The 55,749-nt window shown below is 63.7% G+C and carries 59 protein-coding genes and 2 tRNA genes (1 of these 61 only partly in view); 51 read left to right on the top strand and 10 right to left on the bottom strand.

Features of this window, described 5'->3' with window-relative positions; all coding sequences use genetic code 11:
- The 28 genes from KQ307_RS09895 to prfA form a co-directional block, all read left to right on the top strand.
- Nucleotides 1-168, top strand: partial view of a 50S ribosomal protein L23 gene (locus tag KQ307_RS09895; RefSeq protein ID WP_259700790.1) — the 3' portion only. The gene continues 135 nt to the left of window position 1, outside the view; 168 of the gene's 303 nt are visible here — the last part of the coding sequence; the start codon falls outside the window, past its left edge; the stop codon is at nt 166-168.
- A gap of 15 nt (nt 169-183) precedes the next feature.
- Nucleotides 184-1,047 carry a 50S ribosomal protein L2 gene (gene rplB / locus KQ307_RS09890; RefSeq protein ID WP_259700789.1) on the top strand — a complete coding sequence of 288 codons (864 nt, stop codon included), beginning with the start codon at nt 184-186 and terminating at the stop codon, nt 1,045-1,047.
- A 38-nt stretch (nt 1,048-1,085) separates the two neighbouring features.
- On the top strand, nt 1,086-1,361 hold the full coding sequence (rpsS, locus tag KQ307_RS09885; protein WP_255089353.1) for a 30S ribosomal protein S19: 276 nt from the start codon (nt 1,086-1,088) through the stop codon (nt 1,359-1,361).
- A 13-nt stretch (nt 1,362-1,374) separates the two neighbouring features.
- Complete coding sequence (gene rplV / locus KQ307_RS09880; protein ID WP_259700788.1) at nt 1,375-1,737, top strand: 50S ribosomal protein L22; 363 nt, start codon at nt 1,375-1,377, stop codon at nt 1,735-1,737.
- A 19-nt stretch (nt 1,738-1,756) separates the two neighbouring features.
- Nucleotides 1,757-2,485 (top strand): 30S ribosomal protein S3, encoded by a 729-nt coding sequence (gene rpsC, locus KQ307_RS09875; RefSeq protein WP_259700787.1) that lies wholly within the window; start codon nt 1,757-1,759, stop codon nt 2,483-2,485.
- Nucleotides 2,486-2,501: 16 nt separating this feature from the next.
- On the top strand, nt 2,502-2,975 hold the full coding sequence (gene rplP / locus KQ307_RS09870) for a 50S ribosomal protein L16 (protein WP_259700786.1): 474 nt from the start codon (nt 2,502-2,504) through the stop codon (nt 2,973-2,975).
- A gap of 2 nt (nt 2,976-2,977) precedes the next feature.
- Entirely contained in the window at nt 2,978-3,193 is a 216-nt protein-coding gene (rpmC, locus tag KQ307_RS09865; protein ID WP_259700785.1) for a 50S ribosomal protein L29, read from the top strand.
- A gap of 17 nt (nt 3,194-3,210) precedes the next feature.
- Nucleotides 3,211-3,462, top strand: coding sequence for a 30S ribosomal protein S17 (gene rpsQ, locus KQ307_RS09860; RefSeq protein ID WP_255089359.1), 252 nt, complete (start codon nt 3,211-3,213; stop codon nt 3,460-3,462).
- A gap of 12 nt (nt 3,463-3,474) precedes the next feature.
- Nucleotides 3,475-3,840 (top strand): 50S ribosomal protein L14, encoded by a 366-nt coding sequence (gene rplN / locus KQ307_RS09855; protein ID WP_259727863.1) that lies wholly within the window; start codon nt 3,475-3,477, stop codon nt 3,838-3,840.
- Nucleotide 3,841: 1 nt separating this feature from the next.
- Entirely contained in the window at nt 3,842-4,198 is a 357-nt protein-coding gene (rplX, locus tag KQ307_RS09850) for a 50S ribosomal protein L24 (RefSeq protein ID WP_259700784.1), read from the top strand.
- A gap of 100 nt (nt 4,199-4,298) precedes the next feature.
- A complete protein-coding gene (gene rplE, locus KQ307_RS09845; RefSeq protein WP_259700783.1) occupies nt 4,299-4,838 on the top strand; it encodes a 50S ribosomal protein L5 in 540 nt (179 codons plus the stop codon).
- Nucleotides 4,839-4,857: 19 nt separating this feature from the next.
- On the top strand, nt 4,858-5,259 hold the full coding sequence (gene rpsH / locus KQ307_RS09840) for a 30S ribosomal protein S8 (protein WP_259700782.1): 402 nt from the start codon (nt 4,858-4,860) through the stop codon (nt 5,257-5,259).
- Between the two features lie 14 nt (nt 5,260-5,273).
- On the top strand, nt 5,274-5,813 hold the full coding sequence (gene rplF / locus KQ307_RS09835) for a 50S ribosomal protein L6 (protein ID WP_259700781.1): 540 nt from the start codon (nt 5,274-5,276) through the stop codon (nt 5,811-5,813).
- Nucleotides 5,814-5,845: 32 nt separating this feature from the next.
- On the top strand, nt 5,846-6,211 hold the full coding sequence (gene rplR, locus KQ307_RS09830) for a 50S ribosomal protein L18 (RefSeq protein ID WP_259700780.1): 366 nt from the start codon (nt 5,846-5,848) through the stop codon (nt 6,209-6,211).
- Between the two features lie 13 nt (nt 6,212-6,224).
- Complete coding sequence (rpsE, locus tag KQ307_RS09825) at nt 6,225-6,881, top strand: 30S ribosomal protein S5 (protein WP_259700779.1); 657 nt, start codon at nt 6,225-6,227, stop codon at nt 6,879-6,881.
- A gap of 7 nt (nt 6,882-6,888) precedes the next feature.
- Complete coding sequence (rplO, locus tag KQ307_RS09820) at nt 6,889-7,341, top strand: 50S ribosomal protein L15 (RefSeq protein WP_259700778.1); 453 nt, start codon at nt 6,889-6,891, stop codon at nt 7,339-7,341.
- A gap of 133 nt (nt 7,342-7,474) precedes the next feature.
- The gene (secY, locus tag KQ307_RS09815; protein WP_259700777.1) at nt 7,475-8,794 is read left to right on the top strand and encodes a preprotein translocase subunit SecY; all 1,320 of its coding nucleotides are present in this window, start codon (nt 7,475-7,477) and stop codon (nt 8,792-8,794) included.
- Nucleotides 8,791-9,339, top strand: coding sequence for an adenylate kinase (locus KQ307_RS09810; protein ID WP_259700776.1), 549 nt, complete (start codon nt 8,791-8,793; stop codon nt 9,337-9,339). The genes secY and KQ307_RS09810 overlap by 4 nt, the downstream gene beginning before the upstream one ends.
- 45 nt (nt 9,340-9,384) lie before the next feature.
- The gene (gene rpmJ, locus KQ307_RS09805; RefSeq protein ID WP_006173336.1) at nt 9,385-9,498 is read left to right on the top strand and encodes a 50S ribosomal protein L36; all 114 of its coding nucleotides are present in this window, start codon (nt 9,385-9,387) and stop codon (nt 9,496-9,498) included.
- Between the two features lie 93 nt (nt 9,499-9,591).
- The gene (rpsM, locus tag KQ307_RS09800) at nt 9,592-9,957 is read left to right on the top strand and encodes a 30S ribosomal protein S13 (protein WP_259700775.1); all 366 of its coding nucleotides are present in this window, start codon (nt 9,592-9,594) and stop codon (nt 9,955-9,957) included.
- A gap of 70 nt (nt 9,958-10,027) precedes the next feature.
- Entirely contained in the window at nt 10,028-10,420 is a 393-nt protein-coding gene (gene rpsK, locus KQ307_RS09795; protein WP_259700774.1) for a 30S ribosomal protein S11, read from the top strand.
- A 51-nt stretch (nt 10,421-10,471) separates the two neighbouring features.
- Nucleotides 10,472-11,410, top strand: a complete 939-nt coding sequence (locus KQ307_RS09790) for a DNA-directed RNA polymerase subunit alpha (protein WP_259700773.1) — start codon at nt 10,472-10,474, stop codon at nt 11,408-11,410.
- Between the two features lie 38 nt (nt 11,411-11,448).
- Entirely contained in the window at nt 11,449-11,799 is a 351-nt protein-coding gene (gene rplQ / locus KQ307_RS09785) for a 50S ribosomal protein L17 (RefSeq protein WP_259700772.1), read from the top strand.
- Complete coding sequence (gene truA, locus KQ307_RS09780; RefSeq protein ID WP_259700829.1) at nt 11,796-12,659, top strand: tRNA pseudouridine(38-40) synthase TruA; 864 nt, start codon at nt 11,796-11,798, stop codon at nt 12,657-12,659. The genes rplQ and truA overlap by 4 nt, the downstream gene beginning before the upstream one ends.
- Nucleotides 12,660-12,773: 114 nt before the next feature.
- Complete coding sequence (rplM, locus tag KQ307_RS09775; RefSeq protein WP_259700771.1) at nt 12,774-13,226, top strand: 50S ribosomal protein L13; 453 nt, start codon at nt 12,774-12,776, stop codon at nt 13,224-13,226.
- Nucleotides 13,223-13,630, top strand: a complete 408-nt coding sequence (gene rpsI, locus KQ307_RS09770; RefSeq protein ID WP_259700770.1) for a 30S ribosomal protein S9 — start codon at nt 13,223-13,225, stop codon at nt 13,628-13,630. The genes rplM and rpsI overlap by 4 nt, the downstream gene beginning before the upstream one ends.
- Nucleotides 13,631-13,638: 8 nt before the next feature.
- Nucleotides 13,639-13,905 carry a 50S ribosomal protein L31 gene (gene rpmE / locus KQ307_RS09765; protein ID WP_259700769.1) on the top strand — a complete coding sequence of 89 codons (267 nt, stop codon included), beginning with the start codon at nt 13,639-13,641 and terminating at the stop codon, nt 13,903-13,905.
- A gap of 105 nt (nt 13,906-14,010) precedes the next feature.
- Nucleotides 14,011-15,114: a peptide chain release factor 1 gene (gene prfA, locus KQ307_RS09760; protein WP_259700768.1), complete on the top strand. Its 1,104-nt coding sequence runs from the start codon at nt 14,011-14,013 to the stop codon at nt 15,112-15,114.
- 45 nt (nt 15,115-15,159) lie between these two features.
- Here the strand turns inward: prfA and KQ307_RS09755 are convergent, their stop codons facing one another.
- Entirely contained in the window at nt 15,160-15,657 is a 498-nt protein-coding gene (locus tag KQ307_RS09755; protein WP_259700767.1) for an HNH endonuclease, read from the bottom strand.
- A 151-nt stretch (nt 15,658-15,808) separates the two neighbouring features.
- Here KQ307_RS09755 and alr point away from each other — a divergent pair, with 151 nt between their 5' ends.
- A complete protein-coding gene (alr, locus tag KQ307_RS09750; protein WP_259700766.1) occupies nt 15,809-16,999 on the top strand; it encodes an alanine racemase in 1,191 nt (396 codons plus the stop codon).
- Nucleotides 17,000-17,017: 18 nt separating this feature from the next.
- A tRNA-Ser gene (locus KQ307_RS09745) sits at nt 17,018-17,106 on the top strand.
- A gap of 40 nt (nt 17,107-17,146) precedes the next feature.
- On the opposite strand, the gene KQ307_RS09740 is transcribed toward KQ307_RS09745, so the two are convergent.
- Nucleotides 17,147-18,097 carry a class A beta-lactamase-related serine hydrolase gene (locus tag KQ307_RS09740; protein ID WP_259700765.1) on the bottom strand — a complete coding sequence of 317 codons (951 nt, stop codon included), beginning with the start codon at nt 18,095-18,097 and terminating at the stop codon, nt 17,147-17,149.
- Between the two features lie 17 nt (nt 18,098-18,114).
- Between KQ307_RS09740 and KQ307_RS09735 the strand changes: the two genes are divergently transcribed.
- From KQ307_RS09735 to KQ307_RS09715, 5 genes are all read left to right on the top strand, one after another.
- Entirely contained in the window at nt 18,115-18,894 is a 780-nt protein-coding gene (locus KQ307_RS09735) for a C40 family peptidase (protein WP_259700764.1), read from the top strand.
- A gap of 64 nt (nt 18,895-18,958) precedes the next feature.
- Complete coding sequence (locus KQ307_RS09730) at nt 18,959-19,930, top strand: glycosyltransferase family 2 protein (protein WP_259700763.1); 972 nt, start codon at nt 18,959-18,961, stop codon at nt 19,928-19,930.
- A 117-nt stretch (nt 19,931-20,047) separates the two neighbouring features.
- On the top strand, nt 20,048-20,203 hold the full coding sequence (locus KQ307_RS09725) for a photosystem I reaction center subunit VIII (RefSeq protein WP_399242136.1): 156 nt from the start codon (nt 20,048-20,050) through the stop codon (nt 20,201-20,203).
- 78 nt (nt 20,204-20,281) lie between these two features.
- Complete coding sequence (locus tag KQ307_RS09720; RefSeq protein ID WP_259700761.1) at nt 20,282-20,773, top strand: photosystem I reaction center subunit XI; 492 nt, start codon at nt 20,282-20,284, stop codon at nt 20,771-20,773.
- 206 nt (nt 20,774-20,979) lie between these two features.
- Nucleotides 20,980-24,114 carry an efflux RND transporter permease subunit gene (locus tag KQ307_RS09715; RefSeq protein WP_259727862.1) on the top strand — a complete coding sequence of 1,045 codons (3,135 nt, stop codon included), beginning with the start codon at nt 20,980-20,982 and terminating at the stop codon, nt 24,112-24,114.
- 102 nt (nt 24,115-24,216) lie between these two features.
- Here KQ307_RS09715 and psaB read toward each other — a convergent pair whose 3' ends face one another.
- Nucleotides 24,217-26,436, bottom strand: coding sequence for a photosystem I core protein PsaB (psaB, locus tag KQ307_RS09710; protein ID WP_259700759.1), 2,220 nt, complete (start codon nt 26,434-26,436; stop codon nt 24,217-24,219).
- A gap of 20 nt (nt 26,437-26,456) precedes the next feature.
- Entirely contained in the window at nt 26,457-28,760 is a 2,304-nt protein-coding gene (psaA, locus tag KQ307_RS09705; protein ID WP_259700758.1) for a photosystem I core protein PsaA, read from the bottom strand.
- Nucleotides 28,761-29,174: 414 nt separating this feature from the next.
- On the opposite strand from psaA, the gene KQ307_RS09700 reads away from it, so the two are divergent.
- Both KQ307_RS09700 and cobJ read left to right on the top strand, forming a co-directional pair.
- The gene (locus tag KQ307_RS09700; RefSeq protein WP_259727861.1) at nt 29,175-30,284 is read left to right on the top strand and encodes a hypothetical protein; all 1,110 of its coding nucleotides are present in this window, start codon (nt 29,175-29,177) and stop codon (nt 30,282-30,284) included.
- Entirely contained in the window at nt 30,277-32,052 is a 1,776-nt protein-coding gene (gene cobJ / locus KQ307_RS09695) for a precorrin-3B C(17)-methyltransferase (RefSeq protein WP_259727860.1), read from the top strand. The genes KQ307_RS09700 and cobJ overlap by 8 nt, the downstream gene beginning before the upstream one ends.
- Nucleotides 32,053-32,095: 43 nt before the next feature.
- On the opposite strand, the gene KQ307_RS09690 is transcribed toward cobJ, so the two are convergent.
- Nucleotides 32,096-32,169: transfer RNA gene (locus KQ307_RS09690), tRNA-Pro, on the bottom strand.
- 76 nt (nt 32,170-32,245) lie between these two features.
- Between KQ307_RS09690 and lipA the strand changes: the two genes are divergently transcribed.
- On the top strand, nt 32,246-33,115 hold the full coding sequence (gene lipA / locus KQ307_RS09685) for a lipoyl synthase (protein ID WP_259700755.1): 870 nt from the start codon (nt 32,246-32,248) through the stop codon (nt 33,113-33,115).
- Here lipA and KQ307_RS09680 read toward each other — a convergent pair.
- Nucleotides 33,112-37,704: a glutamate synthase-related protein gene (locus tag KQ307_RS09680; protein ID WP_259727859.1), complete on the bottom strand. Its 4,593-nt coding sequence runs from the start codon at nt 37,702-37,704 to the stop codon at nt 33,112-33,114. The genes lipA and KQ307_RS09680 overlap by 4 nt on opposite strands.
- A 125-nt stretch (nt 37,705-37,829) precedes the next feature.
- On the opposite strand from KQ307_RS09680, the gene KQ307_RS09675 reads away from it, so the two are divergent.
- The 9 genes from KQ307_RS09675 (at nt 37,830) to KQ307_RS09635 (ending at nt 46,845) form a co-directional block, all read left to right on the top strand.
- Nucleotides 37,830-39,761, top strand: coding sequence for a phosphodiester glycosidase family protein (locus KQ307_RS09675; RefSeq protein ID WP_259727858.1), 1,932 nt, complete (start codon nt 37,830-37,832; stop codon nt 39,759-39,761).
- Between the two features lie 15 nt (nt 39,762-39,776).
- Nucleotides 39,777-40,109, top strand: a complete 333-nt coding sequence (locus KQ307_RS09670; RefSeq protein WP_259700752.1) for an AIR synthase — start codon at nt 39,777-39,779, stop codon at nt 40,107-40,109.
- A 76-nt stretch (nt 40,110-40,185) separates the two neighbouring features.
- Nucleotides 40,186-40,560 carry a 30S ribosomal protein S12 gene (gene rpsL, locus KQ307_RS09665; protein WP_259700751.1) on the top strand — a complete coding sequence of 125 codons (375 nt, stop codon included), beginning with the start codon at nt 40,186-40,188 and terminating at the stop codon, nt 40,558-40,560.
- A 57-nt stretch (nt 40,561-40,617) separates the two neighbouring features.
- Entirely contained in the window at nt 40,618-41,088 is a 471-nt protein-coding gene (gene rpsG / locus KQ307_RS09660; protein ID WP_071800895.1) for a 30S ribosomal protein S7, read from the top strand.
- A gap of 101 nt (nt 41,089-41,189) precedes the next feature.
- Nucleotides 41,190-43,265: an elongation factor G gene (fusA, locus tag KQ307_RS09655; protein WP_259727857.1), complete on the top strand. Its 2,076-nt coding sequence runs from the start codon at nt 41,190-41,192 to the stop codon at nt 43,263-43,265.
- Nucleotides 43,266-43,304: 39 nt separating this feature from the next.
- Nucleotides 43,305-44,534, top strand: a complete 1,230-nt coding sequence (gene tuf, locus KQ307_RS09650; protein WP_259700749.1) for an elongation factor Tu — start codon at nt 43,305-43,307, stop codon at nt 44,532-44,534.
- A gap of 173 nt (nt 44,535-44,707) precedes the next feature.
- Complete coding sequence (gene rpsJ, locus KQ307_RS09645; RefSeq protein WP_071800890.1) at nt 44,708-45,028, top strand: 30S ribosomal protein S10; 321 nt, start codon at nt 44,708-44,710, stop codon at nt 45,026-45,028.
- Between the two features lie 150 nt (nt 45,029-45,178).
- A complete protein-coding gene (locus KQ307_RS09640; protein ID WP_259700748.1) occupies nt 45,179-45,850 on the top strand; it encodes an LON peptidase substrate-binding domain-containing protein in 672 nt (223 codons plus the stop codon).
- The gene (locus tag KQ307_RS09635; RefSeq protein ID WP_259727856.1) at nt 45,850-46,845 is read left to right on the top strand and encodes a methyltransferase domain-containing protein; all 996 of its coding nucleotides are present in this window, start codon (nt 45,850-45,852) and stop codon (nt 46,843-46,845) included. The genes KQ307_RS09640 and KQ307_RS09635 overlap by 1 nt, the downstream gene beginning before the upstream one ends.
- Here KQ307_RS09635 and pheA read toward each other — a convergent pair.
- The gene (gene pheA / locus KQ307_RS09630) at nt 46,842-47,726 is read right to left on the bottom strand and encodes a prephenate dehydratase (protein ID WP_259700746.1); all 885 of its coding nucleotides are present in this window, start codon (nt 47,724-47,726) and stop codon (nt 46,842-46,844) included. The two genes, KQ307_RS09635 and pheA, sit on opposite strands and share 4 nt — an antisense overlap.
- 61 nt (nt 47,727-47,787) lie before the next feature.
- Between pheA and KQ307_RS09625 the strand changes: the two genes are divergently transcribed.
- Entirely contained in the window at nt 47,788-48,300 is a 513-nt protein-coding gene (locus KQ307_RS09625) for a DUF1997 domain-containing protein (RefSeq protein WP_259700745.1), read from the top strand.
- On the opposite strand, the gene KQ307_RS09620 is transcribed toward KQ307_RS09625, so the two are convergent.
- Nucleotides 48,275-48,847, bottom strand: coding sequence for a ribonuclease HII (locus KQ307_RS09620; RefSeq protein ID WP_259727888.1), 573 nt, complete (start codon nt 48,845-48,847; stop codon nt 48,275-48,277). The two genes, KQ307_RS09625 and KQ307_RS09620, sit on opposite strands and share 26 nt — an antisense overlap.
- Before the next feature lie 59 nt (nt 48,848-48,906).
- Nucleotides 48,907-50,976: an Rne/Rng family ribonuclease gene (locus tag KQ307_RS09615; protein ID WP_259727855.1), complete on the bottom strand. Its 2,070-nt coding sequence runs from the start codon at nt 50,974-50,976 to the stop codon at nt 48,907-48,909.
- Between the two features lie 386 nt (nt 50,977-51,362).
- On the opposite strand from KQ307_RS09615, the gene KQ307_RS09610 reads away from it, so the two are divergent.
- The 3 genes from KQ307_RS09610 to KQ307_RS09600 are packed head-to-tail and all read left to right on the top strand — an operon-like array spanning nt 51,363 to nt 53,780.
- Nucleotides 51,363-52,619, top strand: coding sequence for an LL-diaminopimelate aminotransferase (locus KQ307_RS09610; RefSeq protein WP_259727854.1), 1,257 nt, complete (start codon nt 51,363-51,365; stop codon nt 52,617-52,619).
- Nucleotides 52,620-52,645: 26 nt separating this feature from the next.
- Complete coding sequence (clpS, locus tag KQ307_RS09605; RefSeq protein WP_259700742.1) at nt 52,646-52,960, top strand: ATP-dependent Clp protease adapter ClpS; 315 nt, start codon at nt 52,646-52,648, stop codon at nt 52,958-52,960.
- Nucleotide 52,961: 1 nt separating this feature from the next.
- The gene (locus KQ307_RS09600) at nt 52,962-53,780 is read left to right on the top strand and encodes a CPBP family intramembrane glutamic endopeptidase (RefSeq protein WP_259727853.1); all 819 of its coding nucleotides are present in this window, start codon (nt 52,962-52,964) and stop codon (nt 53,778-53,780) included.
- A gap of 16 nt (nt 53,781-53,796) precedes the next feature.
- Here the strand turns inward: KQ307_RS09600 and KQ307_RS09595 are convergent, their stop codons facing one another.
- Nucleotides 53,797-55,419, bottom strand: coding sequence for a photosystem II high light acclimation radical SAM protein (locus KQ307_RS09595; RefSeq protein WP_259727852.1), 1,623 nt, complete (start codon nt 55,417-55,419; stop codon nt 53,797-53,799).
- Nucleotides 55,420-55,749 lie beyond the last annotated feature (330 nt).

Genomic DNA, 55,749 nt, shown 5'->3' with positions numbered 1-55,749 from the left:
GCCGCCGTCGAGCAACTCTTCGACGTACGGGTGATCGGGGTGAGCACCATGAATCCCCCGCGTCGGTCCCGCCGCGTCGGGCGGTTCGCCGGCAAGCGTGCCCAAGTGAAGAAAGCGGTGGTCCGTCTTGCCGCAGGCAACAGCATCCAGCTCTTCCCAGAGGCCTGAGGGAACTGAACCGTTATGGCAATTCGCAACTACCGTCCCTACACCCCCGGCACCCGCGGTCGTGCCGCCAGTGACTTCAGTGAAGTCACTGAGCGGAAACCGGAGCGGAGCTTGGTCATGGCCAAGCACCGCAACAAAGGTCGCAACAACCGCGGTGTGATCACCTGCCGTCACCGCGGTGGTGGCCACAAGCGTCTCTACCGGATGGTCGACTTCCGCCGCGACAAGCACAACGTGGTGGCCAGAGTGGCCGCCATCCACTACGACCCCCACCGCAACGCCCGGCTGGCCTTGCTCTTCTACACCGACGGCGAAAAGCGCTACATCCTGGCTCCGGCCGGGATTGAGGTGGGCCAGACGGTGGTTTCGGGTCCGGAAGCACCGATCGAAACCGGCAATGCCTTACCGCTCTCCTCCATTCCACTTGGCTCCAGCGTTCACAACGTTGAGCTCTACGCCGGGCGTGGTGGCCAGATGGTTCGCACCGCCGGAGCCAGTGCCCAGGTGATGGCCAAGGAGGGCGACTACGTCGCCTTGAAACTGCCTTCCACGGAAGTCCGGCTGGTACGCCGCGAGTGCTACGCCACCCTGGGCGAAGTGGGCAACGCCGAGGTCCGCAACACCAGCCTCGGCAAAGCCGGCCGCAAACGCTGGCTGGGCCGCCGTCCCGAGGTGCGCGGCAGTGTGATGAACCCCTGCGATCACCCCCACGGTGGTGGTGAGGGTCGGGCACCGATCGGCCGCTCCGGCCCGGTCACCCCCTGGGGCAAACCTGCCCTGGGCCTCAAAACCCGTAAGCGGAACAAGCCGAGCAATCGGTTTGTGCTGCGCAAACGTCGCCGCACCTCCAAGCGGAGCCGTGGCGGACGGGATTCGTGATGGCCAACAACCCCGTTTTGCACTCTGCTTAAACCGCCATGGGACGTTCACTCAAAAAAGGACCTTTTGTTGCCGATCACTTGCTGCGTAAGGTCGAAACGCAGAACAGCGCCGGCGACAAATCCGTGATCAAGACCTGGTCACGGGCTTCGACGATTCTGCCGATGATGATCGGCCACACAATCGCTGTTCACAACGGCAAGAGCCATGTGCCCGTCTACGTGACGGAGCAGATGGTGGGCCACAAGCTGGGGGAGTTCGCCCCCACCCGCACCTTCCGCGGCCACATCAAGGACAAAAAAGGTGCCCGTTAAGGAGCGAAACACCATGGCCAATCCAACCTCCACCAGCCAAGAAGCCCGCGCCCACGGCCGCTACATCCGCGGTTCCGTATCGAAGGTGCGTCGGGTGCTCGACCAGATTCGCGGCCGCTCCTATCGCGAGGCGCTGATTCTGCTTGAGTTCATGCCCTACCGCTCCACTGGTCCGATCACGAAGGTGCTGCGTTCTGCAGTTGCCAACGCGGAACACAACCTGGGCCTTGATCCCGCCTCCCTGGTGATCAGCACGGCCATCGCCGACATGGGTCCATCCCTGAAGCGATTCCGTCCACGCGCCCAGGGGCGAGCCTTCGCCATCAAAAAACAAACCTGCCACATCAGCATTGCTGTGGCAGCACCCATCACCTGACCCCCGAGGACACCGACCGATGGGACACAAGATCCATCCAACCGGCCTGCGCCTGGGGATCACCCAGGAACACCGCTCGCGCTGGTATGCACCCAGCAAGACCTATCCCCTCCTGCTTCAGGAGGATGATCGGATCCGCAAGTTCATCCACAAGAAGTACGCCAGTGCCGGCATCAGCGACGTGTTGATCGCCCGCAAGGCCGATCAGCTTGAAGTTGAGCTCAAAACAGCTCGCCCCGGCGTGCTTGTCGGCCGCCAGGGCAGCGGGATCGAAGATCTGCGCACCGGAATCCAGACCACCCTCGGGGATCGCCACCGCCAGGTGCGCATCAACGTTGTGGAAGTGGAGCGGGTCGATGCCGACGCTTTTCTGCTGGCCGAGTACATCGCCCAGCAACTTGAGAAGCGCGTGGCCTTCCGCCGCGTCATGCGGATGACCGTTCAACGTGCCCAGCGGGCCGGTGTGCTGGGATTGAAGATTCAGGTGAGCGGTCGCCTCAACGGCGCTGAGATCGCCCGCACTGAATGGACCCGCGAAGGACGTGTGCCGCTGCACACTCTCCGAGCCGATATCGACTACGCCACCAAGGTGGCCACCACCACCTATGGAGTGCTCGGTATCAAGGTCTGGGTGTTCAAAGGGGAAGTGCTACCCGGGCAGAAGGAACAGCTGCCTGCGGATGGAGCCGCCCGACGCCGCACCAGCCGGCGTCCACAAGAATTTGAAGACCGCTCCAACAAGGAGTGATCAGGAGACCTGAATCATGCTGAGTCCACGTCGCGTCAAATTCCGCAAACAGCAGCGAGGCCGCATGTGCGGCACCGCTACCCGGGGCAACACGATTGCCTTCGGTCAGTTTGCATTGCAAGCCCAGGAATGTGGCTGGATCACTTCCCGCCAGATTGAAGCCAGCCGCAGGGCCATGACCCGCCATGTCAAGCGGGGAGGGAAAATCTGGATTCGGATCTTCCCTGACAAGCCCGTCACGATGCGTCCTGCCGAAACCCGCATGGGCTCCGGTAAGGGCAACCCGGAATTCTGGGTGGCCGTGATCAAACCCGGTCGCATTCTCTTTGAGATGGGCGGTCCGGAAATCACCGAAACCATCGCCAAGGAGGCGATGCGCCTGGCTCAGTACAAACTGCCGGTCAAAACAAAATTCCTGGCCCTGGATGACCAGGCACCCGTGTCCACTCCAGAACCCGTTCTGGAAACCGTCCTCTCCGGGGACTCCTGACCATGGCCCGTCCTGACATCACCGAGGTCCGCAACCTCACCGACGCCGAGATCCAGGAACAGATCAGTGGCTGCCGCCGCGAACTGTTCGACCTCCGCTTCCAGCAGGCCACCCGCCGCCTGGAGCAACCACACCGCTTCAAGCAGAGCCGCATCAAGCTGGCCCACCTGCTGACGGTGCAGAAGGAGCGTCAGCGCTCCGCCCTGTCCGCCTCCTGATCCCCCTCATACCAACCATGGCACTCAAGGAAAGGGTCGGCACCGTCGTCAGCGACAAGATGGACAAAACGGTGGTGGTGGCGGTCGAAAACCGCTTCCCCCATCCCATCTATCAAAAGACCGTCAGCCGCACCACCCGCTACAAAGCCCACGACGAGGAGAACCGCTGTCAGGTGGGGGATCGGGTTCGGATCACCGAAACCCGTCCGCTCAGTCGCACCAAGCGCTGGGCCGTGGCCGAGGTTCTCAATCCATCCGGCGCAAGCTGAGCAGATCCCACCATGATTCAGCAAGAAACTTTCCTCAATGTCGCTGACAACAGCGGCGCCAAACGCATCCAGTGCATCCGGGTGCTCGGCACGAACCGTCGCTACGCCCATGTGGGCGATGTGATCGTGGCGGCCGTCAAGGACGCCATGCCCAACATGGGCGTGAAGAAATCGGATGTCGTGAAGGCCGTGGTGGTCAGAACCCGTGCCACCCTCCGTCGGGATACCGGCAACTCAATTCGCTTCGACGACAACGCTGCCGTGATCCTCGGCAGCGACAACAATCCGAAAGGCACCAGGGTCTTCGGACCCGTTGCCCGCGAATTGCGTGAACGTAACTTCACCAAGATCGTTTCGCTCGCTCCGGAGGTGATCTGAGATGGCCACGGCAACCGTCAGAACCAAGCCCGCCGAGCGCATCAAGATGCGCATCCGCAAAGGCGACACCGTCAAGGTGATTGCCGGCAAGGACAAAGGCAAAACCGGCGAAGTGCTCCGCACCCTGCCGAATGAGAACAGGGCGATCGTGCAGGGCATCAACCTGCGCACCCGCCACATCAAACCCACCCAGGAAGGTGAGAGCGGCCGCATCGCCACCGAGGAAGCCTCTGTGCATGCCTCCAACCTGATGCTGTATTCCACCAGCGCGGCCGTGGCCAGCCGGGTGGAAATCGCCATCCAGGCCGACGGCACCAAGAAACGTCGTCTCAAGAAAACCGGCGAACTGATCGACTGATCCGTCAGCCGATCCAGTCCCGCTCCAGCTGCCACCCACGCTCCTTTCCTCCCTTCTTCGCTCTCTGACAACGTCCAGAAGCGCAACTCCTCCGCCCGCCATGTCACTCAAACAGCGCTACCGGGAGACGATCCAGCCCAAGCTGCTCAAGGATCTCAACCTCTCCAACATCCACGAAGTTCCCAAGGTGATGAAAGTCACCGTCAACAGGGGCCTCGGCGAAGCCGCCCAGAATGCCAAGGCTCTGGAGGCCTCGATCGCGGAGATGGCCACCATCACCGGTCAGAAAGTGGTGGTGACCCGGGCCAAGAAGGCGATCGCCGCCTTCAAGATCCGGGAGGGGATGCCGATCGGCGTGGCCGTCACCCTTCGTGGCGAGCGGATGTACGCCTTCCTGGAGCGTCTGATCAACCTGGCCCTGCCCCGAATCCGTGATTTCCGCGGCGTCAGCCCCAAAAGCTTTGACGGCCGCGGCAATTACACCCTCGGGGTTCGCGAGCAGATCATCTTCCCGGAAATCTCCTACGACAAGATCGACGCCATCCGCGGCATGGACATCACCATCGTGACCAGTGCCCGTACCGACGAAGAGGGCCGGGCCCTCCTCCGCGAGATGGGAATGCCGTTCCGCAGCAACTGAGCCCTCTTCGGACCCACCCATGGCCAACCACGACCCGATTTCAGACATGCTCACCCGCATCCGCAATGCGAGTGAGAAAAAGCACCAGACCACCAAGGTGCCTGCTTCCCGCCTCTCCCACAGCATCGCCAAGGTGCTCCAGAAGGAAGGCTTCATCGCCGAGATCAGTGAAGAAGGCGAAGGGGTGTTGAAGCACCTTGTGCTTGAGCTGAAATACAGCGGCAAGCATCGCCAGCCCACGATCCGCTCTGTCCAGCGGGTCAGCAAGCCTGGCCTGCGCATTTACAAGAACACGCGGCAGTTGCCCAAGGTGCTCGGCGGCCTTGGTGTGGCGATCATCTCCACCTCCAGGGGTGTGATGAGCGACCGTGATGCCCGCAAGCAGGGCGTCGGCGGTGAAGTGCTCTGCTACATCTACTGATCTGAGAGCCAACCATGTCACGTATAGGTAAAGCTCCGATTCCCATCCCCGACAAGGTGTCCATCACCTTGGATGGACTGGCGGTATCGGTCAAAGGTCCCAGGGGTGAACTCAGTCGCGTCCTTCCCGATGGCGTGGTGATCAGCGAGGAGAAGGGCACCCTGCTGGTCGCCGCGGCCGATGGAACCCGGCGCTCCCGGGAGCGCCACGGCCTCTGTCGCACCCTGGTGGCCAACATGGTCGAGGGCGTGAGCAAGGGCTTCACCCGCAAGCTCGAAATCATCGGGGTCGGCTACCGCGCCCAGGTGCAGGGCCGCAAACTGGTGGTGAGCGCCGGCTACAGCCACCCCGTCGAAGTCAACCCTCCCGAGGGCATCACTTTTTTGGTGGAGAACAACACCCAGGTGCTGGTCTCCGGTTCCGACAAGGAGCTGGTGGGCAACGAAGCCGCCAAAATCCGCGCCATCAGGCCACCCGAGCCCTACAAGGGCAAAGGCATCAAGTTCGAGGGTGAACGCATCCTGCGCAAAGCCGGCAAAACCGGCAAGAAATGAGGACGGCCTGAGCCTCCCTATCCCTACCTGCCATGTCCACCGTTTCCCGCAAACAGCAGACCCAGAAGCGTCACCGCCGCCTGCGTCGCCACCTCAACGGCACCGCCATGCGCCCGCGCCTGGCCGTGTTCCGCTCCAACAACCACATCTACGCCCAGGTCATCGACGACGAAGCCCAGAGCACCCTCTGCGCCGCCTCGACCCTCGACAAGGACCTGCGCACCAGCCTCGAGGCCAGCGCTTCCTGCGATGCCTCCGTGGCGGTGGGTCAGCTGGTTGCCCAGCGGGCACTGGCCAAGGGCATCCAGCAGGTCGTGTTCGACCGCGGTGGCAAGCTGTACCACGGTCGGGTCAAAGCCCTTGCCGACGCTGCCCGGGAAGCGGGCCTCGAGTTCTGAACCGGATCCAACCATGAGCGAAATCAACCAACAGATCCAGTCCAGCGAGATTCCCGGGGCCGCCGATGTTCCGGCCGCTGCCGAGGGCCAGCAGGAGCGGCGCGGCGGCCGGGGAGGTGCTGATGCCAAAGGAGGCGACCGACGCGGAGGTGGACGGCGGGGCGACAACCGCCGTGGCCAGGAGCGCGACTCCGAATGGCAGGAACGGGTGGTTCAGATCCGCCGGGTCTCCAAGACCGTCAAGGGCGGCAAGAAAATGAGCTTCAGGGCCATTGTGGTGGTCGGCAACGAACGGGGCCAGGTGGGCGTCGGCGTCGGCAAAGCCGGTGACGTGATCGGAGCGGTTCGCAAGGGCGTGGCGGACGGCAAGAAGCATCTGGTCAAGGTCCCCCTCACCCGCACCAGCTCGATTCCCACTGACAGCCGTGGCGTCGACGGGGCCGCCAGCGTGCTGATGCGCCCCGCGGCCCCGGGCACCGGCGTGATTGCCGGCGGTTCGATCCGCACCGTGCTCGAACTGGCCGGCATCAAGAACGTGCTGGCCAAACGGCTGGGCAGCAAAACCCCGCTGAACAATGCCCGCGCCGCCATCCAAGCCCTGCAGGTGCTGCGGACCCACAAGGAAACCGCCAAAGAACGGGGCATTTCCCTTGAGCAGATCTACTCCTGAGCCCGTGATGACACTCTCCCTTCAAACTCTCAAGCCCCAGGCAGGCTCACGCCGCCGCAAACTTCGCAAGGGTCGCGGCATCGCCGCCGGCCAGGGCGCCAGTTGCGGCTTCGGCATGCGTGGCCAGAAATCCCGTTCCGGCAGCCCAACCCGCCCCGGCTTCGAGGGAGGCCAGATGCCTCTCTATCGCCGCTTGCCGAAGCTCAAGCACTTCACCCTGGTGAACCCCAAGCAGTTCACCGTTCTGAACGTCGCCAAGCTGGCTGGGTTGAAAGCCGGCAGCCTGGTCAATCTGGATTCCCTGGTTGAGGCCGGGCTGGTCACCAGTCCGAAGCACCCGCTCAAGATCCTCGGCAACGGTGATCTCGGGGTCAAACTCACGGTGCAGGCGGCAGCGTTCACCAGCAGCGCCCGCGAAAAAATCGAGGCCGCCGGTGGTCAGTGCGACCTGATCGGCTGACCTCCGATCGGGTTGTTCCCGTGCTGTTCGACCAAGCTGTTTGACAAGCCTGAGCCGTCTGCCCGCCGATCCCCGGCTGAGCAGGCGGCTTTCAGCATTGCTGTCCTTCCTCCGACCTTCGCCCGTTCACACCATGCTCGTCAGCCGGGGGCGCAACCCCAGTGCAGGGGAAATCATCATTCAACTGATCCAGTCCAAGGGGCTGCGCGACAGGGTGCTGACCACCCTCGGCCTCTTGCTGCTGGTTCGCCTCGGGATCTACATCCCGGTTCCCGGCATCGACCGGGTGGCCTTTCAACAGTTCATCCAGCAGGGGGGGCAGCTGATCGGCTTCCTCGACATCTTCACCGGCGGCGGCATCTCGACGCTCGGCGTGTTCGCCCTCGGGATCCTGCCATTCATCAACGCCTCGATCATCCTCCAACTGCTCACCGCCGCCCTGCCCCAGCTCGAAGATCTCCAGAAGAACGAAGGGGAGGCCGGCCGACGCAAGATCGCCCAGATCACCCGCTACGTGGCACTGGGCTGGGGAATTCTTCAGAGCACCGTCTTCGCCCTGATTCTTCGGCAATACGCCTTGCCTGGCGTTTCCCAGCCTGTCTTCGTGATTCAGACCAGCCTCGCCCTGGTCACAGGCTCGATGGTGGTGATGTGGATCAGTGAGGTGATCACCGAGCGGGGCATCGGCCAGGGGGCGTCCCTGGTGATCTTCGTGAACATCGTGGCCACCCTGCCCCGGGCACTCGGCTCCACCGTGGAACTGGCCCAGAGTGGCGACCGGGCCACGGTCGGAGGCATCGTGATCCTGGTGCTGATTTTCCTGGTCACGATCGTCGGGATCATTTTCGTTCAGGAAGGCAGCCGCCGCATTCCGATCGTGAGTGCCAAACGCCAGGTGGGGCAGGTCAGCATGCTGGCCGCCCGTCAGAGCTATCTACCGCTCAAGTTGAACGCCGGTGGCGTGATGCCGATCATCTTTGCCTCTGCGGTGGTGTTCCTGCCCCTCACGATCGCCAACTTCACCCGATCACCCTGGCTGATCCGCGTGGCGGGCTATCTGAACCCGAACAGCAGCACCCCCTGGCTCTATGCCCTCGTCTTCTTTGCCCTGATCTGTGGATTCTCGCTGTTCTACGCATCGCTCACCGTCAATCCCGTCGACATCGCCACCAACCTGAAGCGCACCGGCGTCGCCATCCCCGGGGTGCGGCCGGGCAGTGCCACGGCCAGCTATCTCGGCGGTGTGCAGAACCGGCTCACCCTGCTGGGCGGCCTGTTCCTCGGTGCCGTGGCGATCATCCCCTCGGCCGTGGAGGGGGCCACCCAGGTCCGTACATTTCAGGGGCTGGGAGCCACCTCCCTGCTGATCCTGGTGGGAGTGGCCATTGACACAGCCAAACAGGTGCAGACTTACGTGATTTCCCAACGCTACGAAGGAATGGTGCGCGAATGACCCATCGAATTCTTTTTCTCGGTCCTCCCGGCGCTGGGAAGGGCACCCAGGCCGAGCGGCTTGCCGAGCAGCGGCAGCTCCTTCACCTCTCCACCGGCGAACTGCTCAGAGCCGAAGTCCAGGCAGGCTCTGATCTCGGCCGCGAAGCCGAGGCGGTCATGGCCAGCGGCGAACTCGTCAGCGACCAGCTGGTGCTGGCGATCGTTCGCCAGCGGCTGGAGACGCACCACGGCGGTTGGTTGCTGGATGGCTTTCCCCGCAACCTGGCCCAGGCCGAATCCCTGAACCTGCTGCTCGAGGAACTGGATCAACCGATCCAGCAGGTGATGCTGCTGGAGCTCGACGACGAGAGCCTGGTCGAGCGGCTGCTGGGCCGCGGCCGCGCCGATGACAACGAAGCGGTGATTCGCAACCGCCTCGAGGTTTACCGGCAGCAGACCGAACCCCTGATCGGGTTCTACCGGGAGCGGAAGCTGCTGGAGCCGATCGAGGCAACCGGCTCGATCGAGGAGATCGCCGCCCGGATCCTGGCTGCTGTGGTATAGCTCTGTGGTAAGTTAGCTGTTTGAAAAATTGGAGAGCCGCCGCCCATGAAGGTGCGTGCATCGGTCAAGAAGATGTGCGACAAGTGCCGGGTGATTCGTCGCCATGGCCGGGTGATGGTGATCTGCACCAATCCCAAGCACAAACAGCGCCAGGGCTGACCTGAGCAAAGCTCCACACAGGCGGTCCATTGAGATCGCCATGGCCCGGTGTTTCACTGGGCCGCCCCTTCTGCCCAACTGATCGTTTCATTCGTGGCTCGGATTGCCGGTGTTGATATCCCTCGTGACAAGAGGGTCGAAATTTCGCTCACCTACGTCTATGGCGTGGGGCTGACGCGGGCCCAGCAGATTCTTGCCAAAGCGGGGGTCAGCCCTGACATCCGTGTCAAGGATCTCGACGACGCCGACATTCAGAAACTGCGTGTCGCCGCCGAATCCTTCACCCTGGAAGGCGACCTGCGCCGCCAGGAAGGGATGGCCCTCAAGCGCCTCCAGGACATCGGTTGCCTGCGGGGCCGTCGCCACCGCATGGGTCTGCCGGTCCGGGGCCAACGCACCCGCACCAATGCACGCACCCGCAGGGGTGCCCGCAAAACCGTGGCCGGCAAGAAGAAGTAAGCCGACTCCCTGCCTGAGCTCCTGATTGGGGCGCTCAGCTCCTCCATTCCCCTACCACAGGCCACTGTCCATGGCGAAGCCAGCCAAGAAAACCGGCGCCAAAAAATCGAAGCGCAACGTACCGAACGGTGTTGCCCACATCCAGAGCACCTTCAACAACACGATCGTGTCGATCACCGACACGGCCGGCGAGGTGATCTCCTGGTCATCCGCTGGAGCCAGCGGATTCAAAGGGGCCCGCAAAGGCACCCCGTTCGCCGCCCAGACAGCAGCCGAGGCAGCCGGACGTCGCGCCCTGGAGCAAGGCATGAGGCAGATCGAGGTACTGGTCAGAGGTCCTGGTTCCGGCCGTGAAACCGCCATCCGCGCCTTGCAGGTCGCTGGTCTTGAGATCACCCTGATCCGCGATGTCACGCCTCTCCCCCACAACGGCTGCCGCCGTTCCAAGCGACGCCGGGTCTGATCCCGCTTGCCACACCAGCCTTCGGGCGTCCCTTCACACCACCTTCAGGCCGTGCATCAGTATCAGATCGACCGCGTAGAGCACCAGATTGCCGACGACCGCTCCCAGACCGGAGTGTTCGTGATCGGCCCCCTCGATCGTGGCCAGGCTGTCACCCTCGGCAATGCCCTGCGCAGGGTGCTGATGGGAGGCATGGAGGGCAGCGCCATCACGGCCGTGAGGATTGCCGGGGTGAACCACGAGTACGCCACCGTGCCAGGGGTTCGCGAAGATGTTCTCGACATCCTCCTGAACTGCAAGGAGGTCGTTGTCAACAGTCGCAGCCGCGACCTTGAAATCGGCCGCCTGGTGGTCAACGGACCGGCCACCGTCACAGCAGCCGATCTGCAGTTCTCTTCCCAGGTGCAGGTGATCGATTTCGATCGCCCGATCGCCACCGTGGCTGATGGCCACAGCCTGGAGCTCGAAGTTCACGTCGAGCGCGGCGTTGGCTACCGGCCCGTCGACCGCCACCAGGAAGACACCAGCTCCATCGATCTTCTCCAGATCGATGCGGTGTTCATGCCGGTGCGCCGGGTGAATTACACCGTGGATGAAACGGCCGTCGGCGAAGGCGGCTCAGCCCGCGAACGCCTCCGGCTCGACATTCACACCAGTGGCGCCATCACCCCGGATGACGCCATGGCCCAGGCGGCGAATCAGCTGATCGCCCTGTTCCAGCCCCTGGCCAGCCTCACCATGGTCGAGGAGCCTGGGATTGAGCCCGACGTTTCCGCCGAAAGCCAGATCCCTCTTGAGGAGCTGAACCTTTCGGTCCGTGCTTACAACTGTCTGAAGCGCGCCCAGGTCAATTCCGTTTCCGATCTGATGGGCTTCAGCTACGAAGATCTGCTAGAGATCAAGAACTTCGGCTCCAAGTCTGCAGATGAGGTGATCGAGGCTCTTGAACGCATCGGCATCTCCCTGCCCCAGAGTCGGACCACCGCCTGAGCGGCCGCCTTCCTCATTCCCTTCAACGCACCAGAACCATGCGACACCAGTGCCGAGTCCCTCTGTTAGGGCTCCCCGCCGACCAACGCAAAGCGCTGCTGCGTGGCCTGACCACCCAGTTGATCCGGGAAGGTCGTGTCACGACCACCAAAGCTCGCGCCAAGGCGCTTCGCAGTGAAGCCGAGCGGATGATCACCCTGGCCAAGGAGGGCAGCCTCGCTTCGCGCCGCCGGGCGATCGGTTACATCTTCGACAAACAGCTGGTCCACGCCCTGTTCGACAAGGCCCAGGAGCGCTACGGCGAGCGCCAGGGTGGCTACACCCGGATCATCCGCACCGTGCCACGGCGCGGCGACAATGCCGAGATGGCCATCATCGAGCTGGTCTGAACACCCCCCGGAGAATCGCTCTCTGCCTGCAATACGAAGGCTCAGCCTTCTGTGGATGGCAGCGTCAGAGGGGTCAGGCCAGTGTTCAGGCAACTCTTGAGGAGGCTCTGACGGCTCTTGATCCCCACAGGCCCATGCTCTGCGTGGCCGCAGGACGGACGGACAGCGGAGTTCATGCCGCTGCCCAGGTGGTTCATTTCGAGGCCGTCGGGCCGATTCCGGCCCAGCGCTGGCCCAAGGCCCTCAACGGTCGGCTGCCGCCGACACTCCGGGTGCGCGCCGCCGCCGAGGTCAGGCCTGATTGGCATGCCTGTTTTTCAGCGCATTACCGGCGCTATCGCTACACGATCTACAACGGCCGCACCCCCAACCTTTTCCTGGCTCCGTTCAGCTGGCACCTGCATCAGCGCCATCTCAACGAGCGAGCCATGGCACAGGCCCTTGAGGGGATGCTGGGCTACCACGATTTTGCGGCGTTCCGCAAGGCCGGAAGCCGCAGGAGTCATTCGCGAACCACGATCCAGGCCGTCCACCTGGAGCGGCAGGGGGATCAGATCATCATCGAGGTCCAGGCCAGTGGCTTCCTCTATGGAATGGTGCGATTCCTGGTGAGGCAGCTCGCCCTGGTCGGAGAAGAGAAACTGACACCAGCAGCCTTTGAACAGCGCTGGAGGACAAGGGCGCGGCAGGACGTCAAGGAGGCGGCCCCTCCCCAGGGGCTGTGTCTCCTGCGGGTGGGCTACGGCGAGGAGCTGTTCCCCAAAGAGCTCTGGTTCGATTGCCAACCACGGTTCGTCCTGGCCAGCACGGATCCACCAGCGGCGAGCCAGGGAGGGGGTCCCCATGACGAGCTAAGCTGAAAAGCTGTGAATGCACAAAGCGGAAGGCGCCTCAGCGTGTTCCCTGTACGTTCCAAACCTGTCCAGCCCCTTCCTGTGAGATGGGGCGTTATCTGAATCCGGCCTGCCGGCGCGATGAACAAGACCTCCGTTCCTTCCCTGGATTCCCTCGAGCGCCAGTGGTACTTGGTGGATGCTGAGAACCAGACCCTCGGCCGCCTGGCCACCGAAGTGGCCAGCGTGCTGCGGGGCAAGAACAAACCTTGCTTCACGCCCCACCTGGACACCGGTGATTTCGTCGTCATCGTGAACGCCGACAAGATCCGCATCAGCGGCAACAAGGCCAGCCAGAAGATCTATCGCCGCCATTCCGGCAGGCCCGGGGGCATGAAAACCGAAACCTTCACCGCCCTGCAGGCCCGTCTGCCGGAGCGGATCGTCGAAAAGGCGATCAAAGGAATGCTCCCCCACAATGCCCTGGGTCGTCAGCTGTTTCGCAAACTCAAGGTCTACAAGGGTGCTGAACACCCTCACGCGGCCCAGCAGCCCAAGATCCTGACCCTCGATCCTTCCGCCACCGCCCAATGAGCAGCCCATCCAACCGCGTTGTCTACTGGGGAACCGGCCGCCGTAAAACCGCCGTTGCACGGGTTCGGGTCGTCCCCGGCACCGGGACGATCACCATCAACGGACGCCCCGGGGACCACTACCTCAACTTCAATCCCAGCTATCTCGCAGCGGTGAAAGCCCCACTGGACACCCTGGGTCTTGCCACCGCCTACGACCTTCTCGTCAATGTCAAGGGTGGTGGCCTCACCGGCCAGGCTGATGCGATCAAGCAGGGAGCGGCGCGCGCCCTCTGTGAACTCTCCCCTGACAACCGCAAGCCGCTCAAGACGGAAGGTCACCTCAGCCGGGATCCCCGTGCCAAGGAACGCCGCAAGTACGGCCTCAAGAAAGCCCGTAAGGCTCCCCAATTCTCCAAGCGCTGACCCCTCCCATGCCCAAGGCCGACATCCACCCCACCTGGTATCCCGAAGCCAAGGTGATCTGCAATGGAGAAGTGGTCATGACCACCGGCTCCACACACCCTGAGCTCCATGTCGACGTCTGGAGCGGCAATCACCCCTTTTACACCGGCACCCAGAAAATCCTCGATACCGAGGGACGGGTTGATCGTTTCATGCGGAAGTACGGCATGGGTGGCGTTGACACGGCAGCCGCCAAGCCAGCTCCCGAAGCCAGCTCGAACGACACCGCTGCCTGACGCTTCGCCATGGCAGCGGATTCGGCTTCTCCAGAGGAGACCTGATCCATCCCTGGCTTGGCAGGTCGAACGATTTTTTCGTGCTGCTCTGGCGGATCTCGGCTGATGGACATCACCTTCCTGGCAGACCGGCTCCAGGCAGCCTCCAGCACTTTCGCGGCACTGGAACAACAGCTGGCCGACCCCGAGGTGGCCAGTGACCCCGTCCAGCTCGAGCGCTTCGCCCGGGAGCGAGCCCGGCTCGAACCGTTGGTGCTTGGCCAGGATCAACTGAAGCTCCTGGAGCAAGAGGCCGCAGAAGCGAGGCGTCTGCTCAAGGAAAGCCGCGGAGACCTCGACATGGAAGTCCTGGTTCAGGACGAGTTAAGTGATCTTTCCGGCCGGATCGAGGCGATCCGCGAACGGCTGATCCTGGCTCTGCTGCCCAGCGATCCCCGCGACGAACGCAGTGTGATGCTGGAAATCCGGGCAGGAGCCGGTGGGGATGAGGCCTCTCTCTGGGCCGGTGATCTGGCCCGGATGTACGAACGCCACGCCCAGAGCCTCGGCTGGTCTGTCCAACCACTGAGTGCTTCCGAAGCCGACCTGGGCGGCTATAAGGAGCTGATCCTGGCCATCCGTGGTCAGGGGGTCTACAGCCAGCTGAAATACGAGGCCGGAGTGCACCGGGTTCAACGGGTTCCCGCCACCGAATCCCAGGGTCGGGTTCACACCTCCACGGCCACCGTGGCGGTGATGCCTGAGGCCGATCCGGTTGAGGTGCGGCTCGACCCCGCCGACCTGGAAATCAGCACGGCACGATCCGGCGGTGCCGGCGGCCAGAACGTCAACAAGGTGGAAACAGCCGTCGACCTGTTGCACAAACCCACCGGAATCCGGGTGTTCTGCACCCAGGAACGCTCACAGCTGCAGAACAAGGAGCGAGCCCTGGAGATTCTCCGGGCCAAGTTGCTCGAACGGGAAAGGGCCGAAGCCGCCGCCACCGAGAGCTCAGCCAGGCGGGCCCAGGTCGGCAGCGGCGATCGCAGCGAAAAAATCCGCACCTACAACGTCAAGGACAACCGGGTCACCGATCACCGCCTGAATCGAAACTTCAGCCTGGAGCCCGTGCTGGCAGGCCAGCTCGGCGAGCTGATCGGGGCCTCCGTCGCCGCCGATCAGCGCAACCGGATGGAGAAGCTGGCAGCCGAGGCCAGCGGAATCAGCTGAACGGGCCACCCGCGCGCGGCGTCCCGACAACCCAGAGATCGCCCCTCAGGCACCGATCACATACTTGGCCCATTCCCGGCGCCCGGAGCGGATCTGCCGGGTGGCTTCGAAATACAGGGTGCTCACGGGCCGGCGGGGCACCTTTGCCAGGGGCATGGCCGCCTCCCGCGGGGTTCGATTGCCTTTGCGAACGTTGCAGCGCAGGCAAGCCGTGGTGACGTTCTCCCAGCTGTCGACTCCACCGCGGCTGCGCGGGATCACATGGTCGATCGAAAGCTGCTCGCCCTGATAGCCGCAGTACTGACAGGCCTGTCCGTCGCGCTGGAAGACATTGCGGCGGGTCAGGGGCATCTGTTTGAACGGCACTCGGACGAACTGCCTGAGGCGAATGACCGTCGGCAGAAGCAGATCGCCTCGGATCCGATGACCAGAATCATGCTCAAGCCCTTCAGCCTTGCCCATCAACACCATCACGGTGGCCCGCCGCCAGGTGGTGATGTTGAGAGGCTCGTAGGAGGCGTTGAGGACAAGAACCTGGCTCATGGCGCTCTGCCCATGGCGTGATGCCAGATCCAATCGATATTTCAATGTTAGTCGCTCCGCTCCAGTCTGCATTCCATCCGCCCTACGGTCGGAGAGAATGCACTGCTCAGGTCGGCTGACCGACCACAGCCTGATCCCGGATTCAGCTTTGATGGCCGCCGCCTCTGAAACGACGGCTCCCTCCTGTCGCCTCCACCCCCGTCAACGGGCCTGGGTGGAGATCGACGAGGGCGCGATCAGCCGCAATGCCCGCAGTCTTCGGGCCTTCCTGGCACCAGGCTGCGAGCTGATGGCGGTGGTGAAGGCCGATGGCTACGGCCATGGTGCACTGCCGGTGGCGCGGGCCGCCCTGCAGGGCGGTGCCGGCTCGCTTGGGGTAGCCACATTGCAGGAGGGAGTGGAGCTGCGCCAGGCCGGAATTCAGGCGCCCTTGCTCGTGATGGGCAACCTGGTCCAACCGGAAGACCTTGCCCATTGCCTTCACTGGGGGCTGATGCCGACGATCAGCAGCAGCCGGGAAGCGCAGCTCTGCCAGAATCTGGCCACGGGCAGCGGCCGAACCATGGCCGTCCATCTCAAGCTCGACACCGGCATGGCTCGCCTTGGCGTCGCCTGGGCCGAGGGGGCCAAGCTGCTGGCATTCCTGAACCAGCTTGATGCCGTCGCCGTCGGCGGGGTGTACTCCCACCTGGCCGGTGCCGACGCAGCGGACGGCGGTGTCAGCGGCCTGACCGCGCTGCAACAGCAGCGTTTTGACAGCGCCCTGCAGGCGATGGGCCGCGCTGATCTGAGCACCGGTCGACGTCACCTGGCGAACTCCGCCGGAACCCTGCGCTGCCCCACACTTCACTACGACCTGGTGCGGGTGGGTCTCGCCCTCTACGGCCATTCTCCCGCTCCCCATCTGGCGGGATGCCTGCCCCTCGCGCCCGCCATGGCCGTTCGAGCCCGGGTCACCCTGCTTCGTGACGTGCCAGCCGGGGTCGGGGTCAGCTACGGGCACCGATTCCAGACGAACCGTCCGAGCCGGTTGGCTGTGGTGGCGATCGGCTATGCCGATGGTGTGCCAAGACAACTGTCCGATCAGATGGACGTCCTGTTCGCCGGAACGCGGCTGCCCCAGCTGGGGGCCATCACCATGGATCAGCTGATGATCGATGCCACCGATTGCCCCCAGCTGGCCGTGGGTTCCGTGGTGACCCTGCTGGGTCGGGATGGCGGACTGGCGATCGCCCCCCAGCAATGGGCCGAGGCCTGCGGAACGATCGCCTGGGAGATCCTCTGCGGTTTCAAGCACCGCCTGCCCCGATTGCTGGCCGGCGAGAGCAGGCTGGAGCGCTGATAAGCTCTACCTGCCTCTGGAGAGGTGGCTGAGTGGTTGAAAGCGGCTCCCTGCTAAGGAGTTACAGGAGGCAACTTCTGTCGAGGGTTCGAATCCCTCCCTCTCCGTTCCCGATGCACCCTGCCTGCCTGGGCAGGCTGCCGAAGCTCAGGCGCCTGGGCAGATCTCCCTTCGGCAGGCTTCGCTGAGGCTTTTTGCCAGGCCGGGCAGAAGGCTCTCATCGCCGGCCCGCTCCGCCCCCTCCGTGAACACCACCAGCAGGAAGGGCTGATGGCCATCGATCTCCACATAGGCGGCGTCGTGGCGAGCCTGACTCATCCAGCCGGCCTTGCTCCAAAGCCTCGCCCCTTGCGGAAGCCCCTCGCCGAGAAATCCATCCACCTGGTTCTCGGGATCGGCAGCACGCTCGGTTGAATCCAGTGATCGCTGCAGCAACTGACGCATCCGGGCGCTGGCCGGTGGCGACACGCAGCTGCCGGCCACGATGGCGTGCAGCAACCGGGCCGTGGCCTCGACATTGAGCCTGTTGCGGTTCTCGAGCGCCGGTCCGTAAAACTGCCTCTCACGTCCGTAGGGTCCATCACCCCAGGTTTTCTGGCAGAGGTTGCACCCCTTCAGTTCCGGCCAGGCCAAGCCGACGAACCACTGATTGAGCAGCTGGCGCTGGGCGACCCAGGCCCGGAAGGGGACCTCGGGAAGCTCCGGACCACTTGTGGTTCCGCTCAGAACGTCCACCAGCAGAGAGGTGGCGTCATTGCTTGAATCACGGATCATGTCGGCCATGGCACGGCGCAGCTCGTCGCTGTCCTCGATCAGGCAACGCTGCAACCAGGCCTCCACTCCCGCCAGGATGAACAGCTTCACGACGCTGGCCGGGTAGGCGGCCTGATCGCCGCGCCAGCTGGCCCCGGCCGCCGGCTCAGCCCAGAACGCAGCCGGATCACTCAGGGAGTCAGCGCTGCCGACCAGGGAACGGTCGTAGCGAAGCCAACAGATCGAGAGCTGGCTGCCCAGGCCCGGCCGGCCATCAAGCTCCAGGGACCGGATCCGATCCTCCAGGATTACGCCCATCGCCCGATCCGGGCGGTAAAACGCCATCACTCGTGGCCGCAGGAATGCAGAGATTAGGCACCCAGCCCCAGGGAGATCGAGGCGAAGATCTGCCGACACCAGGCACGCCCGCCGCACCGGACTTACTGCTGGGTGGAAGTTGCTGGAGGCTGACAGCAGAGCTCGACGGCTACAGCGGAGCGCGGGGTCAGGGCCTCGCCACCCAGGCCAGCGCGGGCCGCCGGCTTCAGGTGCTGGAGCCGGCCGGATCGATCGGCAGGCTGAGGGTGAGGCTGCTTGAAGATGGCTACCCCTGCTGGCTGGAGCGGCGCGACCTGCTGGGCGCCGCCGTGGCGAGCAGAAAGCCACTCCCGCGGCTGCTGGATTCAGCCGCGATCACAGCCGCCATACCAGCCGTGATCGGCTACGCGAACCAGGCGGCCAGCCAGCCCAACCGCTACCTGTGGGGTGGCACCACAGGCCCCGACTTCGACTGCTCCGGCCTGGTGCAGAGCGCCTACGCCAGCACCGGGATCTGGATCCCGCGGGATGCCTATCAACAGGAGCGCTTCTGCCAACCGGTCGCCGTCAGGCCGGGAAGCTTCAGCCTGCTGCGGCCAGGGGATCTGATCTTCTTCGGCCGGCCGCAGCGCTGCACCCACGTGGCGCTCTACCTGGGGGAAGGTCGCTATCTGCACAGCTCCGGCCGGGAGCATGGTCATGACGGGCTGGCCATCAATCAGCTCACAGCCCATGATCAGGATCCGGTCGGCCGTCACTACAGAAACGAGCTGCGGGGGGCCGGCCGTGTTGTGCGCTGCCATGACGGCACCACCCTGCCCTGAGGCCCTGCCGGAGACCGCATACCGGTGGTTCCCGTAAGTTGCAGACCTTCCTGCCCCAAGTGCCATGGGCGATCCGAGCGGATTCGAACTCTCGGTGGTCATCCCCCTCTTCAACGAGCACGACAGCGTGCACCTGCTGGTGGAGCAGGTGATTGCGGTTCTGAGGCCCATGGGACGCAGGTTCGAACTGGTGCTCGTTGACGATGGCTCCAGCGATGGCTCCGATGTCATCCTCGAGCAACTGGCCCGCGCAACGCCGGAACTGGTGGCTGTGCTGCTGCGCCGAAACTATGGCCAGACAGCCGCAATGGCGGCCGGATTCGATGCCAGCAGCGGCGCTGTGCTGATCACCCTGGACGGCGATCTGCAGAACGATCCCGCCGACATCCCCCTGCTGCTGGAGCGGCTGGAGCAGGGATTCGACCTGGTCAGCGGCTGGAGACACCAGCGCCAGGACGCGGCGTTGCAGAGACTGCTCCCCTCGAAGATCGCCAACCGCCTGATCGCCAGGGTCACCGGCGTGAAGCTGCACGATTACGGCTGTTCTCTCAAGGCCTACCGCCGTGAAGTGGTTGCCGACCTCAACCTCTACGGGGAGCTGCACCGCTTTCTGCCGGCGCTTGCCTTCATTGAAGGAGCCAGGATCAGCGAGGTGAAGGTGAACCATCACCCTCGTCGCTTCGGTGCCAGCAAATACGGGATCGATCGGACCTTCCGGGTGCTGATGGACCTGTTGACCGTCTGGTTCATGAAACGATTCCTGACCCGGCCGATGCATGTGTTCGGCTTCGGTGGCCTCGCCAGCCTCAGCGTGGGAGTGGTGATCGGCCTGATCCTGCTGAGCGAGAAGGTGTTCTTCGATGCCGACATCGGCAACCGCCCTCTGCTCTCGGTCGGCGTGCTTGCCATCGTTGCGGGAATTCAGCTGTTCTGCTTCGGCCTGCTCGCCGAGCTGCAGATGCGCACTTACCACGAAAGCCAGGGCCGACCGATCTACCGGGTGAGGGCCACGTTGCGCGGCAGTCAGAGCGATTGACGCCCTGCGGCTCCGCTGGCCCGATGGCGTTCGAACCGGTGGGGCTGGAGAGCTGGATGGTTTCGCATTGAACTTTTATGTCGCCACTGATCGGCCGACAGGGCAGGCCAGGAACAGATGGATACAGTGCGGGTGGTTGCTGTATTGGCCTGCGCCATGACTGGAGAATTCGCTGCCGCCTGGCTGCCGTCCATCCTCGTTCCCTTTGTTGGAATCCTTGGCCCGGCCATGGCCATGGCCCTGTTGTTCAACGTGATCGAATCCCGCGACTGAAGACCAGGGATCGACGATCCTCTTCCGCCTCTTCACCCTGCGAGCTCGCCGGGTTCGTTCCTTCTCCCGCTTTTCTCCATGACCGTGCACCCCGTCGCCGATGCCACTGTCGGCAATCTGGCCACACCTGTGAACAGCAGCTACTTCAGCAAGGCCTTCCTGAACGCCCTGCCTGCCTACCGCCCTTCCCTGTCTCCGAATCGACGCGGGCTAGAGGTGGGCATGGCCCATGGCTTTCTGCTGTATGGCCCCTTTGCCATGACCGGCCCCCTCCGCCTCACCGAATACGCCAGCACCGCCGGCCTGCTCGCGGCGATCGGACTGGTTTCCATCCTCACGATCTGCCTCTCGATCTACGGCACGGCAGGCACCGGTCCCAATGTCCAACCTCCCGATGCCACGATCGACAATCCACCCGCCGATCTGTTCACGAAGGCAGGTTGGGCTGAATTCGCCAGCGGCTTCTGGCTCGGTGGTTGCGGTGGCGCCGCCTTCGCCTGGTTCCTGGCAGGCAGTGTGATGGGCTCCCCCCTGGTCAAGCTCACCGGTGGGCTCTGGAGCGTCAGCTGACCCTGCCGCATCAGCAACTGAGCTCCGGTAGTCACAACCCCTGCTCACAGAACCCCGCCCAGGCGGGGTTTTTTCATGGTCCAGCCTGATCAGCTGAACAGCTGAGCGGCGGCGGGAGGAACGGCTCTGGGCCTGGAGGAGCAGGGGTCGCGCACTTGCTGTAAAGATTGGTGTCTGACAGCCCTGAGCCTTGCGGTATCGGATCGATGTCTGTCTCAGATCCATTCCTGCGCCGGCCGGTACTCACCCTGGTGGTGACCGTGCTGATCCTGCTGGCCGGCCTGATCAGCCTGCCTGCCTTGCAGGTCGAGAACCTGCCGCCGATCGCGCCGATCCGCGTGAACGTCCGCGCCAGCTACCCCGGCGGCGGAGCCGCTGCCGTGGAACAAGGGGTGACCACTCCCCTGGAGCGCCAGTTGAACGGCCTGGAGCGCCTCGAGAGCATCCGCTCCAGCAGTTCGGCCAATGGCAGCTCGATCACACTCACCTTCGAGGGGGGGAACCCCGAGCTCAACCAGATCAACGCCCAGAACGAGGCCACCCTGGCCAACCGCCAGCTCCCCCCTCAGGTGTCGCGGCTTGGGGTGCAGGTGCGTCGCAGCTCCGACGACCTGTTGATGGTGCTGGGCTTCAGTGCGCCGAAAGGCGTCTATGCCCCGGCCTTTCTGAGTGGCTGGGTGGATCAGCAGTTGCGCGACACCCTCCAGCGGGTGCCCGGGGTCGGCAACATCACGGTCGCCGGGGGGGGCGAGCTCGCCTTCCGTCTCTGGCTCGACCCGGTGGCTCTGGAGCAGCGCCAACTCACCATCGCCGATGTGGAACGCGCCCTGGTGGAGCAGAACGTGCTGGCCGCCCTCGGCCAGGTGGGGGACGCGCCGAGCCCCCCCGGCCAGCAAACCACCCTGCCACTCGAGATGGAAGGCCGGCTGCGCAGCGTCATCGAGCTGGAGGGTCTGGTGGTCAGCCGGACCAGCGAAGGCAGTGTGGTCCTGCTCAAGGACGTGGGGAGAGTGACCCTCGATCTGGAGAACTTCGAGAGCACCGCCAGCAATCTGGCCGGGGATCCCGTGGTGGCGGTACAGATCTTCCAGCGCGACGGCAGCAATGCCCTGGAAGTGAGTGACGCGGTGAACTCCGCCCTGGAGAGGCTGCAGTCCCAGTTCCCCCCCGGACTGGACGTGCAGCGCATCGTCGATGTGGCCGACTCCGTGCGGGAAAGCATTGACCTCACCCAGGCCAGCCTCCGCGACGCTGTGATCCTGGTGCTCCTGGTGCTGCTGCTGGCCCTTGGCAACAGCAGGCTTGCGGTGGTCACGGCTGTTGCTGTGCCTGTTGCCCTGATCGGCAGCCTCAGCATCCTGTGGGTCACGGGGAACTCGATCAACACCCTCAGCATCTTCGGCATGGTGCTGGCCACTGGCCTGGTGGTCGACGACGCCATCGTGGTGAGCGAAGACATCGGCAGGCGGCTCGAATTGGGGGAATCGCCCCAGCAGGCCGCCCGCGAGGCGATGAAGGAGCTGGGTGGAGCCGTGATCGCCACCTCCCTGGTGCTGGTGGTGGTGTTCCTGCCGGTTCTGGCCATGCCCGGCAGCGTCGGACGGCTCTATCAACCGATCGCGCTCACGATCAGCGCCACGATCCTGTTCTCGACGATCAATGCACTCACCTTCACGCCCGTGGCATCCGCATGGCTGCTGACCCACGGCTGGAGGGAACCGGCCCGGCTTCAGAAGCTGATGCAACGGCCTCAGATCTGGCTGGAGCAGCTTGGCCATCACTACGGCCGTGCCCTGGACCGAAGCTTCCGGTATCGACGCCTGGTGCTGCTGGGGCTGGCAGGCGGACTCATGCTGGCGGTCTGGGGGCTGGGCCAGCTGCCCACCGGCTTCATTCCCCAGGAGGACGACGGCCAGATCCGCGGTGTGGTGGCCCTGCCTGGCGGAGCCTCGATTCAGGCCACGGCAACCGTGATGGAGCGGATCCGTGAATCCGTTGCCAAGGAGCCGACAGTGCGTGTCGCCAACTTTTATGCCGGTCGCTCCTTCGGTGACAACGCTCCCAACAGGGGCCTCTTCTTCATCCGCCTCAAGGAGCTCAGCGAGCGGGGTCTGTCAAGGGCGAACAGCAACGAAGCTGTGGCCCGCAGGCTGGGGGAACAGCTGCGGCGGGAAATCACCGAAGCAGCAGTACAGGTGAGCGTGCCGCCAGCGGTGCGCGGCTTCAGCGGCGAAGGTGGACTGGAACTTGAGATCCTCGATGTCAGCTCCGGCCGGCTCACCCTGGCGGCGTTCGAGCAGGAGGCTCGGCGCTTCATTGCCATCGCCAATGCCGATCCCGCCTTTGAGCGGGTCAGCACACGCTTCAGTGCCGACTCACCCCTGCTTCGGCTTCGTCCGGATCGAATGCGCATGGCCTCGCTGGGAGTGGACCTGAGCACGTTGGTCGAGACCCTCGGCTCCAGTTTCGGCAGTCGTTACGTGAATGACAGCTTCGAGAGCGACCGGGTGCGGCGGGTGGTGGTGCAACTGGATGGCAACAGCAGGAGCAGCGCAGCGGATGTGCTGGCCCTGCAGGTTCGCAGCCGGGCGGGTGATCTGATCCCGCTGAGCGCGGTCGTGGCGATCGAGCAGGACACAGGACCAACCACGATCAACCACAGCAGGCTGTCACGGTCGATCACCATCCAGGCCATCCCCAGATCCGGACTGAGCACGGGACAGGCGATCGCCAGGCTCGAAGCGATCCAGCAAGAACAGGCGAACCCACTCACCGATCTCGAATGGGTCGGGCTGGCCAGAGAGGAGCGCCAGGCCGGTGGCAAAACCTGGCAACTGTTCGCCTTTGGAATGGTGGTGGTCTATCTGGTTCTGGCTGGCCTGTATGAAAGCTTCCTCGACCCATTGATCATCCTGATCACGGTGCCCCTGGCCCTGCTGGGAGCACTGATCGGCCTGGCTGGCCGCGGCCTCTTCCTTGACATCTACGCCCAGGTGGGCCTGCTGGTGCTGGTGAGTCTGTCGGCCAAGAACGGCATCCTGATCGTGGAATTTGCCAATCAGCAACTCAAACAGGGAATCGGGCTGCGCGAGGCCATTGAACACGCTGCGATCAGCAGACTGCGCCCGATCCTGCTGACGGCAATCTCCTCGCTGGTGGGCTTTCTGCCCCTGGTGTTCGCCACCGGTGCGGGTTCAGCGAGCCGCATCAGCATCGGCACAGTGGTGTTCTCCGGACTGTTGACCGCCACCCTCCTGACCCTCTTTGTGGTGCCGGTGGTTTACCTCGAAATGAAATTGATTGAGGGAAGAAAATGGTGGCCGCATCGTCAACCAAGCTGAGCAACAAAAAACCCCCGACCGAGGCCGGGGGTGAATGAGGAGGAACGTCCCTCGAAATGGAAGCTGAACTGTGGATCGGATCGATCGAACTGGCAGAAACGGTTAGCCGAACTTGCCAGAGGTAGAGGCGATCAGGAATGCACCGTAGGTGAGGATGTAGCCCACTGAGAAGTGAGCCAGCCCAACCACACGAGCCTGAACGATCGAGAGAGCGACTGGCTTGTCACGCCAGCCAACCAGGTTGGCCAGTGGTGTGCGCTGATGCGCCCAGACAATGGTTTCGATCAGTTCCTGCCAATATCCTCTCCAGGAGATCAGGAACATGAAGCCGGTGGCCCAGACAAGGTGGCCGAACAGGAACATCCAGGCCCACACAGCCAGGTTGTTGGTGCCGAAGGGGTTGTACCCGTTGATCAACTGGGAACTGTTCAGCCAGAGGTAGTCGCGGAACCAGCCCATCAGATAGGTGCTGGATTCGTTGAACTGAGCCACATTGCCCTGCCAGATGGCGAGGTGCTTCCAGTGCCAGTAGAAGGTGACCCAACCGACCGTGTTCAACGCCCAGAAAACCGAGAGATAGAAAGCATCCCAGGCAGAGATGTCGCAGGTGCCACCACGGCCAGGTCCATCACAGGGGAAGGAGTAGCCAAAGTCCTTTTTGTCGGGCATCAGCTTCGAACCCCTGGCATCCAGCGCACCCTTCACCAGGATGAGCGTGGTGGTGTGAAGGCCCAGGGCGATGGCATGGTGAACAAGGAAGTCACCGGGGCCAATCGGGAGGAACACATCAGTGTTGCCATTGATGGCATCCAACCAGAAGTGATCACCAGGGATGTTGGCCGAAGCCAGGCTGGCGGCACTGGAAGGATTGGAGAGCAGGACATCAAAGCCATAGAGGGCTTTTCCGCTTGCTGCTTGCACGAACTGGGCAAAGACAGGCTCTACCAGGATCTGCTTCTCGGGGGTACCAAAGGCCACGACCACGTCGTTGTGAACGTAGAGACCGAGGGTGTGGAATCCGAGGAACAGGGATACCCAGCTCAGGTGGCTGATGATCGCTTCCTTGTGATCAAGCATCCGAGCAAGAACGTTGTTCTTGTTGGCCTCAGGATCGTAATCACGGATGAAGAAGATCGCACCGTGGGCAAAGGCACCGACCATCAGGAAGATGGCGATGTACTGGTGGTGGGTATAAAGAGCCGCCTGGGTTGTGTAGTCCTTGGCGATGAACGCATAGGACGGCAGCGCATACATGTGCTGGGCCACCAGGCTGGTGATCACTCCGAGCGAAGCCAGAGCAAGACCGAGCTGGAAGTGCAGCGAGTTGTTGATCGTGTCGTAGAGCCCTTTATGGCCCGCACCCAGGGCACCACCGAATGGAGTGCCTTTGGGAGGATTGTGGGCCTCCAGAATTTCCCGGATCGAATGACCGATCCCGAAATTGGTGCGGTACATGTGCCCAGCGATCACGAAGATGCAACCAATCGCCAGGTGGTGATGGGCAATGTCCGTGAGCCAGAGCGACTCAGTCTGGGGGTGGAAACCACCGAGGAAAGTGAGGATGGCTGTGCCGGATCCCTCTGAGCTGCCAAAAATCTGGTTGACGGTGTCAGGATTTTCGGCGTAGACCCCCCAGTTTCCGGTGAAGAACGGAGCAAGACCGGCGGGGTGGGGCAGAACGTTCAGGAAGTTATCCCAACCGACATGCTGACCGCGGGACTCAGGGATGGCCACGTGGACCAGGTGACCGGTCCAGGCAATGGAACTGAAGCCGAACAGAACAGCCAGGTGATGGTTCAACCGGGATTCAGCGTTCTTGAACCAGGCCAGGGAGGGCCGGAACTTGGGCTGGAGGTGAAGCCAGCCGGCGAACAGCGCCCAGGCCGAAAGGATCATCATGAAGATCGATCCCTGGTACAGCTCGGCATTGGTGGTCATGCCGATCGTGTACCACCAGTGATACAAGCCTGAATAGGCAATGTTCACCGGGGAGGTGGCACCTGCCTGGGTGAAGGCGGTGATGGCCCCCTGGCCGAAGTGAGGATCCCAGATCGCATGCGCGATGGGACGGACATGCAGCGGATCGGCGACCCACTGCTCAAAGTTGCCCTGCCAGGCGATGTGGAACAGGTTCCCAGAAACCCAGAGGCCGATAATCGCCAGGTGGCCGAAATGGGTGGAGAAGAGCTTTTGGTAAAGCTTCTCCTCCGTCATTCCGTCGTGGCTCTCGAAGTCGTGAGCCGTGGCGATGCCGTACCAGATACGGCGGGTTGTGGGGTCCTGTGCCAGACCCTGGCTGAACGAAGGAAATTTCGTTGCCATGTGGAAAGGTCAGGAGGAGGTCAGCCGACCGCGACAAGTCGGGCCAGGAAGAACGCCCAGGTGGTAGCGATACCGCCCAGGAGATAGTGAGCCACGCCAACGGCGCGACCCTGGATGATGCTCAGCGCCCGCGGTTGAATCGCAGGTGCAACTCTCAGCTTGTTATGAGCCCAGACGATGGACTCAATCAGCTCTTGCCAGTAGCCGCGGCCACTGAACAGGAACATCAGGCTGAAGGCCCAGACGAAGTGGGCACCCAGGAACATCAATCCGTAGGCACTTGAAGAGGAGCCATAGCTGTTGATCACCTGAGCGGCCTGGGCCCACAGGAAATCACGCAGCCAACCATTGATGGTGATGGCGCTCTGGGCAAAGTTGCCGTTGGTGATGTGCTGGACGGTGCCGTCCGCGTTGACGGTTCCCCAGACATCGCTCTGCATCTTCCAGCTGAAGTGGAAGATCACGATGGAGATGGAGTTGTACATCCAGAACAGGCCAAGGAACACGTGGTCCCATGCCGAAACCTGGCAGGTGCCGCCACGGCCGGGGCCGTCGCAGGGGAACCGGAAACCAAGGTTGGCCTTGTCGGGGATGAGCCTGGAGCTGCGGCTGTACAGCACACCCTTCAGCAGGATCAGCACGGTGACGTGGATCGTGAAGGCATGGATGTGGTGCACCATGAAATCGGCCGTACCCAGAGGGATCGGACCGGCAGCCACTTTGCCTCCGACAGCGACGACAGCACCGTTGAACACCTCGCTGACTCCGGAGAGTGCATTGGGCGCCGTGGTGCCGGCCGCTGCGGCGTGCAGACCCTGAATCCATTGGGCGAAGACAGGTTGCAGCTGAATGGCCGAGTCACTGAACATGTCCTGGGGACGTCCCAGAGCACGCATCGTGTCGTTGTGGATGTACAGACCGAAGCTGTGGAAGCCAAGGAAGATGCAGACCCAGTTGAGGTGGCTGATCAGGGCATCTCTGGCCTTGAGAACCCGATCGAGCACGTTGTCGATGTGCTTGGCCGGGTCGTAATCGCGGATGAGTGCGATCGCCGCGTGGGCGCCAGCTCCAACGATGATGAAACCGCCGATCCACATGTGGTGGGTGAAGAGCGATAACTGCGTTGGGTAATCAATCCCGATATAGGGATAGGGAGGCATCGCATACATGTGATGCGCCACGATGATGCTCAGCGAGCCAAGCAAGGCGAGATTCACGGCCAGCTGGGCATGCCAGGAAGTGGTCATGAACTCGAACAGGCCATCGTGACCTTTCGGTGCAGGGAACAGCAGGGGATCACCCTTCTGACCCTCAAGGATCTCCTTGATGCTGTGACCGATCCCCCAGTTGGTCCGGTATTGGTGGCCGGCGATGATGAAGAGAACGGCGATCGCCAGGTGGTGATGGGCGATGTCGGTCATCCAGAGGCTGCCGGTGACAGGATTCAGACCACCTTTGAAGGTGAGGAAATCGCTGTAGGCGGCCCAGTTACCGGAGAAGAATGGGGAGAGACCCGCCCCAAAACCAGGGAAGAGCTGAGCGATCAGATCCTGGTTGAGAAACTCATGGGGAAGGGGAATGTCCGCCACGGAGGCAATGGTTTTGCCATTCAGCACCAGCGGTTTGCCGGCGTCGATGGCATCCATCAACTGGGTTGTGGGCAGCGACACATGCAGAAGGTGCCCTGTCCAGGACAGGGAGCCAAGACCCAGCAGACCGGCCAGATGGTGGTTGAGCATGGACTCAACGTTCTGGAACCACTCCAGCTTGGGGGCTGCCTTGTGATAGTGGAAAACCCCTGCGTTAAGCATGAGGCCAGCCATCACCAGGGCACCGATTGCTGTGCAGAGCAACTGGAATTCGCTGGTGAAGCCCCAGGCTCTCCACACATGGAAGAGACCTGAAGTGATCTGGATGCCGTGGAAGCCGGCACCCACATCGGCATTGAGAATTTCCTGACCGAAGATCGGCCACACCACCTGAGCACTGGGTTTGACGTGCAGGGGGTCGGCCAACCAACCGGTGTAGTTGGAGAAGCGGGCACCGTGATAGAAGGCGCCGCTCAACCAGATGAAGATGACGGCCAGATGGCCGAAGTGAGCGCTGAAGATCTTCCGGGAGACCTCCTCAAGATCGCTCGTGTGGCTGTCGAAATCGTGAGCGTTGGCGTGGAGGTTCCAAACCCAGGTGGTGGTTTTGGGACCTTTGGCGAGGGTGCGATCGAAGTGGCCGGGCTTGCCGAGCACATCGAAATCGACGGGAACTGGGTTCCGGTCGACGGAGACCTTTGCCTTTGTCCCACGCTCTGGTGGGCTGATGGTCATCGAGACGTTCCTCGAGGGACGGGATCGAGGTGGAGGTCCACCCCTCCGGCACAGGCGGGAAACCTGGACCGGTGGGTCACATGGCGGGGCGGAACAAGCCCACCGACACCACGGAAACCAGGAAGGCAAGGACCCGGCGAAAAGCCGAAACCCCTTGCCACAACTGGAGCTGAAGCCCCAAAGAAGGGACCGCTGGCGGAAGTATAGGGGTGAGTTTCAGGCCCTTCGGCAGGGAAGTAACAAAGGTTCAATCCAGCGGCACCCCTGTCAGAGACTGGGCTCTGGCAGGGGATACTTAACACTGAGTCCTGGTATTCATTGCCGCTTTTGTTATTCCAACAACGATGGATCAACCCTCGCCATCCAGCTCCTCCTCAGCACCTGAGTAACGGACTGGCCCGGGGGCTCGGAGCGATGCTGCTCTGTCTGGCTGTGCTGCTGATCGGAGGATGGAGCCTGCGGCCGCCGAACTCCCCTCCTGCAGAGGCTCTCTCCCCATCCCCGCCTTCGGGAGCGTTGCAGGAAGTGGCCCCTCCCCTGCCGGTTCAGCAGCTTCAGGATCGGCTGGCCAAGCTGCAGCCCCAGCTGCGCATTCTTTCTCCGGAAGATGACGCCCTGCTGCCGTCAGGCCCCTGGGAACTCCAGCTCAGCCTCGACGACTGGCCCCTGGTCGGTGGCGGCGGGAGCCTCGGCATCGGCCCCCACCTGGTGGTTCAGCTGGATGACCAGCCGCCGCGGCGAATCGTCGAGCCGCAGGGCGATGGCAGCGGCCCTGTCTCCCTGCAGGTGCCGATGGAACCACTCAGCCCGGGCAGCCACCGGTTGACGGTCTACGCAGCCAGGCCCTGGGGTGAAGCGGTCAAGTCCCGTGGGGGCTTCCGCCAGATCCGGCTGCATCGGGTGGCCGCGAATCCCTTGCAACTTCCCCCACCGGGATCTGCCCAGCTGATCAGCGCGATTCCCGTCGACTGGCCGATGGCTGAGCCCGTTCCGATCGACTGGCTCCTGCTGGACGCGCCCCTGCAGCATCTGCGCGGGGACGATCGCCAGTGGCTGCTGCGGGTCACAGTCAATGGCGACAGCTTCCTGACCGACCAGCAGGCAACGCTGTGGCTGAAGGGGCTCAGGCCGGGTGCCAATGCGTTGCAGCTGGAACTGCTCGATGGCCTGGGGGAACCGCTCAATCCACCGTTCAACAGCCTTGTGCGTGAGGTCACCCTTGCTGCCGGCGGCAACCGTTGGCAGCAGGGCAAACTCACGGATCAGGAACTCGATCAGAGGCTCGGGCGGACCCCTGCGCCGGCCTTGGAGCCCACCGCCATGCTTGCCACAAGCAACCTGAACGATGCCGATCAGATGGCTGCCGAGCAGGAAGGCGATTCAGCCGAGCCGACAGAGCCGGAGGAGAGCCAGGCTGAGGCGGATCAGCTGGTGCCTGATCCGGAGCCCACCCCCTCTTCAGCCCCCTCTTCAGTCCAGGACGATGAGCCTGAACCCCTCGCTGCCAGCTCGCCCCATGACTGATCCCAACTGTTGGGGCCTGGGACTCAGTCCAGCCAGTGCTTCGGTGCTCGGCCAACTGCAGCAGGCTCGACTGGTTCAGCTTGCTCCCCCGGAAACCCCGGTGGCGGCCTTTCTGGCGGAGCACTGGGACAGCAGCGCCGCCTTCGTGGCGGTTGGAGCCTGCGGAGCGATCGCCCGTCTGATCGCCCCCCTGCTCAAGGGCAAGCACCTGGATCCGGCGGTGGTGGTAGTCGATCCAGCCGGCCGATTTGTGATTCCCCTGCTGGGGGGACACTGGGCGGGCGGCGAAGCCTTCAGCCAACAGGTGGCTGCCCTGCTGGGCGGCCAGGCGGTGCTGACCGGCTCAAGCAGCGGCACAGGGCGGCTCGCGCTCGACAGCTTCGGGCTCGGTTGGGGCTGGCGACGGGGACGGGGCCCCTGGGATGCCCTGATGAAGGCGGCGGCAAAGGGGCAGCTACCTCTGATCATCCAGGAGACCGGGCTGACCCTGTGGAAGAACCTGGAAGCGGCGGCAGCCGGGCAGGCGGATGCCGAAGGCTGCCTGGAGGACACTTCGTCCCTGGTGATCAGCCACCGGCTTGGCGATGGCTGCCGCTGGCATCCGCCGTCCCTCTGGCTCGGAATCGGCTGTGAGCGGCATACCAGCCTCAGCCTGCTGGAGCGGGTGGTCGATCAGGCCCTGGAACGCCAGCAGCTCGCACCGGAAGCTGTGGCTGGGCTGGCCAGCGTGGATCGCAAAGGCGATGAGCCAGCCCTGCTGGCCCTTGCCGAGCAAAGACAATGGCCGCTGCGGCTCTTCAAGGCGGAGGAGCTTGCCCCCGTGGTTGTTCCCACTCCCTCGGACGCTGTCCGAAAGGAAATGGGAACCGCCAGCGTGGCGGAGGCCGCCGCCCTGCTGGCGGCCGGTCCAAAGGGAACGCTGCTGGCCGCCAAGCGGATTGAACACGCCAGGGACTTCGAGCGGGGTGCAGCCACCCTGGCCGTTGGTATGGCTGCGGTGCAATGGGCACCAGGCCAGGGACAGCTCCACCTGATCGGCAGCGGGCCCGGCCGCCTCGACCTGCTGACCCCCGCCGCCCGCCGCGCCCTGGCCGAGAGCACGATCTGGGTGGGCTATGGCCTTTATCTGGATCTGCTCGAACCCCTGCGCCGGTCGGATCAACTGCGCTGTGATGGCCAGCTCACCCAGGAGCGCCAGCGCTGTGCGCTGGCCGTTGAACTGGCTTGCCAGGGGCTGACGGTGGCGCTGGTCTCCTCCGGTGAAAGCGGGATCTATGGCATGGCCGGCCTGGCCCTGGAACAATGGCTGGAGCTGACCGGCGAGAACAGGCCGGGGTTCACGGTGCATCCAGGCGTCTCGGCCCTTCAGCTGGCCGCGGCTCGCGCCGGGGCACCACTGATGCATGATTTCTGCACGATCAGCCTGAGCGATCGGCTCACCCCCTGGGCAACGATCGAGCAGCGGCTGAGGGCAGCGGCGGCGGGAGATTTCGTTGTGGCGCTCTACAACCCCCGCTCGCTCGGCCGCGACTGGCAGCTGGCCAGGGCGATGGCGCTGTTGAGCGAGGGACGCTCCGGCCGGATTCCCGTGGTGCTCGCCAGGCAACTGGGCAGAGCAGGGGAACAGGTGAGCCTCCACGTTCTGGAGGATCTGCCCCTGGAGCAGGTCGACATGCTGAGCCTTGTGCTGGTGGGGAACAGCACCACCCGGCTGGTGGACGGGAAGATGGTGACTCCCCGTGGATACCCGGGTGCGGAGCTCCGTTGAGCGGAGTGTTCTTGCCGCAAACCACTGGCTCAGCGGTGCTGAATCGGGATGACAGGATTCGAACCTGCGGCCCCTTCGTCCCGAACGAAGTGCGCTACCAAGCTGCGCCACATCCCGCTGATTTGAGCTTAGGCGATCAGCCAGCAGCAGCTCCTACATTCTTGGCTACCCGCTTGGCAGAGGCCTTCGGCTCTTGCTCAAACCCGACTGGCTGCGTGTCAAGGCCCCCCAACGGGAGCGCATCGGTGCCGTGGCCGATCTGCTCAAGGACCTGAACCTCAACACGGTCTGCCAGGAGGCCAGTTGCCCGAACATCGGCGAATGCTTCGCCGGTGGCACCGCCACGTTCCTGATCATGGGTCCGGGCTGCACCCGCGCCTGCCCCTATTGCGACATCGATTTCGACAAGAGCGTGCGGGGGCTTGATCCCAGCGAACCCGAACGACTCGGTGAGGCAGTGGCGCGGCTGGGCCTGAGCCATGTCGTGATCACCTCGGTCAACCGCGACGATCTTGCCGATGGAGGCGCCAGCCAGTTCGTGGCCTGCATCGACCAGGTGCGTCGCCGCTCCGGGTTCACAACGATCGAGCTGTTGATCCCGGATTTCTGCGGCAACTGGAGTGCCCTCGCCGCCGTCATGGCGGCCAGCCCCGATGTGCTCAATCACAACATCGAAACGGTGCCGCGGCTCTACCGCCAGGCCAGACCCCAGGGAGAGTACGAGCGCTCCCTGGAGCTTCTGAACCGGGTGAGCGCCGACTGGCCCCGCGCCTACACGAAGTCGGGGCTGATGGTTGGGTTGGGGGAAACCGACGAAGAGGTGCTCGCGGTGCTCAACGATCTGAACAGCAATCAGGTCGACATCATCACGATCGGGCAATATCTGTCCCCGGGGCCCAGGCATCTGCCGGTGCAGCGCTTTGTGACCCCTGAACAGTTTGAGCAGTTCCGCCGCCACGGCGAACAGCAGCTGGGCTTCCTGCAGGTGGTCAGTTCGCCGCTCACCCGCAGCAGCTATCACGCCGGCGAAGTACGCCGGCTGATGCGGGAACACCCCCGTTAAACCGCCACCTTGACCCGTTCGGAGAGGCCAAGCCTGGCCAGTTCACTCGGCGGGACCAGAACTTTGAAGCGACCGCGCCACTGGGGCCAGTTGGCCAGGATTTCGGCCGCTCTGCGGCTGCCGGTCAGCTCTAGGTGGGACGCCAGCAGGGGCTTGAGCAGGGCCTCCTGCTCAAGCGTGTCAAGAGGGTGCATGGCGAGGGTCTCAGAATTGAGGCGGCCCGCCAGGTCCCCGTGTTCATCCAGCAGGAAGGCCACCCCGCCGGTCATGCCAGCACCGACGTTGCGACCGGTGCTGCCAAGGATCACCACGATTCCACCGGTCATGTATTCGCAGCAGTGGTCTCCGCTGCCCTCCACGACACTCATTGCGCCACTGTTCCGCACGGCGAACCGCTCTCCGGCGCGACCAAGGGCGAACAGTTCGCCGCCGGTGGCGCCGTACAGGCAGGTGTTGCCGAGAAGCACCTGGCTGCCGGGATCATTCCCACCGGCCGGAGGCACCACGACAAGACGTCCACCATTCATCGCCTTGCCGACGTAGTCGTTGGCATCACCGATCAAGCGCACCTCCATGCCCTTGAGCAACATCGCGCCGAAGCTTTGCCCGGCGGCCCCCTGGAAACAAAGCTCAAGCCGTCCTGAAAAGCCGTCGTTGCCGTGTCGGCAAGCGATCTCGCCGGCAAGGCGGGCACAGACACTCCGATCAGTGTTGACGATCGCCAGGGTGCGGCTCAGCTGGCCATGGGTTTCGATCGCGGCCATCAGCTCGGGATCGGCGAGCAGCAGATCTTCCAGAATCGGCCCATTGCCATGGGCTGCTGCCCGATGCTTCAGCCAGCTGCGATCCTCCGAGTGGGGGAGGGGATCAAGCAGGCAGCTGAGATCAAGGGAACCGGTTTTGGCCAGGGTCACATCCCGCGGCCGGAGCAGGTCATTCCTGCCGATCAGTTCCTCCAGCCGCGCCACCCCGAGCACGCTGAGCAGCTGACGCACCTCCTCGGCCACGTAGAGGAAGAAATTCACCACATGCTCCGGCAGACCGGTGAAACGCTTGCGCAGCGCCTCCTTCTGGGTGGCCACCCCCACAGGGCAATTGTTGGTGTGACAGACGCGGGCCATGATGCAGCCCTCCGCGATCATCGCCACCGAGCCGAAGCCATACTCCTCGGCGCCCAGCAGGGCCGCCATCACCACGTCCCAGCCGGTCTTGAGGCCGCCATCGGTGCGAAGCAGCACGCGATCCCGCAGCCCATTGACCAGGAGGCTGCGGTGAACTTCGGAGAGCCCCAGTTCCCAGGGGCTGCCGGCATGCTTGATCGAGCTCAATGGCGAAGCCCCCGTACCACCATCGTGGCCGGAAACCTGAATGACGTCGGCATTGGCCTTGGCCACTCCTGCGGCGATGGTGCCGATGCCGATCTCGGCCACCAGCTTGACCGAGACCTTGGCGGCCGGATGGACCTGATGGAGATCATGGATCAGTTGGGCCAGATCCTCGATCGAATAGATGTCGTGATGGGGGGGAGGCGAAATCAGTGCCACGCCGGGCTTGCTGTTGCGCAGCCAGGCGATGTAGGCATCCACTTTGGGGCCTGGTAACTGCCCGCCCTCGCCAGGCTTGGCCCCCTGGGCCACCTTGATCTCCAGCTGACGGGCACTGCGCAGGTAGGCCGGGGTGACCCCGAAGCGACCGGAGGCAATCTGCTTGATGGCCGAGTTGGCAGAGTCGCCATTCCGCAGGCCACGGATTGTCGGCAGGGTGGGAGAAAAGCCCTCTGGATCGACATCCTGCAACAGGTGAAAGCGGGCCGGATCCTCGCCACCTTCGCCACTGTTGCTCTTGCCGCCGATCCGGTTCATGGCCACGGCCAACACTTCATGAGCCTCCCGGGAGAGGGCACCAAGGCTCATGCCACCGGTGCAGAAGCGACTGCAGATGCTCTCCACACTCTCAACCTGTTCGATCGGCAACGGGGTCGCAGCCGATCGGAACTCGAGCAGATCCCTCAGGGCCGTGACAGGCCTGTGCTTCAGCAGGGTCTGGTAGGTGGAGAAGTGGTCGTAGCCGGGTCCTGCAGTCACGGCGGCATGGAGGGCCTTGGCCATCTCCGGGCTGTTGAGGTGAAACTCACCGCCGGTGCGGTACTGGACAAAACCCATGAACTCAAGCTTGGTTCGGTGCAGCTCCGGGAAGGCCTTGGCATGGAAGACAAGGGTTTCCCTGGCCAGGTCGGTGAAGCTCATTCCTGCAATCCGGCTGGTGGTGCCCTTGAAAGCACGCTCGATCAGATCGGCCCCGATACCGATCGCCTCGAAGATCTGGGCTCCCTGATAGCTGGCCAGCAGGGAAATACCGATCTTGGAGAGGATCTTGCGCAATCCGGCCTCCAGGGCCTTGCGCACGTTGGCCTGGGCAGCGGCGACATCAAGCCGGGGCAACTTGCCCCTCTCCATCTGCGACTGGGTTCTGGGGTGCTCGAGCCAGTGACGGGTGGTTTCCCAGGTGAGCCAGGGGCAGACGGCGCTGGCACCGAAACCGATCAGGCAGGCCAGCTGGTGGGTACTCCAGCACTGGGCGGTGTCAACCACCAGAGAACAGTGCAGACGGAGGCGAAGCTGAAGAAGATGGTGGTGGACGGCCCCGACGGCCAGCAGGGGCGGAATGTAGGAACGGGTGGCGGCAAGGCCCGCTTCGGCCCGATCGGAGAGCACCAGAATCTGCTGACCAGCCCTGACTGCGGCTTCGGCATCCAGGCAGAGACGCTCGACCGCCTGCTCCAGGCCAACCGGGCCATCGAGGATCGAGTACAGGGTGGAGAGGGTGACGGTGGCGAGGCCCTGCTGGCCGAGGCAGAGAAGTTCCTGCTCGTTCAGCACCGGGGTATCGAGGTGCAACATCGAAGCCGAAGCCGGTTCAGGCCTCAGGGCTGAACCGCGCCTGCCCAGGTGCATCTCCAGGCTCATCACCAACTCCTCCCGCAGTGGGTCGATCGGCGGATTGGTGACCTGGGCGAAGCGCTGCTTGAAATAGTCGTAGAGGAGATGGGGCCGGCTCGAGAGCACCGCCAGGGGGATGTCGTCGCCCATGCAGTAGGTGGGCTCCTTGCCCTGACCAGCCATCTCCTCGATCACCAGATCCTGATCCTCTGCGGTGAATCCGAAGGCGGTCTGGTGGCGCAGCAGATCCAGCTCCCCCATCACCGTGGTGATCTGCCAGGGCTGAGCCTGAAGCGAACGTCGATGCTCCTGGAGCCAGGCGCCGTAGGGATGACGCGAAGCCACCTGCTCCTTCACCTGCCAGTTCTTGAGCAGCCGACCGTTCTCCAGATCCACCGCCAGCATCTGACCCGGACCGAGACGCCCCTTCTCGACGATGCGGCTCTCCTCGATCGCCACGACGCCGGTTTCCGATCCCATCACCACCAGGCCGTCGCTGGTGATGCAGTAGCGGGCGGGGCGCAGTCCATTGCGATCGAGCGAAGCACCCACACTGCGACCATCACTGAAGACGAGCAGGGCCGGTCCATCCCAAGGCTCCTGCAGGCAGGCCGAATACTCGTAGAAGGCCTGCACCTCCGGCCGTCCGTCGAGCTCAGGCTGCTGACGGAACGCCTCGGGCACCAGGGTCAGAAGACTGTCGGTGATCGGCCTGCCACTGCGCACCATCAGCTCGAGCATGGCGTCGAGATTGGCCGAATCACTGAAGGCCGCATTCACGACCGGCTTGAGATCAACGGCTGCCTCGCCCCAGGCGGCATCCAGGTGGGATTCGGCGGCACGGGCCCAGTTGAGATTGCCGAGCAGGGTGTTGATCTCGCCGTTATGACCCAGCATCCGCATCGGCTGGGCCAGCGGCCAGCGCGGCAGGGTATTGGTGCTGAAGCGGCGGTGGTACACCGCGAAGCTCACCGCAAAACGCTGATCCCTGAGGTCGCCATAGAAGGCCTGCAGCACCTCTGAGCGAACCATGCCCTTGTAGACGATGGTGCGGCCACTGAAGGAGGCGAAGTAAAGATCGCTCGGACCTGGCCCCCAGGCTTCGCGGACCAGATCACCGACCCGGCGGCGACAACGGAACAGCAGGGCTTCAAGGGCGTCGGCCTCCACCTCGGCCTCCACCAGCCACTGCTGGATCACAGGCGCCGTCTGGCGGGCGAGGGGACCCAGCACGGCGGGATCGACAGGCACGGAGCGCCAGCCGACGCTGCGCAGCCCCAGCATCAGGGCAGCCTGTTCACAGAACTGATGGGCCTGTTGAAGCCGTTCTGGATCGGCCGGCAGAAACAGCATCGCCAGGCCACGCCTTGCCGGCGCCACCGAAGCGGTTTCCGGCCAGACGGTTTCCAGATAATCCCAGGGAATCCCGCAGAGGATGCCGGCGCCATCACCGGAGTCGCTGTCACCGCCGCAACCGCCGCGATGCTCCATGCAGCTCAGACCATGCAGGGCCTGTTGCAACAGCCGATGGGACGCCTCGCCGCTCAGCTGAGCCAGAAAACCAACGCCGCAGGCATCCTTCTCCCCGGCTACGGCGGCCGGCGCAGGGCTGTCGCAATGGGGCCAGTGCGGAGAGGAAGAAAGAGGCATGGGCCGGGAACAACCTGCAAGAACGAGCGGCAGCCCTGATTGACGCAGGCAGCCAACCTGTAAGCAAAACCGACTTTAGGGACTGGGACATGGGGTTAGCGTTCATCAGCAACGGAATAGGCCTGATGGCGCGGCCGATCGTGCATTTCAGGAATGGCCTCAGGCGTTTTCCGGCCGTGCTCGGCCTGCTCGTGCTTGGGCTGCCGACCGAAACCCACGGTCAGGGCAGCTCGAAGCCGCCGCCTCCGGGGCTCGCCACCCTCCACGCCCAGGCCTGGGCGCGCCCGCCGGCACTCCGCCAGGGTCAACGGGTCGTGATCAATGGGATCGCCCAGCAGGCCCGCTGGCAATGGCGGGATGCCGCTGGATCTGCCCCCGTGCAGCTCTGGCTGCCCCTGGATCTGCTGCAGGGACAGCTGGGCTTCAGCAGCAGCAGCAAGCCTGATGGCAGCCTGGAATTGGAGTGGTTCGACCAGGCCCTGAAGGTCACCGCCGCCGAGCAGCGAAGCCTCGATGATGAGGTTGCCGTTGACGTCGCCGCCGTGCTGGAGGCCGCCGGCGCACGGCTTGAGGCCAGGGGCGAAGAACTGGGCATCGAGATTCCCAGGCCTGAACTGGTCAGGGTTCGGGTGTCCTCCCCGGGCGGGACAGCCGCCCTGGGCGGCAGACGGGTTGTCCTGGATCTCAGCGGCATCGCCGCCGTGCGCCAGGAGAGCGGACGGCTGCTGGTGGGGCTTCGCAGCACGGCGGCGCAGCGGGCCGAACTGCAGGCGCTTGGTCTCGCGGTGCGCCAGAGCGAACAGGGACTCAGCCTCAGCCTCGGCAAAGCCGTTCCCAGGCTTCTGGTCCTGGGGGGGCCCGCCAGGGTGGTGCTCGATCTGGCCGGTGTCGGTCTCAGCAGCTCAGGCAGCGCAGCTGGTGGTTTCGGCAATCGAGACGGCAGGGGGAGTGGGATCACGGCGGCCCCACGCCTCGACGATCGACTCCAGGCCCTGCTCAGCAGAAGCGTCACGATCGAGCGCCAGGTCCGTGCCGTCGGAACGCGACGGATGCTGATCAACAGCGTTCGCCTGGATCCGCGCCAAAACCCGTTGGAGCTCCGCCTGCTCACCCGCCCCGATGGCATGGAAGGGCTCAGCTCCCTCCCCGCCCTGGCCCAGGGCGACCAGGCCCTGGTGGCGATCAACGGAGGTTTCTTCAACAGGGTGCGGCGGTTGCCGCTGGGGGCCCTCAAGCAGCAGGGCCGCTGGCTCTCCGGTCCGATCCTCAACCGCGGTGCCGTGGGCTGGCAACCGGGCCAGCTGCCCCGATTCGGCCGCCTCCGTCTGGAGGAATGGGTGATCGACCCCAGCGGCCAGCGCTCCGCCCTGACCACCGTGAACAGTGGCTATCTGGAACGGGGAGTGGCCCGTTACACGGCGGACTGGGGGCGGGGCTACCGCGCCTTGAGCGGCTCGGAGACTGGTCTTCTCCTCAGCGATGGCATCGTCCAGCAGCAGCTGAGCGGGCCGGAGCTCGCCCGCGGCGTCGGCCTCGGGCCGAACGACACCCTGCTGGTGGCAAGGGCCGGAGCCGGGCTTCCCTGGACTGTGGGCAGCCGACTTGCGATTGTCAGCCGGCCGATCGAGCCCCTGGGCCAGCTGCCCTATGTGCTGGGCGGTGGTCCCCTGCTGCTGCTGCAGGGTCAGCTCGTGCTGAATGGAGCCGGGGAAGGATTCAGCCAGGCCTTCCTGCAGCAGGCCGCACCACGAACGGTGATCGGCAGCGATGGGCGTGAGCTCTGGCTGCTGACCCTCGAAGGGGTGGAACACAGCGGCCCCACACTGGCGGAAACCGCACTGTTGCTCAGGCAGCTCGGCCTGATCGATGCGCTCAATCTCGACGGAGGGGGCTCCACCGGACTGGTGGTGGCCGGGGCGATGACCGTGAAAGGCCGGGGGGTGACCGCCGCCATTCACAACGGGCTGGGGCTTGTCCCCCGCGACATCCGGACCAGCGCGGTGGATGGGGCCATGGCCGGGTCCGGCGCTGTCCGAGACTTGGACGCTGCCCGCTGATCCAGAGCCCCCGCCATGCCAAAGGGTCTGACGATGCACCTTTCAGCCGCCGCCGCCGCCGAGCTCGGTCGCCAGGCCGCTGTGGCCGGCACGCCGGGCCTGATGAACCTTGACCTGATCGAGGGGGGATGCGAGCGCTGGGTGATCCGCATCCGTCCCGGGGACCTGGCCGGTGTGGCGATCGCCCGGGCCGATGGAATCACGCTTTTCTCACCCGCCGAGCAGGTCAGCCGGCTGGCGGGGCTCAATCTCGACTATCGCGGGGATCTGAGCGGGGGAGGGTTTCTGATCCGGGCCGGCGAAGGGGTCCAGTGCTGTGCCTGCGGGGCGGCCTTCAGCAGGGATTGATCGGGTGGACGGCCGACAGCGTAGGGTGGTCAATTGTCAAAACAGTCGGACATCCGGCTCAACTCCCCGGCCCTCGATGCCCACGATTCAGCAGCTGATCCGCACCGAGCGGCAGCATCTCACCCGCAAAACGAAATCACCGGCCCTGCGGGCCTGTCCGGAGCGCAGGGGGGTCTGCACCCGCGTCTACACGTCGACCCCCAAAAAGCCCAACTCAGCGCTGCGCAAGGTGGCACGGGTACGGCTCACCTCGGGTTTCGAGGTCACGGCCTACATCCCCGGTATCGGCCACAACCTGCAGGAGCACTCCGTTGTGCTGATCCGCGGGGGCCGGGTGAAGGATCTGCCAGGTGTGCGTTATCACATCATTCGTGGCACCCTCGACACCGCCGGTGTCAAGGACCGTCGTCAGAGCCGCTCCAAGTACGGCGCCAAGACACCGAAGGGCTGATCCCCTCGCCTTTCCCTCATCTAACTTTTCCTCCCCTGCGTCCCTCTTTCCAGGATTATGTCCCGCCGCAATGCTGCTGAGAAGCGCCCAGTCCATCCCGATCCCCAGTTCAACAGCCGCCTGGCCTCGATGGTCGTGGCACGGCTGATGAAGCACGGCAAGAAGTCCACAGCCCAGAGGATCCTCTCCGATGCCTTTGGCCTGATCAACGACCGCACCGGCACCGACCCCCTGGAAGTCTTTGAGACGGCCGTGCGCAATGCAACCCCCCTGGTTGAGGTGCGGGCCCGTCGCGTCGGTGGCGCCACCTACCAGGTGCCGATGGAGGTCCGCCAGGAGCGGGGCACGGCGATGGCCCTGCGGTGGCTGGTGAATTTCTCCAGAGCCCGCAATGGACGCAGCATGTCCCAGAAGCTCGCCGGCGAACTGATGGATGCCGCCAATGAGGCCGGCAACGCCGTCCGCAAACGGGAGGAAACCCACAAAATGGCAGAGGCCAACAAGGCCTTCGCCCATTACCGCTACTGAGCGGAGCGTTCTGGCTGGGTCGCGGGCCCATCCAGTCGAAATCCAACACCACCTAAATTCAACCCGCTGTTTCGTCGATTTACCTTCGGAGATCTTCCCCCGTGGCCCGCGCCTACCCCCTGGATCGCGTCAGAAACATCGGCATCGCCGCCCACATTGACGCGGGTAAAACCACCACCACCGAGCGGATTCTGTTCTACTCAGGTGTGGTGCACAAGATGGGTGAGGTCCACGATGGCGCCGCCGTCACCGACTGGATGGCCCAGGAGCGCGAGCGGGGCATCACCATCACAGCTGCGGCCATTTCCACCAGCTGGAGGGATCACCGCATCAACATCATCGACACTCCTGGTCACGTCGACTTCACGATCGAAGTCGAGCGCTCGATGCGGGTTCTCGATGGGGTGGTTGCGGTGTTCTGTGCGGTGGGGGGCGTCCAACCTCAGTCGGAAACTGTCTGGCGGCAAGCGGACCGCTACAAGGTCCCCCGGATCGTTTTCGTCAACAAGATGGATCGAACCGGAGCCAACTTCCTGAAGGTCTACGACCAGATCAAAGACCGCCTCAAGGCCAAGGCTGCCCCCATCCAGCTGCCGATCGGTGCCGAAGGCGATCTCAAAGGGATCATCGATCTGGTGCGTCAGAAGGCCATCATCTACACCAATGATCTCGGCACCGACATCATCGAGCAGGATATTCCTGAGAACATGAAGGAAGAAGCCGCTCTCTGGCGCGGCAAGCTGATGGAATCCGTTGCAGAAACGGATGAAGAACTCATTGAAGCGTATCTGGAAAATGGGTCGCTGACGGATGAACAGCTTGTGAAGGGAATCCGCATTGGGGTTGTTGACCACGGCCTCGTCCCCATTCTCTGCGGATCCGCTTTCAAGAACAAGGGCGTTCAGCTGATGCTGGATGCAGTTGTTGATTATCTGCCCGCTCCAAGCGACATCCCGCCGATTCACGGACTCCTTCCCGATGGCGAAGATGCCACCCGCGCCTGTGACGACAACGCACCCTTCAGTGCCCTTGCCTTCAAGGTCATGGCCGACCCCTATGGAAAGCTCACCTTCGTAAGGATGTACAGCGGTGTGCTTAAAAAAGGGAGCTACGTGCTCAACAGCACCAAAGACAAAAAGGAGCGCATCTCACGGCTGATTCTGCTCAAGGCAGACGATCGGGAAGAGGTGGACGAACTGCGCGCAGGCGATCTCGGTGCCGTTCTTGGTCTCAAGGACACCACCACTGGCGACACGCTTTGCGTGGATACGGATCCGATCATCCTCGAGTCGCTGTTCATTCCTGAACCGGTCATTTCCGTAGCAGTGGAGCCGAAAACCAAAGGGGACATGGAAAAACTTTCCAAAGCCCTCCAGTCTTTGTCGGAAGAGGATCCCACCTTCCGTGTCTCCACCGATCCCGAAACCAGCCAGACGGTGATTGCCGGCATGGGTGAACTTCACCTCGAAATCCTGGTTGACAGGATGCTGAGAGAATTCAACGTCGAGGCGAATATCGGTGCTCCCCAGGTTTCCTACCGGGAAACCATCCGCGGCAGCGCCAAGGGCGAAGGCAAGTTCGCCAGGCAGACTGGCGGCAAGGGGCAGTACGGCCATGTGGTGATTGAGATGGAGCCTGGTGAACCCGGCTCCGGCTTTGAGTTCGTCAACAAGATTGTCGGTGGCATTGTTCCCAAGGAATACATTGGCCCGGCCGAAAATGGCATGAAAGAAACCTGCCAATCCGGTGTGATTGCTGGCTTCCCGATGATCGACATCAAAGTCACCATGGTGGACGGCTCCTACCACGATGTGGACTCCTCTGAAATGGCGTTCAAAATTGCTGGTTCCCTGGCCTTCAAGGACGGCGTCAAGAAGTGCAATCCTGTTCTCCTTGAGCCAATGATGAAGGTGGAGGTCGAGATCCCCGAGGATTACCTCGGTTCTGTGATCGGCGACCTCTCCTCCAGGCGTGGTCAGGTCGAAGGCCAGTCCATCGACAACGGACAATCTAAAGTCCAGACCAAGGTGCCTCTGGCCGAAATGTTCGGCTATGCCACTCAGCTCCGATCCATGACCCAGGGTCGGGGTGTTTTCTCGATGGAGTTCAGCCATTATGAGGAAGTTCCTCGCAATGTCGCTGAAGCCATCATTTCCAAGAATCAGGGCAATTCCTGATCTCTCACCCCCAACCAACCCCCCCGATTCTTTCCTTCAATGGCCCGCGAGAAGTTTCAGAGGAACAAACCTCACGTCAACATCGGCACCATCGGCCACGTTGACCACGGCAAGACCACTCTTACCGCCGCCATCACCAATGTGCTGGCGTCCCTGGGCCAGGCGAAAGCCCAGGCCTACGACGATATTGACGGTGCTCCTGAAGAGAAAGAACGGGGCATCACGATCAATACCGCCCACGTCGAGTACGAAACTGAGCCCCGTCACTACGCTCACGTTGACTGCCCGGGCCACGCCGACTACGTCAAGAACATGATCACCGGTGCTGCCCAGATGGATGGCGGCATTCTGGTGGTGGCTGCAACCGATGGTCCGATGGCTCAGACAAAGGAGCACATCCTTCTGGCCAAACAGGTCGGCGTGCCGGCCCTGGTGGTCTTTCTCAACAAGAAAGACATGGTTGATGACGAGGAGATCCTTGAGCTTGTCGAACTGGAGATGCGCGAGCTGCTGAGCAGCTACGACTTCCCGGGTGATGACATTCCGATCATCGCTGGTTCAGCGCTCAAAGCCCTCGAATACATCCAGGGCGGCGGCAAAGGCAACCGCGGAGACAACGAATGGGTCGACAAGATTCTCGACCTGATGGATGCAGTGGATGAGTCCATTCCCGAACCCGAGCGGGAGATCGACAAGCCCTTCCTGATGGCTGTCGAAGATGTCTTCTCAATCACCGGACGAGGCACCGTTGCCACCGGCCGGATCGAGCGCGGCAAGGTCAAAGTCGGTGAAACCGTTCAGATCGTCGGCATCAAGGACACCCGCGAAACCACCGTCACCGGCGTGGAAATGTTCCGCAAGCTGCTCGATGAGGGCATGGCAGGCGACAACGTCGGGCTGCTGCTGCGCGGCGTTCAGAAAGAAGACATCGAGCGCGGCATGGTGCTCGTCAAGCCCAATTCAATCAAGCCCCACACCAAATTTGAGGGTGAGGTTTATGTTCTCAAGAAAGAGGAAGGTGGCCGCCACACTCCTTTCTTTGCTGGCTACCGGCCCCAGTTCTACATCCGCACCACCGACGTGACCGGCCAGATCACCGCCTTCACGGCCGACGACGGGACCAACGTTGAGATGGTCATGCCTGGTGACCGGATCAAGATGTCCGCCGAGCTGATCTGCCCGGTGGCCATCGAGCAGGGCATGCGCTTCGCCATCCGGGAAGGGGGTCGTACCATCGGTGCCGGCGTCGTTTCCAAGATCGTGGCCTGAGTCAACCTCAGCCAGGCGGAGAGGTGGTCAGACGACTGCCTCTCCCCCGATCCACCCACCCTCCGGTTTGATGCGGTCGGTGAGCACCTCGACAATCCAGGGATGATTCAGATTCCCTTTCACCATCCAGTTGACGCCGGCTTCGGCTGCCAACGCGCACCTCTTTCCCCTCCATGTCCACCGCCATCGCCCAGCAGAAGATTCGCATTCGCCTGAAGGCGTTTGATCGCCGCATGCTGGATCTTTCTTGCGACAAGATCATCGAAACGGCTGATCACACCGCCGCCACGGCGATCGGGCCCATTCCCCTGCCCACCAAGCGCAAGATCTACTGCGTCCTGCGTTCACCCCACGTCGACAAGGACTCCCGCGAGCACTTCGAAACGCGAACCCATCGCCGCATCATTGATATCTACAGCCCTACGGCCAAAACGATCGATGCCCTGATGAAGCTGGACCTGCCCAGTGGCGTTGACATTGAAGTCAAGCTCTGAGCCAGGCCTTCAGCCTGATTCGCGAAGCCGGCATCACTCCAGCCTCCGGCTTTCTAGGATCTGGTCATGTCGTGATTCTGGTCTGCTGCACACCAACAGCCGCCTGCATTCACGCTGCTTCACCCCTACGCGCCTCTGCGCACCAACGACGTGACTGATCTGGCTGTCAGGGAACTTCCCCTCTTCCCTCTGCCTGATGTGGTGCTGTTCCCCCAAGAGGTGCTGCCTCTGCATATCTTTGAGCCCCGGTATCGGATGATGCTCCGCACGGTGCTCGAAACGGACCGTCGTTTCGGTGTTGTGCGCTGGGATCCTCAGGAGAAGCGAATGGCAGCCGTGGGCTGTTGCGCTGAGATTCTTCAGTGCCAGACCCAGGATGACGACCGCAGCAACATCGTGACCATGGGGCAACAACGCTTCCGTGTGCTCGAGGTGGTCCGTGAAGCTCCCTTTCGAGTCGGCATGGTCAGCTGGATCGAAGACCAGGCCAGTGGCTCGGATGCCGCACTCAGCCAGCTGGCCGTTGAAGTCACCCAGGCCCTCCGCGACGTGGTGGACCTGACCGGCAAATTGATCGGCAAGCCCACCACCCTCCCCACCGACCTGCCCGACCTGCCCAGGGAGCTGTCGTTCTGGATCGGTTCCCACCTGGGTGGTCCGGTGGCGGACCATCAGCAGGCTCTGCTGGAGCTCACCGACACCACCGAACGGTTGCGTCAGGAGTACACCCTCCTGGACCAGACCCGTCGTCAGCTGGCAGCCAGAACCGTGCTGAAGGATACCTTCAAGGGCATGGGCGAGGTTGATCAGGATCCAGCCTGATGGCAACTGGGATCTGGCCTGCCGCCCTGCTGCTCGGAGCCGGCGCCGCCGGACTGGGCTGGCTCGCCTACAGCGTCTGGCAGAACCGCAACCGTCGCTACCTGGATACGGCCAGTGTGGCTCTCGCCTACGACCGCTGGACCCAGGACCGCCTTCTGGAGAGGCTCTGGGGGGAGCATGTCCACCTCGGCCATTACGGAACGCCACCGGTTTCGATCGACTTTCGCGAAGCCAAGGCCGCCTTCGTGCATGAGCTGGTGCGCTGGAGCGGCCTTGATCAACTGCCGGCCGGCTCAACGATTCTCGATGTGGGCTGCGGCATCGGCGGCAGTGCCCGCATGCTCAGTCAGCACTACGGATTCGAGGTACTGGGAATCAGCATCAGTCCGGCCCAGATCGAGCGGGCCCGTCAGCTCACACCCGGCGGCATGACCTGCCGCTTCGCCGTGATGGACGCCCTCGAGCTTGACCTGCCGGACGCCGGTTTCGATGCAGTGTGGAGCGTGGAGGCAGGCCCCCACATGGCCGACAAGCAGCGCTACGCCGATGAACTGCAGCGCGTGCTGCGCCCGGGCGGTCTGCTCGCCGTCGCTGACTGGAACCGACGGGATCCGGCGGAAGGTGCGCTCACCCCCCTGGAGAGCTGGGTGATGCGCCAGCTCCTGGATCAATGGGCCCATCCGGAATTCGCCAGCATCTCCTCCTTTCGTCGAAATCTGGAACAGAGCCTCCATGGCCAGGGCGCCAGGGTCGACACCGCCGACTGGACAACCGCCACGCTGCCCTCCTGGATTGATTCGATCGTGGAAGGCATGCGGCGGCCTGGAGCAGTGCTGGGTCTTGGCCCCCAGGCCCTGCTCCAGGGACTCAGGGAAACCCCGACCCTGCTGTTGATGCACTGGGCCTTCAGCACCGGCCTGATGCAGTTCGGTGTCTTCCGCTGCCGGAAGCCCCGAACCCAGTCCGAGCAAATCGCAGGGCCTTCCAGTCGCTAGGGAGTGGCTGGGTTGCTGGGCGCCACCTCGGGCTCCGCTCCACCACTCTCCCCACTGAGATTGGTGATCGGATAGGTGCCGAACAGCGCCAGGTGCTGACAGAGAGCCGAAAGTTCTTCGATGGCCTGCTCCAGGCGGTGGGGATCGTCCGGCAGTTCGAGATCGACAAAAAACAGATACTCGCCCATCTCCCGTTTCGAAGGACGGGACTCGATGCGGCTCATGTTGATCTGCCTGCGGGCGAAGCAGCCAAGCGCCTCCAGCAGGCCCCCGGGACGATTGGCATGGAGGGAAAAAGCGAGGCTGCTATGGGTGCAGGCCAACGCCCTGGCCGATTCCCGCTGCAACAGCAGGAAACGGGTGCAGTTTCCCGGCACATCATTGATCGGGTAGGCGAGCACCTCCAGTCCATGGGTTCTGGCGGCCTCCAACGACGCCACAGCGGCGCGGAAAGGGCTGCCACCCACCAGGCGTGAGGCTTCCGCCGTCGAGCTGGTCGGCAGTTGCCAGGCAGCCGGCAGATGCGAGGCAAGCCAGAGACTGCACTGGGCCAGGGCCTGGGGATGGGACAGCACCTCGCTGACTCCGCTGATCGGCCCACTGCCCAGCAGGGCATGGCGGATCGGCAACACCAGACCCCGGCGAATTCTCAGGTCGGGATGCTCCCAGAGGGCATCGAGACAAGCCGTGACTCCCCCCTCGACGGAGTTCTCAACCGGAACCACCGCCGCATCACATCGCCCTTCCGCCAACGACTGGATCACGGCACGGTGGCCGTTCTGCGGAACCAGCTCCACGGCCGTGAGCCCCTCCAGATCCGCCAGGGTTCTCGCCGCTTGCTCTCCATAGGTTCCGATGGGACCGAGAAAGGCCAGACGCATGACGAAGGGGGCAGGGACGTGGGTGGATAGGATCATCTCCCGCCGCCCCCCTCGCCCGGCGATGCCCCTGGCCTTCAGCGCCAGCCAGTACCTCAGGCAGCCTGTTCCCGAGCAGACCCACAGACTGGCCCTCTACCTCAACGACGAAGACCGGATCGTCCGGGCTCTCCTGGATGCAAGCCAGCTTGAAAAGCTTGGTGAGGGACGCTACCGCTATGCGGTCAAACCCCTCAGGGCCTTTCAGCTGCAGATCCAGCCTGTGGTCCAGCTGCAGACCCAGCGCTCCGCTGAGCGGCTGGAAATCGAAGCCCTCGACTGCCAACTGGCCGGTTTCGATCTGGTGGACGACTTCAGCTTGACCCTGCACTCCTGGATCCGGGCAACGGAGACAGGGCTGGAGGGTGAGGCCCGACTGGCGGTGTCGGTCAGTCGTCCGGCGGTGCTGAGCCTGATCGCCCCGAAGGTTCTGGAAGCCACGGGGCGCTCCCTGCTGGGAGGCATCCTGCTGGGCATGCGCAAGCGGGTGGGGCAGCAACTGCTGGGAGATTTCAGGCACTGGTGCCAGGAGCACTGAGCAACCGCCGAAGAAAGGACTGGCGATGCAGCGCTGTGGGCCCGATCCGCAGGATCGCCTGCCGATGGACAGCGGTGCCATAGCCGGCGTTCCGTTCCAGGCCATAGCCGGTGTAGCGCTCAGCCAGTCGCTGGATCAGGGCATCTCTGGCCTGTTTGGCCAGCACACTCGCCGCCGCAATCGCCAGGCAGCGCCGGTCGCCGTGCACCAGGGTGACCTGGGGGGCCGACCAGTTCCGCAATGGCAAGACCCCATCGACCAGGAGCAGGGCGGGGGTGCTGGGCATGCGTTGCAGAGCTCGCAGCATGGCCGCCTCGGTTGCCCAGCGGATTCCGCGGCGATCGATCTCGGCGGCAGAGGCCTGGCCCAACGCCCAGGCGAACGCCAGGGCGTGAATCTGCGGGACGAGGCGCTGACGCTGGCCTGCCGATAGGTCCTTGCTGTCGGTGAGGCCCAGGGCGGCAAGCGGTGCGAGTGCCTGGGCGGGCAGCATGACAGCCCCGGCAAAGACGGGGCCGAACAGACTGCCCCGTCCCACCTCATCCAGACCGGCGCAAAGGCCAGGATCCTGGCCGCAGAACGCGGCCAGCAGGAACGCCTCGCTGGTCAGACCGTGGCGGAGGAACGGCGACGCCGACGGCGCGGCTCGCCGGCCTCGGCCTCCGGTTCAGGATCGGGAGGTGTTGCGACCCCTGTGGTGGAGTGATTTCCATTGTCTGGCAGGGATGCCGAAACCGGTTCCTCGCTGGAGGAGGAGGAACGGGTACGGGTGACCTTGCGGGACAGCGGAACCTGCACCAGCGGCGCCTCGATCACCGTGGTGACGATGGGCCTGGATTCATCAAAGTGCATCGGCAAAGGCGTGATTTCAACCAGGACGTCCGCCTGATCGGCCGGGCTGCTGAAGACAGGACTGCTGAACGCCGGGCTGCTGAAGACCGGACCGTCTTCGGTGGCCGCGCGACCGTTGGCAGGAGTGTCCTGCCCACCCCGCCCACCACGACGACGGCGACGGGAGCCACTCGCCGACTGCTGCTGCCTGGCCGATTCGAGCACCGCATCCGGGTCATCCCCGGGGCGGACGACACGCACGATCAGCTGATCGGCATTGGATGGGGAATCGAGCAGAAGCGCAGGGCTGAGACCGAGCCAGCCATAAACCAGTTCCTGATCGGTTTCCATTGGAACGGCCACCAGCTCAGGGACCTGGCGGCGGCTTAGCGGCTCCGCGACGAATCCACTGTCGGCACCCTCACTGGGCGGCGATGGATCGAGGCCGGGCAGGGGTAGGGGTGCGGCCAGCTCGATCGGCTCCGCGGAGCGGCCGCCCCGGCCTCCACGCCCACTGCGGCGGCGACCGGCGGGCTCACCGGTGGCCGGACTGGGCACCTCGGCCCTTGCCGAGGCGGCCGAGCGCACCAGACCCGAGACATTGGCGAGGGGCTGCAGCGTGTCCGTGCCGGGGAGCACGGCCACATGGCCAAGACCGCCACAGCTGGGGCAGGCCCGACCGAACAACTCATAGATGTTCTGGCCCTGGCGTTTGCGGGTGAGCTCAACAAGGCCGAGTTCGGAGAGCTGGGCGATCTGTGGCCGGGCGTTGTCGTTCCGAACCGCCTGGGTGAAGTGCTCCAGCAGCATCAACTGATCACGCCGGGACTCCATATCGATGAAGTCGATGATCACCACACCGCCGATGTTGCGCAGCTTGAGTTGACGGGCAATTTCAGCGGCCGCCTCACAGTTGGTCCACAGCACCGTTTCCCGGGCATTGGCCGATCGGGTGAACGATCCGGAGTTCACATCGATCACGGTGAGCGCCTCGGTGGGCTCGATGATCACGTAGCCGCCGGAGGGGAGCTCCGCCCTGGGCTTCAGTGAATCCCGGATGGCTGCATTGACCCGATAGTGCTCGAGAATGCTGGTGGAATCCGCATGGTGTTCGACCAGGAGATTGTCCTGGTCGGAGCCGAGAAAGGCATTCACCCTGGCCACCGCCGAGGGTGTGTCGACAACGACGCTGAGCACCTCGGGGCTGTAGAGATCTCGCAGCACCCGATGGATGAAGTCTTCGTCACGGTTGAGCAGCACAGGCGGGCTGGCCGTTTCCGCGGCCTCCTGAATGGCTTCCCACTGGCGCAGGAGGGCTTCGAGATCGTCGATCAGAAGCTCCTCGCTGACACCCTCCGCCTCGGTGCGCACGAGCAGACCGGCACCCGGTGGCTTGATCAGCACACCAAGCGCCCGCAGGCGATTGCGTTCGTTCTCCCCATTGATGCGACGGGAGATGCTCACCCCCTGGCCATGGGGCTGAAGCACCAGGAAGCGGCCAGGAAGCGTGAGGTTGCCGGTGAGCCGGGGACCTTTGGTGCCCGTAGGCTCCTTCATCACCTGAACCAGCACCTTCTGGCGCGGTTCAAGCAACTCGGTGATGCCGGCTGCTCCTTTCCTCAGGCGGAGGGGGCCAAGGTCGGTGACATGGATGAAACCGTTCTTTTCACTTTCACCGATGTTGACGAAGGCCGCATCGATGCCAGGGAGGACATTCTCGACTCGGCCGAGATAGACGTCACCGATCTGATAGCGGCCTTGGGCGACGACCAGTTCATCAACCCGTTCGTCGTTGAGCACGGCGGCGATCCGCAGTTGCTCCGCAATGACGATCTGCTGGGGCATGGAGGATAGAAAATGGCTCGATGGAGCTCTGCCAGGGAATGGGCTTAGCCCCCGGAAACAACCATCCGCTGAGCAGAGCGTGCCGCAAAGCCGCTCGACTGCTGCTGCAGGAGGTGGAAGACGGAAGAAAAAAATCTGGTGAGGAAGCGCCTCTGGAGGTTCACCCCCCGGATCACGTTAATGCTTGCGGAACTGGATGGAACCGACCGAAGCAAGGAACTGTGCCTGCGGGAATGATGGGCCGCAGGAGGCGGTACCCGTAGAAAGTGTTTGCAGATCCGAGAGCTACAAACGGGACTGCCGTCTTCTGGGGAATTTAGCATGGTCGCCAGCCCGGGGCCGCGCCATTGCAGGATGGCGGCCTACTTGCTGAGCATGGGGCCGCCGTGGTTCAGATCAATGCCAATTACCTGAAGCTCAAGGCGGGCTATCTCTTTCCAGAGATCGCGCGACGGGTGACGCAGTTCTCCGCCGCCCACCCGGAGGCGGCCCTGATCCGCCTGGGCATCGGTGACGTGACCGAACCACTGCCGGAGGCCTGCTGCTCAGCCATGCGGGCTGCCATCGACGCCATGGGCAGCCGGAGCGGTTTCCACGGTTATGGCCCCGAGCAGGGTTACCTCTGGCTGCGCGAGGCGATTGCGGCCCACGATTTCCAGGCCCGTGGCTGCGCGATCGAGCCCGAGGAGATCTTCGTCTCCGACGGCTCGAAATGCGACAGCAGCAACATCCTCGACATCCTGGGACCTGATAACCGCATTGCCGTCACTGATCCTGTCTACCCGGTGTACGTCGACAGCAACGTGATGGCAGGCCGCACGGATGAGGCCGGCCCGAACGGCCGTTATGGCCGCCTCACCTACCTGCCGATCACGGCCGCCAACGGTTTCACAGCCCCGCTGCCGGAGCAGCAGGTTGACCTGATCTACCTCTGCTTCCCCAACAACCCCACCGGCGCGGTGGCCAGCCGTGACCACCTGAAGCAATGGGTGGACTATGCCCTGGCCAACGAAGCCCTGATCCTCTTCGACGCCGCCTACGAGGCGTTCATCCGCGACCCGGAGCTGCCCCATTCGATCTACGAGATCGAGGGAGCCCGCCAGTGCGCGATCGAGTTTCGCTCCTTTTCCAAGAATGCCGGTTTCACAGGAACCCGCTGCGCCTTCACGGTGGTGCCCCGTGGGCTGATGGGACGAGGCGACGATGGGGAGAACGTGGAGATCTGGAGCCTCTGGAATCGCCGTCAGAGCACAAAGTTCAACGGAGTGAGCTACATCGTGCAACGGGGTGCCGAAGCGGTCTACACGCCAGCCGGACAGGCCCAGGTGAAGGCGCTGGTCGACTTCTACATGGAGAATGCCGCGATCATCCGACAGCAACTCACAGCGGCTGGCCTCACGGTGCATGGCGGCCAGCAGGCCCCTTACGTCTGGATCCAGACACCGACAGGCCTCGACTCCTGGGGCTTCTTTGACCGCCTGCTGGAGGAAGCCCATGTGGTCGGCACCCCGGGCAGCGGCTTCGGTGCCGCTGGGGAAGGGTATCTGCGCCTTTCAGCCTTCAACAGCCGAGCCAATGTGCAGGAGGCGATGGGCCGCATCAGCCGCTGTGGCCTGGCTTCCCATGGCAAGGTCGCTGCCTAGATTGGATCATTCTTTCTGCAGTGGCCATGTCGGTTGAAACGCCGACCCGCACGCCCGGGGGGGCCGCGGTGATCGAGAAGGAGGTGCAGCGTGTCCGCAAACCATCCCCGCGCTATCGGGTGCTCCTGCACAACGATCCGGTCAATTCGATGGAGTACGTGGTCGGCACCCTGCGCCAGGTGGTGCCTTCCCTGAGTGAACAGGATGCCATCGCCGTGATGCTCGAAGCTCATAACACCGGGGTCGGCCTGGTGATCGTCTGCGACCTGGAGCCGGCGGAGTTCTACAGCGAAACCCTCAAAGGCAAAGGGCTCAGCAGCACGATCGAGCCGGAGGGCTGAGTTGCCGGCCTTCGCCCAGGAAGGTCCCCGCTGGCTTGGCACCCTGCTTTATGTGCCCCTTCTCTACGCAGTCGGCTGGCTGACGGCCAGGCCCCTGGCGCTGATCTCCCCAACTCTCAGACCCGACCAGCTCGACCTGGCCGGACTGGTGCTGGCCCTGCTGCTGCTCCTGCTGACCTTGCCCCGGAGACTGGAGCGGGTCTGGGGGGAAACTCGGCCCTGGCGAAGACTGGGCCTGCGGCTGCCGCTCGCCAACGGGCTGCGAAGCCTGCTGCGGGGGCTGCTGATGGCCAGCCTGCTGCTGACTCTGGTGACTGCCGTCCTGGTGGTGGCTGGCCAGGCCAGCTGGTCCTGGCGGCTCGGCTGGGGGACTGCGCTCAATGGCCTGGCTCTGGCGGCAGGGGTGGGCTTCGCCGAGGAACTTCTGTTTCGCGGCTGGCTCTGGGGGGAGCTGGCCCTGCAAGCCGGGGCCCGGCAGGCCCTGCTGCTCCAGGCCAGCATCTTCGGCCTGCTGCACCCCTGGTATCGGCTGGGCGGCCCAGGCGCGATCGGGCTGCTGGGGGGGTTGATCCTGCTCGGAATTGTTCTGGCCCTGCAACGTCGCTCCGACCGGGGTTCCCTCTGGGGAGCCCTGGGGCTGCACGGGGGACTGGTAGGTGGCTGGTTCGTTCTGCAGACCGGATTGCTGGAGATCTCCAGCAGCGCTCCAGGCTGGCTGATCGGCCCAGGCATGCCCAGCCCCAATCCGATCGGCGGGGTGATCGGCTGGCTGGGACTGGGAGGATTGCTGCTGTGGCGGCGCGGGCACTGGCAGAGTTGAGGGCACTCAGCCAGGCTCAGAGCACGGCGGTGGCAAGGGCCCGGCGCCCTTCAACGGGAGCGCGCAGCGCCTGCTCGAGTGGAGCCTGGCCATAGTCACGCTCCAGGATGGCCATCACGGTGCGGCCGAAATCCTGGGGATTGGTTTCAAACGCCTCCAGGCAGACACGGCCGAAGGTGCTGCCCATCGGCTCGGGATTCCAGAGCAACTTTCTCGCCGTCCAGGGCATCATGCTCATCGGGTTGTAGCCGGGCTTGAGCAGGCCCTGCTCGAAACCGTACTGCTCAAGGTGGGTGTGGGGCTGCAGGCCGATGAAAAAGATGGCGGGCTCCACTTTGTCGGAGCCGAAAATTAGCTCCAGTTCGCGGTGATAGGCAACGGTCTGGCGGATTGTCTCCGGCCGCTCATCGATCACATTGAACGAATAGTTCACGGAAACCTGCTCTCGGAAGCCAGCCGCGGCGAGCAACCGACAGTTTTCAAGCACAGTTCGAAGATTGTATCCCATCCGCATCTTACGAACCAACTCCTGGCTGCCTGAAGTGATGCCGATCTCGAAATAGCTCATGCCGGTCTCCACCATCAGAGTGGCCAGCTCAGCGTCAATGTTGTCGGCGCGGATATACGCAGCCCAGTGAATATCAGTCATCCCGGCGGCCAGAATCGCCCGGAGCAACTCCTTGGCATCCTCGATATAACGACGGGCAGGGATGAACTGGGCGTCTGTGAACCAGAAACCACGCACACCGCGTCGATAGAGATCGCCCATCTCGGCAACCACTTCCGCCACTGGGTTGAGTCTGACCTGCTTCCCTTCCACCACGGTGTAGACGCAATAGCAGCAGTTATGGGGGCAGCCACGCTTGGTCTGCACCCCCACGTAAAAGTCGCCGGCTTCGAGATACCAATCAAGCTGCGGCCAGATTGAGGCGATGTAGTCGTAGTTGCAGGCAGTTTTGAACAGGTTGGAAGGCTGCTCATGCACGAGGCCGGGGCGAGGGGGCTCCCCCACCACGAAACAACGCTCTGCCGCCAGGTCCTCGCCACGAATCAACTTCTCGAGCAACTGCTCCCCTTCGCCGACCGAGACAACCGTGCCGGCTGGAAGACGCCGACCGAGCTGTTCGTAGAACACACTCACAGCACCGCCACCGATCACCACACGGGCACGGGCCTGGAAGCGATGGGCCTGGCGCAGGGCCCGCCTCACCAGACGCAGATTGCGGCCGAGTTCTCCATAGAACGAGGCCATCAGCCGCAGGCCTCCGAGGGCGCCGCGCAATCGCCGCAAGGGGTTGGCCGCATAGAACACCTCGAAGGAATTCTGAAGCGGGTTGCCGCCCCGGCCGTCCACCGGTGCATAGATCTGGATGTCACGCCAGGAAAAGACCAGCAGCGTGGGGCGGAACGCCTCCACCTCCTCCAGCAGCACCCGCTCCACATCAAGCAGAGGCGAGGCGGCCAGGTCGAGAATCCGTTGAGGGAGATCGGGGAAGGCTTTGTGAAGGTGGTCAGCCAGATAGATGGGGCCGATCGGGAAGATCGGGTTGCAGGGCAACCGGATCAGCAGAACCCGTTCGGAGGCAGGGTCTGCCAGGGCAAGCCGAGGGGCGCTCTGCTGGCGTGCGGCGAGGACCATGGACCGGACAGGGTGAAGCTGGACGCTAACCACCGGGAGTGGGCGGCATGGCCGCCAGGCGCGCTCCCGGGGCCTCCGCTGCGGCGCTCAAGCCTTCCACACACAGCGCAAGAATCTGTTACATTTGCTGAGGCGATGATCCTGCTTCGGCAGATCACGGCAGGAATTCCGGTTCCGCCAGCCGCCCTACTTCCTCGTCCCTTCGGGGGCACTATCTCTCGTCCTCATGACCTCAACTCTTCAGCAGCGCCAAGGCGCTTCTGCCTGGAGTCAGTTCTGTGAGTGGGTCACCTCCACCAACAACCGCCTCTACGTGGGCTGGTTCGGTGT

This window comes from Synechococcus sp. CS-1326, from assembly GCF_025128115.1.
Taxonomy (GTDB): domain Bacteria; phylum Cyanobacteriota; class Cyanobacteriia; order PCC-6307; family Cyanobiaceae; genus Regnicoccus.
Note: the sequence above shows the minus strand (reverse complement) of the source record. Positions and strands in the feature narration are given on the sequence as shown.

Bases quoted from the DNA above. Each gene is read 5' to 3' on its own strand.
- rplB (WP_259700789.1), top strand. From the start codon at position 184: ATGGCAATTCGCAACTACCGTCCCTACACCCCCGGCACCCGCGGTCGT.
- rpsS (WP_255089353.1), top strand. From the start codon at position 1,086: ATGGGACGTTCACTCAAAAAAGGACCTTTTGTTGCCGATCACTTGCTG.
- rplV (WP_259700788.1), top strand. From the start codon at position 1,375: ATGGCCAATCCAACCTCCACCAGCCAAGAAGCCCGCGCCCACGGCCGC.
- rpsC (WP_259700787.1), top strand. From the start codon at position 1,757: ATGGGACACAAGATCCATCCAACCGGCCTGCGCCTGGGGATCACCCAG.
- rplP (WP_259700786.1), top strand. From the start codon at position 2,502: ATGCTGAGTCCACGTCGCGTCAAATTCCGCAAACAGCAGCGAGGCCGC.
- rpmC (WP_259700785.1), top strand. From the start codon at position 2,978: ATGGCCCGTCCTGACATCACCGAGGTCCGCAACCTCACCGACGCCGAG.
- rpsQ (WP_255089359.1), top strand. From the start codon at position 3,211: ATGGCACTCAAGGAAAGGGTCGGCACCGTCGTCAGCGACAAGATGGAC.
- rplN (WP_259727863.1), top strand. From the start codon at position 3,475: ATGATTCAGCAAGAAACTTTCCTCAATGTCGCTGACAACAGCGGCGCC.
- rplX (WP_259700784.1), top strand. From the start codon at position 3,842: ATGGCCACGGCAACCGTCAGAACCAAGCCCGCCGAGCGCATCAAGATG.
- rplE (WP_259700783.1), top strand. From the start codon at position 4,299: ATGTCACTCAAACAGCGCTACCGGGAGACGATCCAGCCCAAGCTGCTC.
- rpsH (WP_259700782.1), top strand. From the start codon at position 4,858: ATGGCCAACCACGACCCGATTTCAGACATGCTCACCCGCATCCGCAAT.
- rplF (WP_259700781.1), top strand. From the start codon at position 5,274: ATGTCACGTATAGGTAAAGCTCCGATTCCCATCCCCGACAAGGTGTCC.
- rplR (WP_259700780.1), top strand. From the start codon at position 5,846: ATGTCCACCGTTTCCCGCAAACAGCAGACCCAGAAGCGTCACCGCCGC.
- rpsE (WP_259700779.1), top strand. From the start codon at position 6,225: ATGAGCGAAATCAACCAACAGATCCAGTCCAGCGAGATTCCCGGGGCC.
- rplO (WP_259700778.1), top strand. From the start codon at position 6,889: ATGACACTCTCCCTTCAAACTCTCAAGCCCCAGGCAGGCTCACGCCGC.
- secY (WP_259700777.1), top strand. From the start codon at position 7,475: ATGCTCGTCAGCCGGGGGCGCAACCCCAGTGCAGGGGAAATCATCATT.
- KQ307_RS09810 (WP_259700776.1), top strand. From the start codon at position 8,791: ATGACCCATCGAATTCTTTTTCTCGGTCCTCCCGGCGCTGGGAAGGGC.
- rpmJ (WP_006173336.1), top strand. From the start codon at position 9,385: ATGAAGGTGCGTGCATCGGTCAAGAAGATGTGCGACAAGTGCCGGGTG.
- rpsK (WP_259700774.1), top strand. From the start codon at position 10,028: ATGGCGAAGCCAGCCAAGAAAACCGGCGCCAAAAAATCGAAGCGCAAC.
- rplQ (WP_259700772.1), top strand. From the start codon at position 11,449: ATGCGACACCAGTGCCGAGTCCCTCTGTTAGGGCTCCCCGCCGACCAA.
- rplM (WP_259700771.1), top strand. From the start codon at position 12,774: ATGAACAAGACCTCCGTTCCTTCCCTGGATTCCCTCGAGCGCCAGTGG.
- rpsI (WP_259700770.1), top strand. From the start codon at position 13,223: ATGAGCAGCCCATCCAACCGCGTTGTCTACTGGGGAACCGGCCGCCGT.
- rpmE (WP_259700769.1), top strand. From the start codon at position 13,639: ATGCCCAAGGCCGACATCCACCCCACCTGGTATCCCGAAGCCAAGGTG.
- prfA (WP_259700768.1), top strand. From the start codon at position 14,011: ATGGACATCACCTTCCTGGCAGACCGGCTCCAGGCAGCCTCCAGCACT.
- KQ307_RS09755 (WP_259700767.1), bottom strand. From the start codon at position 15,657: ATGAGCCAGGTTCTTGTCCTCAACGCCTCCTACGAGCCTCTCAACATC.
- alr (WP_259700766.1), top strand. From the start codon at position 15,809: ATGGCCGCCGCCTCTGAAACGACGGCTCCCTCCTGTCGCCTCCACCCC.
- KQ307_RS09740 (WP_259700765.1), bottom strand. From the start codon at position 18,097: ATGGCGTTTTACCGCCCGGATCGGGCGATGGGCGTAATCCTGGAGGAT.
- KQ307_RS09735 (WP_259700764.1), top strand. From the start codon at position 18,115: ATGCAGAGATTAGGCACCCAGCCCCAGGGAGATCGAGGCGAAGATCTG.
- KQ307_RS09730 (WP_259700763.1), top strand. From the start codon at position 18,959: ATGGGCGATCCGAGCGGATTCGAACTCTCGGTGGTCATCCCCCTCTTC.
- KQ307_RS09725 (WP_399242136.1), top strand. From the start codon at position 20,048: ATGGATACAGTGCGGGTGGTTGCTGTATTGGCCTGCGCCATGACTGGA.
- KQ307_RS09720 (WP_259700761.1), top strand. From the start codon at position 20,282: ATGACCGTGCACCCCGTCGCCGATGCCACTGTCGGCAATCTGGCCACA.
- KQ307_RS09715 (WP_259727862.1), top strand. From the start codon at position 20,980: ATGTCTGTCTCAGATCCATTCCTGCGCCGGCCGGTACTCACCCTGGTG.
- psaB (WP_259700759.1), bottom strand. From the start codon at position 26,436: ATGGCAACGAAATTTCCTTCGTTCAGCCAGGGTCTGGCACAGGACCCC.
- psaA (WP_259700758.1), bottom strand. From the start codon at position 28,760: ATGACCATCAGCCCACCAGAGCGTGGGACAAAGGCAAAGGTCTCCGTC.
- KQ307_RS09700 (WP_259727861.1), top strand. From the start codon at position 29,175: ATGCTGCTCTGTCTGGCTGTGCTGCTGATCGGAGGATGGAGCCTGCGG.
- cobJ (WP_259727860.1), top strand. From the start codon at position 30,277: ATGACTGATCCCAACTGTTGGGGCCTGGGACTCAGTCCAGCCAGTGCT.
- KQ307_RS09680 (WP_259727859.1), bottom strand. From the start codon at position 37,704: ATGCCTCTTTCTTCCTCTCCGCACTGGCCCCATTGCGACAGCCCTGCG.
- KQ307_RS09675 (WP_259727858.1), top strand. From the start codon at position 37,830: ATGGCGCGGCCGATCGTGCATTTCAGGAATGGCCTCAGGCGTTTTCCG.
- KQ307_RS09670 (WP_259700752.1), top strand. From the start codon at position 39,777: ATGCCAAAGGGTCTGACGATGCACCTTTCAGCCGCCGCCGCCGCCGAG.
- rpsL (WP_259700751.1), top strand. From the start codon at position 40,186: ATGCCCACGATTCAGCAGCTGATCCGCACCGAGCGGCAGCATCTCACC.
- rpsG (WP_071800895.1), top strand. From the start codon at position 40,618: ATGTCCCGCCGCAATGCTGCTGAGAAGCGCCCAGTCCATCCCGATCCC.
- tuf (WP_259700749.1), top strand. From the start codon at position 43,305: ATGGCCCGCGAGAAGTTTCAGAGGAACAAACCTCACGTCAACATCGGC.
- rpsJ (WP_071800890.1), top strand. From the start codon at position 44,708: ATGTCCACCGCCATCGCCCAGCAGAAGATTCGCATTCGCCTGAAGGCG.
- KQ307_RS09635 (WP_259727856.1), top strand. From the start codon at position 45,850: ATGGCAACTGGGATCTGGCCTGCCGCCCTGCTGCTCGGAGCCGGCGCC.
- pheA (WP_259700746.1), bottom strand. From the start codon at position 47,726: ATGCGTCTGGCCTTTCTCGGTCCCATCGGAACCTATGGAGAGCAAGCG.
- KQ307_RS09625 (WP_259700745.1), top strand. From the start codon at position 47,788: ATGCCCCTGGCCTTCAGCGCCAGCCAGTACCTCAGGCAGCCTGTTCCC.
- KQ307_RS09615 (WP_259727855.1), bottom strand. From the start codon at position 50,976: ATGCCCCAGCAGATCGTCATTGCGGAGCAACTGCGGATCGCCGCCGTG.
- clpS (WP_259700742.1), top strand. From the start codon at position 52,646: ATGTCGGTTGAAACGCCGACCCGCACGCCCGGGGGGGCCGCGGTGATC.
- KQ307_RS09595 (WP_259727852.1), bottom strand. From the start codon at position 55,419: ATGGTCCTCGCCGCACGCCAGCAGAGCGCCCCTCGGCTTGCCCTGGCA.